Source organism: Desulfovibrio sp. An276 (assembly GCF_002159665.1).
GTDB classification, from domain to species: Bacteria; Desulfobacterota; Desulfovibrionia; order Desulfovibrionales; family Desulfovibrionaceae; genus Desulfovibrio; species Desulfovibrio faecigallinarum.
In genome coordinates, this window is record NZ_NFJC01000005.1 from 1 (window position 1) to 57,671 (window position 57,671).

The following is a 57,671-nucleotide window of genomic DNA, read 5'->3' on the forward strand; positions in this document are numbered from 1 at the left end:
AGAAACTTTGGGGTGGCTCTCTCTGGTCACCAAGCTACTTTGCAGGCAGTTGCGGTGGAGCGCCGCTCTCCGTCCTTAAGCAGTATATCGAATCCCAAAGAACTCCCAATTAAAGGCAAACTTGCCAAGCTAGTGTCTAATTGCAAAAATTCGCCCTGCTACTTTGGTGATGAAATTCAATGATTTCAGCAATATATAAGTAGACGGACTTCTCAATTTAGACACTAGGGGCGCCTTATATCCTCCCCCTGAAGGGAGAGGTTTTACGGCGCGCTTGATAAGACGCCCAGCAGCCCTTTCATTTGCACTTCGGGTCTAGTCTTGAGAAAAAAAGGGCTTATTATTGACCGTGATGCTTTTTTTGTGCGAAAAGCAGGCAGCCCACAAGACCGCAGTCCGGGGCGGAAGAAATCTTCGGGTTTCTTTTTCGGGCGGATGTCACTTTCTAAGGAGTATTGCCATGCCATTGTGCAGTATCGAGGAAGCCCTTGCCGATCTCAAGCAGGGCAAGATGATTATCCTGGTTGATGACGAGGACAGGGAAAACGAAGGCGATCTTACCATAGCTGCCGAGTTTGCCACGCCCGAAGCCATCAATTTCATGGCCCACCATTGCTGTGGTCTCATTTGTCTCGCTCTTGCCCCCGAATTGTGCGACAAGCTGGCCCTGCCGCCCATGACAGAGCGCAATACCTCGCTCTTCCACACCAACTTCACTGTGTCCATCGAGGCCAGGGAAGGTGTCACAACAGGCATTTCCGCAGCCGACCGCGCGACCACCATTCTCGCAGCAGTGGCTGACGATGCCCGCCCCGAAAGCATCGTGACTCCCGGTCACATCTTCCCCCTGCGCGCCCGTCCCGGCGGCGTGCTTGAGCGCACGGGCCAGACCGAAGGCTCCGTGGATCTCGCCCGCCTCGCAGGCCTCAAGCCCGCTGGCGTCATCTGCGAAATCATGAAGGAAGACGGCACCATGGCAAGGATGCCCGACCTCGAGATCTTTGCCGAAAAGCACGGCTTGAAGATTGCCTCCGTGCACGACATCATCCGCTACCGCCTTGACCACGGCGAAGTGAGCGTGCGCTGCGTTGCCAAGGCCCATCTGCCCACCAAATACGGCGACTTCATGGTCCATGCCTACGAGAGCTCCAGCGATGGCGGCTTGCCCCAGCGTACCCACCTGGCCCTTGTGAAGGGCGACATTTCCGGTCCCGAGCCTGTGCTTGTGCGCGTGCACAGCGAGTGCCTCACAGGCGATGCCCTGGGTTCGCTTCGCTGCGACTGCGGAGGCCAGCTTGGGGCAGCGCTTTCCCAGATCGAAAAGGAAGGCCGTGGCTGCCTCATCTACATGCGCCAGGAAGGCCGTGGCATTGGCCTTGCCAACAAGATCCGCGCCTACGCCTTGCAGGACGAGGGCTACGATACTGTGGAAGCCAACATGAAGCTGGGCTTTCCCGCTGACCTTCGCGAATACGGCACTGGTGCCCAGATCCTGGTGGACCTTGGCATACACAAGCTGCGCCTTTTGACCAACAACCCCAAGAAGATCGTGGGCCTTTCCGGCTACGGCCTGGAAGTTGTCGAGCGCGTTCCCATCGAGATGGAAGCCTGCCCGGACAACGCCCACTACCTTGAGGTGAAGAAGAGCAAGATGGGTCACATCCTCACGGGCATTCGCTGCCATTAGGAGAGCCCTGAACACTTTATCAACGTCTGGCGGACCATGGACATCCCCTGGTCCGCCTTTCTTTTTGTCCTTTTTTGGCAAAAGGCACATCAGGAGGAGAGTGCTCCTCGCATGGGACGAACAATCCGTTACAGGCGAGGCTGGCGCCCAAAGAGTATGAGGTACTTGCGCGTACAATCCACCAATCCTGCCCACAATCTCGCCCTTGAGGAGGCGCTTTTTGAAAGCCATGAAGGAGAGGGTCTCTTCATGCTTTGGCAAAACGCGCCCTCCATAATCATTGGCAGACATCAGAACGCATGGGAGGAGATAAACAGGGATGAAGTCGAGCGAAGAAAGTTGCCTGTGGTGCGCCGCAGCACTGGCGGAGGCGCTGTCTACCACGACCTCGGCAACCTCAACTTCTCCTTCATAGAGCATCGTGAGGGATCAGGCGGCATGGACTTTGCGCGCTATCTTGCACCCATTGTGCGCGGCCTTGCCCGCCTTGGTGTCGAGGCGAGCATTTCCGGCAGAAACGATCTTGAAGTGGGGGGCAAAAAGATTTCCGGCTCTGCCCAGCGCCTGGCAAGAGGCCGCGTTTTGCACCACGGAACCCTGCTTGTCACCGCAAACTTCGAGGACATGACACGGGCCCTCAATCCGGAGCCGGAAAAATACCTCTCCCATGGTGTTGCCTCTGTGCGCGCAAGGGTTGCCAACATCTCGGAGTACTGGATGGCCGGCACGGACATGGGGGCATTGTGTCAGGCCCTGCAGGAGGAAGTGGGGGGAAGGATCTGGCCCCTTCCCGAAAGCGTTGAGCAAAGAGCCTCGGAGCTTGCGGCAAAAAAGTACGGCAACTGGGAATGGAACATGGGGCAAAACCCAAGGTTCAGCACCAGGGTATCAAAGCGCTTCTCCTTTGGCAGGGTGGATGTGCGCGTACATGTTGCGCGCGGAGTGATTTCTGAATGCCGCATCTATGGCGACTTTTTTGCTGTGGAAGATATTGCCCTCTTCGAGCGCGCCCTTTGCGGCTGCAGGGCCGAGCGTGCAAGCTTAGAAGAGAGGCTTGCAAGCCTTGGCCCCCTGATGCGCTGGTTCAGTGGCTGCGACGAGGAAAAAATGCGGGCCTTTTTGCTCGAGCTTTTCTGAAACGGGCAGCCTTCTTTTCGCCGTGTCAGTATCTTGCAAAGTTGCAGTAGGGCTCCCCTTGGTCGCATGTAGTTGCTCCTTTTTTCACAAGAGAAAAAGCCAAAAAATACAGACAAGATACAAGTCTTCACAAGCCATTTCATTGACTTCTTGCCCGAATACAGTATGTTTGCAATCTGAATTCCTTTGTGGTTCCTGCCCCTTTTTTACAGATGGGGGCAGGCCTCATCCCGGGATTTCCCTACTCTTGAATAAACCCCTGGGCCCTTGCCCAGGCCACATATCTATCCCGCCGAAAAGCCCCCTTGGGCGCTTCGGCTTAAGCTTCTTGGCGTATTTGGAGGCACACGATGGCAGACATCCTGAACACCCCTCTGACTGCCTGGCATGCAAGCCACGGGGCCAAAATGGCTCCCTTTGCCGGCTGGAACATGCCCATACAGTACGAGGGCATCCTGGCAGAACACAGGCACACCCGCGAGAGTGCCTCCGTTTTCGACATTTGCCACATGGGCGAATTCATCATAAGCGGCCAGGGCGTGAAAGAAGCGCTCATGAAGGCCGTGAGCCACTCTCTTGAGACGCTTGCCCCCGGCCGCTGTCGCTACGGCTTTATCCTGAACGAGAAGGGCGGCGTCATTGACGATTGCATCATCTACAACCTTGGCAACGACAGCTACATGGTAGTCGTGAACGCTGCTTGCGCTGACGTTGACTTCAAGACCCTCTCCTCGCGCCTTGAAGGCTTCACTTGCGAAGACATTTCGGAAAAGACTGCCAAGATCGACCTTCAGGGCCCCAAGGCTGTGGAGATCATGGAAGACTTTCTGGGTGAGAACCTGCACGATCTTCCCTACTTTGCCTTCCGCGACACCACCTGGCAGGGCAAGGCTTTGAAGGTGAGCCGCACAGGCTACACGGGCGAGCTCGGCTACGAGCTCTATATTGACAGTCAGTACGCAGTAGAGCTCTGGGAAGCCCTTCTGAAGGACGAGAGGGTAAAGCCCGCAGGCCTTGGTGCCAGGGACACCCTGCGCATGGAAGCAGGCCTTTGCCTCTACGGCCACGAGCTCGACACCGAACACACCCCCGTCGAGGCAGGCCTTGGCATCATGATGAAAAGCCAGGCCGACTTTGTGGGCAAGGCTGGCCTTGAGGTCGTGCGCGAGAAGCTCGTCGCCCTGGAAGTGGAGGGCAGGCGTGCCCCAAGGCACGGCGACAAGCTGGCCTTGAACGGCGAGGAAGTGGGACGCGTCACTTCCGGCACCTTCGCTCCCTCCCTTGGCAAGGCCATAGCCTTTGCCTGGGTTCAGGCAGACAAGGCAGACGCAAAAGCCTACACCATCGTGACCCCCAGGGCAGAGCTTGCGGCAAATGTGACCACACTTCCCTTCTACAAGGCCGGCACTGCCAGAACAAAGCTTTCCTAAACATACGAATCACAGCCAGCACATGGGAAATCAGCCCCCATGCGCTGATCCCAAGCAGACATACTTCGCACAAGCATTTGCGCACTTTATTTCGCACTCTTTTTAGGAGGTGCCCCATGTCCAATCCTGCAGATCTGAAATATTCCAAGAGCCACGAGTGGGTCCGCGTCGAGGGTGACGAGGCCACTGTCGGCATCACCGCCTTTGCCCAGGACTCCCTTGGCGACATAACCTACGTGGAAGCCCCGGCAGTTGACGACGAGGTGAGTGCAGAGTCCGAGTGCGGCTCCATCGAATCCGTGAAGGCAGCCTCCGACATCGTCTCCCCTGTGTCCGGTACAGTCGTTGCCGTGAACGAGGGTCTTGAGAGCGCGCCCGAGGTCATCAACAGCGATCCCTATGGCGAAGGCTGGATCTTCAAGGTCAAGGTGTCCGAACTTTCCGCCGATCTCATGGATGCAGCCGCCTACGAGGCCTTTTGCGAGCAGGAAGGCCACTAGGCCGGAGGAGCGATGCCCTACATTCCCCATACAGAGGCCGAACGCGATGCCATGCTCAAGACAGTGGGTGTGGAAAGCCTTGACGACCTCTTTGTCGACATAGCGCCGGACCTTCGTCCGAAAAGCTTCCTGGCCAGTGCCGGCCTTCCGGAACAGGAGGTGCGCACCCTGTGCGAGGAGCTGGCAGAGCGCAACACGCGCGTGCTTTCCTTCCTCGGGGCAGGCTACTACGATCACTACATCCCCGCAGCAGTGGACGCTCTGGCAGGCCAGAGTGCCTTTGTGACAGCCTACACGCCCTACCAGGCAGAGTGCTCCCAGGGTACCCTGCAGGCCATCTTCGAATTCCAGACAGCCATTGCCCGCCTTATGGAACTCGACTGCGCAAACGCCTCCCTCTACGACGGCGGCACAGCCCTTTTCGAGGCCTGCACCATGTGCGTGCGCCAGGCAAAGAAGCGCACAAAGATTGTGCTCGACGAGGGTATCAACCCCATCTGGCGTAAAATGCTTGAAACCTACGCCCGCAATCTGCCCGTGGAATTCGTGCTTGTCCCCCTGAAGGACGGTGCTCCGGACAAGGAGGCCCTGAAGGCAGCCATTGACGACGAGACCGCAGGTGTTGCCGTACAAAACCCGAACTTCTTCGGTGTTGTGGAAGACTACAGCGACGTCTTTGCGCACGCGAAGGAGAAGAAGGCTCTTAGTGTCATTTCCGTGAACCCCGTGCTTTTGTCCGTGCTCAAGACACCCGGAGCCATGGGTGCAGACATAGCAGTTGGCGAGGGCCAGCCCCTTGGGCAGCCCCTCGACTTCGGCGGTCCCTATCTGGGCCTCATGGCCTGCAAGAAAGCCCTTGTGCGCCAGATGCCCGGACGCCTTGTGGGCCGCACCCACGATACCCAAGGCCGCACAGGCTACGTTCTGACCCTGCAGGCCAGGGAGCAGCACATCCGCCGCTCCAAGGCAACCTCCAACATCTGCTCGAACCAGAACCTCTGCGCCCTGAGGGCCCTTGTCTACCTCTCCCTCATGGGACCGCAGGGCCTCAAAGACGTTGCGGAAAACAGCATCGCCATGGCCCACCATGCGGCAAAGGAGATAGTTGATCAGATCGAGGGTGCAAGCCTTTTGAACACTGCTCCCTTTGCCAACGAGGTTGCCATACGGCTGCCAGTGCCGGCGGACGTTCTTGTCCAGCGCTGCCTTGCGCGCCACAAGTGCGTTCCCGGCTACCCCGCAGGCAGGGACTTCAAGGGCATGGAAAACGTGCTTGTCCTTGCCTGTACAGAAAGGAACACCAGAGGTCAGGTGGGCATACTGCTGGACGCCATGAAGGACGTCATTGCCTGGATTGGGCAGGACGAGCTGTGCCAGGCCAGGGGGTAAGACATGGAGACCATCTACTCGAAATCCGTACCCGGCCGCCGCACAACTGGCCTTGCTCCAGCGCCCGCAAAGGCTGGCGCATCCTCCTTCCTGCCCGAGGGACTCTTGCGCGAAGGCTTGCCCGGCCTTCCAGAGTGCTCAGAGCTGGACGTTGTGCGCCACTTCACTCAGCTTGCCAGCAAGAACTTCAGCGTTGACGGCAACTTCTACCCTCTTGGCTCGTGCACCATGAAGTACGATCCCAAGATCAACGAAGTGGCTGCCGGCCTCACAGGCTTCACCTCCCTGCATCCCATGCTGGCCCAGCTTGCCAACGGCCAGGGCTGCCAGGGCGCCATGCACGTGCTCTACACCCTGGAAAGGAGCCTTTGTGCCATCACAGGCATGGAGGCCTTCACATTGCAGCCCATGGCTGGCGCAAACGGCGAGTTCACCGGCGTTGCCATCATAGCCGCCTACCACAAGTCCCTGGGCCGTGATCGTCGCATCATGCTCATCCCGGACGCTGCCCACGGCACGAATCCCGCTTCCGCTGCCATGGCTGGCTTTACTGTGGTGGAACTGCCCTCCAGGGACGGCATGATCGATCCTGCGGCCATACAGGCTGCCATCGAGAAGTACGGGGACAATATCGCAGGCCTCATGATGACCTGCCCCAACACCCTGGGTCTCATGGAAGTGCACGTGAAGGAAATTGTCGAGCTTATGCACGGCATCGACGCTCTTGTGTACTACGATGGCGCCAACATGAACGCCATCCTGGGCAAGATGCGCGTGGGCGACGCTGGCTTTGACGTTGTGCACTTGAACCTCCACAAGACCTTTGCCACACCCCATGGCGGTGGTGGCCCAGGTGCTGGTCCCGTGGGTGTGTGCGAGCGCCTCATTCCCTTCCTGCCCTCTCCGCGCATCACCCGCAAGGGGGACGGAAGCTACGAGTTCCTCACAGACAATCCGCAAAGCATTGGCAAGATCGGCCCCTTCTACGGCAGCTTTGGCGTCCTTTTGCGCGCCATGGCCTACATCTGGCGCCTTGGCGGCGAGGGCATAGAGCGTGTTGCCGAATACGCAGTGCTCAACGCCAATTACATGCGCGTGAAGCTGAAGGACGTGCTCGACATCCCCTACGATCGCTTGTGCATGCACGAATTCGTGGCCTCTGCGCCTCACGGACTGCGTGCCCTGGATCTGGCCAAGGGCCTGCTTGAGCGCGGCTACCACGCGCCCACCATCTACTTCCCGCTGCTCGTGCACGAATGCCTCATGCCTGAACCCACGGAAACGGAAAGCAAGCAGACACTCGACGCCTTCTGCGACGCCCTTGCCGACATCGTGGCAAAGGGCAAGGAAAATCCCGAGGATCTGGCTGCTGCCCCCCGTGGTCTCCCCGCAACCCGCATGGACGAGACCGAGGCTGCCCGCAACATGCACCTGACAGAAGACATGTAGTACCCTTTCTCCCCCAAAGGACTGTGGCACAGGAAAAAGCCTGCGGCTTTTTCCTGTGCCTTCTTTTGTTGGGACAGGGGAGGGTGCGCATTCTTTGCAAAACCGATTGTTTTGCTATCCTTTTAGTCGCACAGAGCCTATGCGCAGGTAGATTTTCCTGCAAAAAATCCCTTTTGTTTTGTCTAAAAATACGGTTTTTTCCCTTTGCAAGCGCGAAATATGAGACTTGTTGCAGGAAGTATGATGGATTTTGAGATAGGAATAAGACTGCTGTAAGAAATAATACGTTAAAAAATAAGAGAAGATGGTGTTTTTCAATGAAGGGGTCTTGCGGCATTTTAAGAAAATGCAGGAAAACGCTTGACAATATGCAAAAAGCAATGTAACAGTCATGCGTCAGAGGCCTGTTCACTATCCGTACGAGCCTTGCTACAAATTGGGGGGCAATGACAAGATGTTCCCCGCTTTCAACAAGTCTTGTACCCAACAGAGTCCGAAGTCGTCCGCATTTGTCTTGTGTCAGGTTGTATGTCCTGGATGGCGGCTTCGGGTCGGCATGGAACGCGGCCCCGGTGCATGCATGGCCTTCTCATCGTGCATTTAGAGGAACCCCCATGCGGTGCAGGCAACTCGTTTTGGCTGTTCTCACCCAAATCCGTTTGCCTTGACTATCGCAAGGACACAGGAGATCTACATGTCCAACACAAACCCCGAACTTGTCGAAAAATTTACCGCAATGGCGAAAGCTGTGGCTGCCACTGTGGCAGAAGTCCCCAACAGGGAAGAGGCCTTCAAATACATTATTGATTTGACCCTCTCCAAGGAACCCTGTGAGCTTTTGGCCGACGAGCCGGGTACCGAAAAGGGCCCCCTCGGCCCCAACCGCGTTCCCACCCGCGTGCAGAGAGTGATCGCTGCACCTTCTCTCGATGACGAGGCCTTTGCCGAGCTCGACAAGCTTTGCCAGGAGAAGGGTATCCTCTGTCTGCGCGACAACGTCCGCAAATACGCTGCCGGTATCGACCTTGGTCTCAACGAGGCCGTGGCCGGCGTGGCAGCCAGCGGCACCTGTCTTTGCCCCACCACGGACGAGAATGTGCGTCTGGCCGGCATGATCAGCGAAATCAGCGTGCTCACGCTGAAGAAATCGGCCATCTACCCCGACCTGCCTTCCGTGGCCCACATCATGCGTGAAGCCATTGGTCAGGGCGCGTCCTTCACCACCCTCATCACCGGCCCCAGCCGTACTGCCGACATCGAATGCGTCGGTGCTGTCGGCGTCCATGGCCCCCTTGCCTTGCACATTCTTCTCCTGGAGGACTAAATAATGCAGACAGCACCCAAGAGCTACAGCGCCTACCATAAAGAGATCGACGAGGCTCTCAACGACGAGCAGCTTCGCAAGACTCTTGGCAACTATGCTGTGAACTACCGTACCAATCGCGCGAACGTGATGCGCGATGTGGACGAAAAGGGCCTTATCAGGGCTGTGGGCGACTTCAAGGACAAGGCCGCTGCCCACATGGAAGAGCTCTATCTGCAGTTCAAGGCCGAGGCCGAAAAGCGCGGCGCCCATGTGTACCGTGCCAACACAGCCGAAGAAGCCAACCAGATCATCTCTGATATTGCCAAGCGCGAAGGCGTCAAGCGCATCATCAAATCCAAGTCCATGACGAGCGAGGAAACCCAGCTCAACCACAAGCTGGAAGCTGACGGCTACATCGTGGACGAGACGGACCTTGGCGAATGGATCATTCAGCTGCGCCACGAGACTCCCTCTCATATGGTCATGCCCGCCATTCACTTAAGCCGCTACCAGATCGCCGAGGATTTCTCCAAGGTGACCCAGGTGAAGCAGGAACCCGACATCGACCGCCTTGTGAAGGTGGCCCGCGTGCAGCTGCGCCGCAAGTTCATTGCCGGTGACATGGGTATTTCCGGCTGCAACTTTGCCATTGCAGAGTGCGGCGCCATCACCACAGTCACCAACGAGGGCAATGCCCGCATGGTTGAGACCATGCCCCGCGTGCACACCGTGCTGGTTGGCCTGGACAAGCTGACCCCCACCATCGACGAGGCCATGATCGCTCTGCAGATCCTGCCCCGCAACGCCACGGCCCAGCGCATCACCTCCTACGTGTCCTGGGTTGCCGGTCCCACCAAATGGCTCGGCTCCCCCGAGGGCCAGAAGAGCATGCACATCGTCTTCCTTGACAACGGCCGTACCAAGTATGTGAAGGATCCGGTCTTCAAGGAAGTGTTCCGCTGCGTGCGCTGCGGCGCCTGCACCAACGTGTGTCCCGTCTTCACCCTCATCGGCGGCCACAAGATGGGCTACATCTACATGGGCGCCATCGGCCTCATCCTCACCTACCTCTACCACGGCGAGGACAAGGCAAAGTACCTGTGCCAGAACTGCGTGGGCTGCGAAGCCTGTCACAACGTCTGCGCCGGCGGCATCAACCTGCCCAAACTCATCCGCGAAGTGCGCAACCGCCTCGTGGACGACGGCAACGGCGACATGATGGGCTCCCTCATGAAGATGGTCATGACCAACCGCAAGCTCTTCCACTCCCTGCTGCGCTTTGCCAGCAAGGCCCAGAAGCCTGTCACCGGTGGTACACAGTTCCAGCGCCATCTGCCCATGATGTTCATGAAGAGACATGACTTCAGGGCACTGCCGGCCATTGCCGAAAAGTCCTTCCGCGACCTGTGGCCCAACATCGCCCCCAAGGTGAGCAACCCCGTTGCCCGCGTGGCCATCTTCGCCGGCTGCGCCCAGGACTTCATCTATCCCGAGCAGCTCATTGCCGCAGTGAAGGTCCTTGCCTCCCGCAACGTGGCAGTGGACTTCCCCATGGATCAGACCTGCTGCGGCCTGCCCCTCGGCATGATGGGCCAGCGCAAGGGCGTGCAGGATGTGGCCCGTCAGAACGTCCGCGCCTTTGTGGACGGCAACTACGACTACATCATCACCCTGTGCGCAAGCTGCGGTTCCACCCTGAAGTTCCAGTACCCCACCTATCTTGCCAACGACAGCGACATCAGCGCAGGCGTGCTCGATCGCTTCGTGAACAAGATTACGGACCTCAGCACCTTCTGCCGTGACGTGCTCGATCTGAAGCCCGAGGATTTCACCAACACCCACGAGAAGGTGACCTTCCACGGTTCCTGCCACCAGTGCCGCGCCATGAAGGCTGCCGGCAAGTCCCGCGAGCTCATCGGCAGCGCTGCAGACTACGTGCCCTGCAACGAGGAAGAAGTGTGCTGCGGCTTTGGCGGTACCTATTCCGTGAAGTTCCCGGAAATCTCCGCAGAGATCATTTCCAGGAAGGTCAAGAACATTGTGGACACCAAGGCCGAGCGCGTGGTCATGGACTGCCCCGGCTGCGTGTTGCAGATCCGCGGTCATGTGGAGAAGGCCAACGCCGGCGTCAAGGTGACCCACCTCTCCGAACTCATGGCCGAGACCATTCTGCCCAAGTAGCAGAATCTGAAGCTTTCCTGTCCTTCGTGACAGGATGATATAAAGAGAGCCGGCTTCCCGAAAGGGAGGCCGGCTCTTGAAGTATCCGGAAATGCGGGAAACAGGCACGCAGGGGTGCTGCTCGCAATATGGCGCAAAGAGATATCCCTGCCAAGATTGCGGCAATGGGTTGCGTTCTCTTGACAGGGGCTCCTATGAGACGAATCTCATTCCTGATCCTGCCCAGTTGCAGACAGGATTTGTGTTTCTGTGCGGCTTTCTGTCAGATGGGTACGGCAGGAAACCCTCATCCTGATTCACAGAAGTCTTCCGTCTACTCCTCGTCGTAGTCTTCCTCGTCCTCGGGATACTGAGCAGGGCTTTTTCCCTGTTTTTTCACCAGTTTCCAGAGCTTTCTGGCCCTGGGACTTGCCTCTGAGCTTGAGAGAACCGTAATCTCGTGAATCCAGTCATCGCCGAAATCGAAAAGATAGAGGAAGCTTGTGCCGTCCTTGAGATTCAGACTGTCCAGGGTAGTCTCCTCGGCTGCATACCCTTCATCGGGCATATCCTCCAGGATGAAGCGGGGCAAGTAGTGTCTGCCCTCACGCGAGTAGGGATTGTCCGTATCGAAGGAGAATTTCCACGCGTGACCATCGTAGCGGTCAAAGAGTTCGAAGATGGCTTCGTGCAGCTCTGCCAGAGTCGCCGAGGAGAGGATATCTATGTCGCGATAGATGCCATCAAAATACTGGCCGTAGCCATACAGCAAATTGATATGCAGACGAATATAGCGCTTGTTCTTGACCTTGTCCTTGGCGGCCTTGATTTTCGGGTCTACACGAACCCAAACCCAGTTTCCTCCTCTTGGCATGGCAGCCCCCCTCCCTGATGGTTGGCAGTTGATGGAAGAAGGTTGAGGGGGACAAAAAAGATGCGCGTCCTGCGAAGATCGGCAGTCTTGCGCAAAGCCTTTTTGTTATTTTCGTATCAAAAGTGATACGAAAAAACAACAAAATGATACGAAAAACAGGAGAAGGGCATGACGAACAAGCGCCAGGATAGCATTCTTGCCTTTTTGCAAAAGGCTGGCTCTGCTACGCGCAACCAGGTTGCACAGCATCTTGCCAGTACTGGGGTTATCGTGAGCAATGTGACGCTCTTGCGCGACCTTGACGCTCTTGCCCATGCCAAACTTGTTGAGCGCAGCGGTGCTGGCAAAGGAACACGCTACGCCTTGGGCATATATTCTTCCCTGACCTTTCCCATGGATGTGGACGCCTATTTTGCCCTTGGGCAAGACGAAAGAAAGCTGCAAAGTCCAGGGTTCGATTGTGCGATATTTCAGAAGATGCACCATCTTCTTGGGGACCAGGACATTGCCGAACTGGACGCCCTGAACAGATTCTATCTTCAGAAGAAGGCCAAACTTTCCCCAGGGCTTGTGCGCAGGGAGCTTGATCGGTTCACGATAGAATTTTCCTGGAAATCCTCGCGCATGGAGGGGAACACGTACACAGTGTTCGAGGCAGAACATCTTTTGAAGGAGAATGTCCCGGCGTCAGGCAAAAGTGCCGAAGATGCGCAAATGCTGCTCAACCACAAAAAGGCCCTGGACCATGTCCTGGCATCCCCCAAATGCTTTCGGGAAATCGGCATAGGCAAAATACTTGAGCTGCACAGGCTGTTGGTTGAGGAACTCTCTATTAACCCTGGCATACGTAACGGCAGGGTCGGCATCGTGGGCAGCAACTATTCTCCCCCGGAAAACCGTGTTCAGATAGAGGCGGCGATGGAGGGCCTTGTCGCATTGCTTCGCAGGACGGAACATCCTCTGGAGCGGGCCATGCTGGCAGTCCTTTTGCTTTCCTGCATTCAGCCTTTCGAGGATGGCAACAAGCGCACCGCACGTATCCTTGGCAATGCCATCCTTGTCGCAGACGACTTTTGTCCCCTGTCCTACAGGAGCGTCGACGAAACAGAGTACAGGAAGGCAGTAATCCTTTTTTGCGAACAAAACAATGCAGGATATTTCCGAAAACTCTTTCTGGAACAGTTCAGGATGGCGGTAGACACCTATTTCTAGGCAATATCCGAGAGGGAAAACAGCATGGAACAGACAGGACTGCAGATACGGCTGGAAAGGCCCGCAGACTACCGTATGTCGGAAACGCTGATGCGCGAGGCCTTCTGGAATGTCTACGAGCCAGGGTGTTCGGAGCACTATCTTTTGCACATCATGCGCAAGTCACCCGGCTTTGTGCCCGAACTGGATTTTGTGGCAGAGGCAGACGGCAGAATCGTCGGGCAGGTCGTTTTCATGAAAGCGTGCATCCTGGGCGATGACGGAAAGAGTTACGATGTGCTGAGCCTTGGACCCATAGCAGTACATCCTTCCCTGCAGCGCAATGGCGTGGGAAGAATGCTCATTGAGCATGCCCGCAATGCTGCGCGTCAGGCAGGCTACAGAGCAATGCTTTTGTGTGGCGAGCCTGGGTACTACCAAAGAGTCGGCTTTGTGCCTGCCGAGAATTTCGGCATCCGCACCTCGGAAAACAGGTATTTTGCGGCCCTGCACGCCTGCCCCCTGTATCCGGATGCCCTGAAGGGTGTTTCCGGTCGCTACTTCGAGGACGCTATCTACCAGATGGAAGAGGCAAGTGTGCTGGAATTCGACAAGGGCTTTCCCCAAAGGGAGCGCATTGCAGGCACTGCAACCCAAAGACGCCTTGAGGAGGTGCTTGCCATGCAAAGGGACTATGAGTCCCTGCCCTGAACAGGGGATTTGAAAAGTCCGTTCGAAGACAGGTGATTAGGGCAGGGCAACGCCCAGATTCTCCACCATGAGGGTTGGGGCGCGCTTTTCCCTGGCCGCGTCTTCGGCAGTGGCCTCGCCGCTCAGGACAAGGATGAAGTCAATCCCTGCGTTTTCCGCCAGGGCCTTGTCTGTGGAGAGCCTGTCCCCGCACATGACCACTTCCGAAAGATCGTATTTTTCAAACACGGGTTCCAGGATGCGCGGGTCCGGCTTGCCGAAGATTTTTTCCGGGCTGCGGCCAGTGGCAGTCCTGTACAGGGCAAGAAAGCTTCCCACGTCCGGCAAGGGTCCATCGGGCGAGGGGCAGACGAGATCCGGGTGGGTGGCAAAGAAGTGTACTTTCTCATCCTGCAAGAGAAGAGCGGATGTCGAAAGCTTCTCGTAGGTGAGATCCGTGTCGTAGGCCAGGATGACGCACTGGGCGTCTTCTTTCGTCATCGCAAGCTCTGGCATGAGCTCGTGCAGGTGGGTTTTGAAATCGTTGTTGCCAACAATGTAGGCGCGGGTCATACCACTGCGCCTTAGATGGTGCACCAGGGGCTCTGTGGGAGTCAGGAACTGATCGAGCCTTGCCGCAATGCCCATGCCGTTGAGCTTTTTTACATAACTTACGGGCGAGTGCGAGGTGTTGTTGCTCAAGAAACGAAAGTCGAAGCGCTCCCAGTTACGCACAATACCGTCGACTGCGGGCTGTATGGGGTTGTTGCCAAGGTAGACAGTGCCGTCCATGTCGAGGACTATGCAGCGTTTTTTGGACCAGTCCAGAGTGCTCATGTGTCGCCTCCCTAAATGAGCTTGCGTGCTGCAAAGTATGCCACGCCGAGGACCTTTTTGCCAGATCCGGGAAAAGCGCTCCTCAAAAGCTCAAGACAGAGAGAAAAACGACAAAAAAGTTGATTTTCGAAAGGGTGTCTCTGCGCAAGGAGAATTGTTTGGGCAAACAGCCAGGATAAAGATACAAAATTGTAGATATATGTAGGCTTGAAAAGCAGGTAAAACACAAAAATGTCGATTATGTGCAATAAATAGGAAGAACGCATCCCTGGTGCCACAGCTGCCGGCAGAGGGGTGAGTCTTTTACCTTCTTGAAATATCAGCTACTTTTGGCATCAACAAATATGAATGACGCGTTTTGGCACACTCTATGCTTAAGCAAGGACAGGTACGGGTTTGCGATCTTCCCCCGGATCGCCATTTGGATTTTGAATTTCAGGTTATAAGGAAGTGTTCCATGAACGCGGTAGACAACGCCTTCATACTTATCTGCGCCGGACTGGTTTTCATGATGACTCCGGCCCTGGCCCTTTTCTACGGTGGTCTTGTGCGCTCGCGCAATGTGCTCTCCACCAGCATGCACAGCTACGCCTGCCTGGCGGTAGGTACTGTCCTGTGGTTTTTTGTGGGCTACAGCCTGGCCTTTGGCCCGGATCAGGGCGGCCTTATTGGCGATTTCTCCTTTGTCCTTTTTGAGGGCGTTTCCGGCACGACAGCTCCGGCCGCAAGCAACCTTCCCCATGAAACCTTTGCCATGTTCCAGTGCATGTTTGCCTGTCTGACCATGGCCCTCATTTCCGGCGCCTACGCGGAGCGCATACGCTTTCGGGGCATGCTGCTCTTTTCCGCCCTGTGGCTCATCTTCTGCTACGCGCCCATGGCCCACTGGGTCTGGGGTGGCGGCTGGATGGCGAAGATGGGAGCCATAGACTTTGCCGGCGGCGCAGTTGTGCACATGGCGTCTGCAGCTGCTGCCCTGGCCTGCGCCCATGCCCTTGGCCCCAGGCTTGATTCCGGGCTTTCCAGCGAAGGTCCCCACAATCTGCCCATGACCCTCATTGGCTGCGGCCTTCTGTGGCTTGGCTGGTTCGGCTTCAACGCAGGCTCAGCCTTGGCAGCCAACGGCCTTGCTGCCCATGCCTTTGCCACCACGCACGTTGCTACTGCCTTCGGCATCTGCGGCTGGATACTGGTGGAATGGTTGCGCACAGGCAAGCCCACCTCCCTTGGTGCAGCTTCCGGTGCCCTGGCAGGCCTTGTGGCCATCACACCTGCAGCAGGTTTCGTCTCCCTTGGTGCTGCCGCCATCATGGGCTTTGTCGGTGGTATGTGCTGCTACGGCGGCATCATGCTGAAGACGCGCTTTGGCTATGACGACGCTCTGGACGTGGTCGGCATTCACGGTGTGGGCGGAACCATTGGTGCACTGCTCACAGGCATCTTTGCAAGGGCAGAGTTCAACAACGTGGACGGCCTTCTGGCTGGCAATCCTGCCCAGTTCGGCTATCAGGCCGTGTCCGTTGTCGCCACCTGGGTCTTTGTCTATGTGGTAAGCCGCATCCTTCTCGGAATAGTCAACGCCCTGGTCGGCCTGAGAGTCACCGCAGACGAGGAAATTTCCGGACTGGATCTGAACGAACACAACGAGCGTGGCTACAACTACTAGCCTGTGAGGATATGTCATGAAGAAGATAGAAGCTCTTATTCGCCCCAGCGTCTTTGACAAGGTGAAGAAGGCCCTGACCGAGATCGGCGTGCACGGCATGAACTACATGGAAATACGCGGATTCGGCCGCCAGGGCGGGCACACGGAAGTGTACAGGGCATCCGTCAAGAAGGTGGACTTTCTGCCCAAGGTACGCATCGAGATTGTGTGTTCCGACGCACAGGTGGAGCAGATTCTGGAAGCGATAGTCACTGCTGCCCGTACGGGCAATGTGGGTGACGGCAAGATCTTTGTCTCCGACGTGTGCGAGGCCATCCGCATCCGCACAGGCGAGCGCGGCGACGAGGCCATCTGAAAATTCCCTGTACACAGGGAATGAGGGCAGGCCCGCCTTTGTCCGAAAAAACCGGGAAGTTCGGACAGGCGGGTCTGATCTTGGGCACAGACAAGTTCGTATCCAGAGAACATTCGGAAAAATAGGGGAAATCATGAACAGGCGTTCATTCATCAAATCTGCTGCCTTGGCTGCGACCGGTGCCGGGCTGTGCGCACCGAAGGTCCTTGAGGCGAGTGAAGGGAAGAAGACAGCGCCGAAGGCAGCCATCACAACTCCGCACTATCTTGCGACCGAGGCTGGCTATCGTGTTCTCGAAAAGGGCGGCAATGCCCTTGAGGCCATTGTTGCTGCAGGAGCAGTCCTTGCCGTGGTCTACCCGCAGATGTGCACCCTTGGCGGGGATTCCTTTTACCTTGTCTACAATGCCGCAAAAGGAGAACTCAAGGGCATCAACGCAAGCGGCAGGTCCGGCGAGAAGGTGAGCCGCAAGGTCTATGAGGAAAAGCGGCTTTCCGCCATCCCAAGCCGTGGTCCCCTGGCAGCCATCACGGTTCCCGGCATTGTGTCTGGCTGGGATCTAGCCCTTGAGTACTCTTCCCTGGCAATGAAGGGAACATTCTCTCTGGCAGGTCTTCTCGAGGACGCGCGAAGGCATGCTGAAGAGGGTTTTCCCATCACCAAAAGCCTATCCGACTGGATTGCGGAAGACACAAAGGTTGATGACACTGGTCGCCACAATCTGCAAAGGTTCCAAGGATTCGCGAAGATCTTCTATCCCGATGGCAGGCCCCTCAGGCCCATGGAGACATTGCGCCAGCCTGAGCTTGCCAAATCCCTTGCCCTGCTTGCCAATGAGGGGCCACGTGTCTTCTATGAGGGGAGCCTTGCAAAGGCTCTTGTGAAGGGTTTGGCCGATGTTGGCGGTCTTCTGACTGACAGGGATTTTGCCAGCCAGAGGGCCTTTTTCGTGGAGCCTTTGCGCACGCCGTACAGGGACTGTGTTGCCTGCAACCTTCCGCCCAACTGTCAGGGCCTCTCCTCCCTGCAGATCCTTGGCATCTTCAACTGCTTCGATGCGAAAAAGCTCGGCGAGGGGACAGCCGCCTTCTACCATGTTTTGACAGAGGCAGTGAAAAGGGCCTTTGCCGATCGCGAGTGCTACGTCACGGATCCGGCATTTTCCAAAACAGACTATGCCTCCCTGCTTGCCCCGGACTATCTTGCCTCCATGGCGCGCTCGCTTCCCATGAACGGGGTGGGCAACTATCTCCTGCCTTCGCTCTCGCCCCAGGGAGATACTGTCTGGCTCGGCTGCGTGGACAAGGCAGGCAACGCTGTCTCCTACATACAGAGCATCTACCACGATTTCGGCTCTGGTATCATTCCCGAGGGCACGGGCGTCATCCTGCAAAACCGCGGTTCCTTCTTCTCCCTGGACGAAAAGCACGCAAACGCCCTTGAGCCAATGAAGCGCACCATGCACACCCTGAATCCGCCCATGCTTTTGAAGGACGGCAAGCCCTACCTTGTGTACGGCACCATGGGCGGCGACGGCCAGCCCCAGACACAGGCTGTCATTGCCTCGCGTGTGGTGGATTTCGGGATGTCTCCAAAGGACGCAGTGGCAGCTCCCCGTTTCCTCTACGGCAGGACCTGGGGCGACAATTCCACAACCCTGAAGCTTGAGGGGCGCGTAAGGCCAGAAGTGGGCAAGCGTCTTGCAGAGCTCGGACACAGCGTCGAGTATCTCGACAACTTCACGGAGACCATGGGGCACGCTGGTGCCATTGTCGTGAAGGAAGACAGAAGCGTCGAGGCTGCCACGGATCCGAGAAGCGACGGTCTGGCACTCACCTTGTAGAATCGAACTCATTTTGGGAAAGCAGTCCGCCCTTGCCGGGAAAGCCGACAGGGGCGGTCTTTTGCTGTTGTGCATATTGGTTATAAAAAAGCACAAACTGATACAGCTGGTGCTATCTTTTCTGAAAAATTAATTTTTCTATGTCGGATATAGATAAATTTACTTCTGTAATTTTTATAATAATTTCATAGATTTATTTGTTTGTTAGATTGAAGTCTATATTGCTTGATATGCATATGATATCAAAATAATAACAGGTATTCTCTTATTACCATCTTCAAAATAGTGGAAACATATAATGTCGTTAAATATACTACAAATCTGTTCCTCTTTTGTCTTGTAATACATATATGATGAAAAAGCAGAACTTACTGATTTTCTTATTTTTTCGCCATTAGAAAACAGTAAATTGTATTCACATACGTCATATTCAGACATGATTTTAATAAAATCATGCATTTTTCAATGATATCACTCATGGTCATTCACCTCCCGATCAGTTCGTGTCACAGAAGAGGTAGGATTTTCATAAGCAAAAGTCTTCTGCCTGACAAGTCTGATGAGCCTCTGTTCGCATTTCGTTTGTGACATGCCCATGGCAATATCCTGGCCTTGTGTGCTGTTGCCCAGGGTACGCCCCTTGTCTCCAATTGACGGCCATACAAGGGGACGGTAGAGTCTTGTTATATTTTTGTGACAATTGCTCCAGACGGTCCGCTTTTTGCATGTCAATGCTTGCATGCCAGGGCGGTATCCCCGGAGGGTAAGGATATGGACCAGGCAAAATCAGAAAGGACAACAGTGGTTGTCATAGGTGGTGGCGCCACAGGCACAGGCATACTGCGAGACTTGTCCATGCGCGGCATATCGGCCATGCTTTTCGAGCAGGGCGGATTGTGCCACGGCACAAGCTCGCGCTTTCACGGCCTTTTGCACAGTGGCGGCCGCTACGCTGTGAGCGACAGGGAAGCAGCTGCAGAGTGCATACGCGAAAACACCATCCTGCGGCGCATAGGCAGACAGTGCGTTGACGAGACTGAAGGCTTCTTTGTGCTCACGGACGAGGACGATCCGGCTTATGTGGACAAGTGGGTCGAGGGCTGCAAGGCTGCAGGCATAGAAGCAAGGGAACTGGAAAAGGACGAGGCCCTGCGTCTTGAGCCGGGCCTGAACCCCCACCTGCGCCGCGTCTTCCAGGTCCCGGACGCTGCAGTGGACGGCTTTCGTCTTGTTTTGCACAACGCCATGAGTGCCGAGCGCTACGGCGGCAAATTCTACACCTACCACGAGGTCACGGCCATTCATCAGGAAAACGGCCGCGTGACAGGTGTCGATGTAGTGAACAAGAGGACCGGCGAAAAGTTCCACGTGGCCTGCGAAATCATCGTGAACGCCGCAGGTTCCTGGTCCGGCATGGTGGCCTCCCTGGCAGGCCTGCACGTGCCCCTCACCCCGGACAAGGGCACCCTCATTGTCTTCAACCACCGCTGCACAAACCATGTGGTAAACAGGCTGCACAAGAGCTCTGACGGCGATATCTTTGTGCCCAACGGCTCCGTGACCATACTCGGCACCACGAGCCAGACAGTGGAAAATCCCGCAGATACAAGCTCCTCCACGGACGAGGCCCTGCGCCTTCTGGACCTTGGTCGTCCCCTGTTCCCAAAGATAGACTCCTTCCGCATATTGCGCGTCTTTGCCGGCACAAGGCCCCTCTACACACCTGGCGGCGCAGCAGGAAGGCAGGCCTCGCGAGGCTTCCACATAAGCGACCACGCAAGCGAGGGCCTGGACGGGTTTTTGACCATCTTTGGTGGCAAGCTCACCACCTACAGGCTCATGGCAGAGAAGATCTGCGATATGGTGGCAAGCCGCCTGCATGTCTCAACCCCCTGCCGCACTGCAGAAGAGCCCCTGGTGCAGACTCCAGACAGCGCCACGGACGAGAAGGCCAAAAAGATCTTCCTTGGGCCTGCCCTGCGCCTTGTGGCGGACAGGCTGGGCGACGAGTATGCCCCTTGCGTTGAGCAAAGCGCAAAGCTTCTGGCAGACAAGACAGAGAAGGGAGAAGGCGCCCTGGGCAATCCCCTTATCTGCGAGTGCGAGATGGTCTCCATGGCGGAGCTTGTCCACGTGGCAAAACTTCCCTCCACCCATTCCCTGCACGATTTGCGCCTGCGCACACGCCTTGGCATGGGCACCTGTCAGGGCACCTTCTGCGCCCTGAGGGCTGCCTCTGTCCTGGTCGAGCAGGGTGTTCCCTATGCGGACGATCCCCTGCGAGACATGCGAAAGTTTGTGCAGGAGCGCTGGAAGGGAACGCGGCCCGTGTTCTGGGGACAGCTTGCCAGGGAAATGGAATTTTCCCGCAACCTCTATTCCGGCACGCTTGGCACGCAGCCAGGAGAGGGAAGGTTCAGTGGCGATGTCTCGCATCCCGTGCCCGTGATCAAAGGTCCTCTCGCTCCTGCGCGTCACGGCATGAGCTCGGACGCAGTGGTTGTGGGCGCAGGCCTTGCAGGTCTGTATGCTGCCTACATCCTGGCAAAGAAGGGCCTCAAGGTGACGGTTCTTGCCAAGGGCGCAGGCTCCATCCACATAAGCTCCGCGACAGTAGATGTGCTTGGCATGAGTGCGGACGGTCCAGTCTCTCGTCCCTACGAGGCCATGAAGGCCTTGTCCGCCAACCACCCCTACGCTCTTCTTGGGGAAGGCAGGGTGCACGCAGCTCTCTCCGACTTTGCGGCCCTGTGCCGCAAGTATGGCTATCCTTTGGCAGGCAAGGGTGTTGAGGATGGCATCGTGCCCGAGGCTGGGGATGTGGAAAACAGCTTCCTTCCCACTGCCATAGGAACCTTGAAGACTTCCTGCCTTTTCCCGCAAAGCCTGGATCCTGCCCCCCTTGCAAAGGCAAGGCGCGTTGTGGTCCTTGGCGTCGAGGGTCTGCGCGACTGCATGCCAGGCATGGCCATGGCCAATCTGCAAAAGCTTCCAGCCTTTGCAGACATCACATTCTCCACTGCCTGGCTTCCCAGCCCCTGGGCTGGCGGCTATCGCACGGAGACTGCCCTTGATGTGGCGCGCGCCCTTGAGCGTGTCGAGTGCGCTCCCTTCTACACAGCCCTCTCCCGCGCTGCCAAGGGTGCGGACTGTGTCCTCATTCCCGCTATTGCCGGCACAAGGCCGGACAATCAGGTGTACGCAAGGCTTGTTGCGGCTGCGGGTTGTCCTGTTGTTGAGATGACCGGCCTTCCGCCAGGAGTGACCGGCATGCGCCTTGGAAGGCTTCTTTTGCAGGCCCTGAGAAAGCAAGGGGTAGCCATTCTGGAAAACACGTACGTGTGCGGCTGCGAGCGCGACATGGAAGGGCGTGTCATTGCCCTGCGCACAAGTCACGAGGACGGCGAGCGCCGCTATGTGGCGGCAAGCTTTGTCATGGCAAGCGGCGGCATTGTGAGCGGCGGCATTGAGCTTGCCCCAGGCAAGGCAATAGACAATGTGCTTGGCTTCGAGTTTGCCCTGCCGAAGGAAAGCGCCAAGCTTACCCTTGCCAATCCCTTTGCACCCCAGCCCTACGCGCTGCTTGGCATGCCTGTTCTTGCAAATCTTGCCCCGACCCTGGACGGGCAGACGCCCTATGCCGCCAATGTGCGCTACGCAGGCCGCAGTGTGGCAGGGCAGGATCCTGCCTTTGAGCGCAGCGGAAACGGTATTGCGCTGGCAACGGCCCATGCCGCTGCAAACGGGCTTCTGCTTTAGGGGGATAGTAATGGAAAAGACAAAAAGCTCGTTTTTGCAAAGCGTCCACGTGAATCCGGACTCCTGCATAGCCTGCACCACCTGCACTGTCTTTTGCCCTGTGGCGGACGTGACAGGGGAATTTGTGGGCCCCAAGATGATTGGCCCTGCCTGGGAGCGCTTTCGTTTGAGCGGCCTTGGCGAGGACAAGAGCTTAAGCTATTGCACAAACTGCAAGAACTGCGAGATATCCTGTCCCCAGGGTGTGCCCATTGCCTCCATCAACATGGTGGCAAGGGCCAGGCAGTGCGAACAGGAACACCCGCACTATCTGCGCGACTGGATCGTGGCCCATCAGGAGCTTTTGGCACACCTTATCGGTCCTGTGCCCGCAGGCATCAAGAACTGGTCCATGCGCAATCCCCTGGTGCGCCTTGCCCTGGACGGCATTGGCCTTGCGAAGGACGCAGCCATGCCAGCCTATGCTGCAAAGCGTTTCAGAACACAGCTTGCAAGGCTTTCTCAGCCGAAGTGCGAGAAGAAGGTTGTCCTCTTCCCGGGCTGCTACATGGACCTCTATGACCCAAAGTCCGGCCTTGATCTTGTCTGGGCGCTGAATCGGGCAGGCTACGAGGTTATAAGCGATGATCGCTTTGCCTGCTGTGGTGTGCCCATGGTTGCCAGCGGCTTCATGGAGGATGCGCACAAGAAGGCCCAAACCAACGTGGCTGTCATGCGCGAATACGCGCAGCAGGGCCTGGACGTGCTCACGGCCTGCCCCTCCTGCGAGCTCATGTTCAAGGAAGAGATCCCGACCTTCTTCCCGGACGTGGCGGATAAGGACATGCCCCATATCCTGGACGCACAGGAATTCCTTTTGCAGCGTGCCCGCGAGGGGCGCCTTGAGATCGAGCTTGCCAGAAAGCCCGAGCGCCCCATCCTCTACCACGCGCCCTGCCATCTGCGCGCCCTTGGCATAGGCCTGCCTGGCTACGAGCTTTTAGAGGCCCTGGGGATTGCAACAGATCTCGCCAATGCCGGCTGCTGCGGCATATCCGGAAGCTACGGCTTCAAGAAGGAAAAGCGCGAGACAGCCATGAAGGTGGGAGCCGAACTTTTCCGCGTGGTCAAGGAAAGCGGAGCAGGCCGTGTGGCAACGGAATGCGGCACCTGCAGGCTGCAGATCTCCTCCACAACGGGTGTTCCCGCAAGCCATCCTGTGAGCATATTGCGCTCCCTTGCAAGGGAGTAGTCCTGAAAATACCATGGAGAATGCCTCCGTTTGTGAGGCGCAAAAAAAGGATCGCCAGAGTTTTTCTGACGATCCTTTTGTCTTTGAAAGGATATTTCAGGCAGCCTTGCCTGTTTTTCCTACATGAGCCAGCTCAAGGGAACGAGGCTCAAATCGGGGAAGAAGAGCAAGAGGAAGAGCATGCCTATTTCCACCAGCATGAAGGGCATGAGCTTCTTCACGAGGTAGGAGAACTTTATGCCGCCTATGCCGCTCACCACATAGAGCACTGTGCCGACAGGGGGGGTGATGACGCCTATGCCGAGGTTCAGGATGAAGAGCAGGCCGAAGTAGTAGGGATCGATGCCGGCCTCGTAGATGAGGGGGTAGAACACAGGGGCAAAGATCAGGATGTTCGGGGTGAGGTCCATGACCATGCCCATGAAGAGCATGAAGACCATGATGGCGCACAAAAGAAGCTTCGGCGAATCGATGAGGGGTCTGAAGAATTCCACCACCTGCTGCGGAATCTGGGCAATGGTGATGAAGAAGCCCACTGCCGAGGCTGTGGCCACAATGAACATGACAACTGCCGTTGTTCTGGCTGCAGAGGCGCTCACGCGGATGAGCTGGCGAATGGAGAGTTCACGGTAGTAGCCCATGCAGACCACAATGGCGTAAATGGCAGCAAAGGCGCCGCCCTCGGTGGGGGTGAAGATGCCGAAGCGGATACCGCCGAGAAGGAGCACGGGCATGAGAAAGGCCGGAGTGGAGTCAAGCAGGATGCGGATGACTTCCTTACGGGTGAAGGTAATGGTGTCGTTGTAGTTGTCCTTGCGGACAATGAACCACCACATGACCATGAGGGCAAGGCCAATCATGATACCGGGTGTTAAGCCTATCATGAAGAGTTTGGTGATGGAGAGGCCCGAGACCGTGGCGCCAAGGATAATGAAGTTTGTGCTCGGCGGGATGATGGGGCCAAGGATTGCACCGGAGGCAATGACTGCGCCTGCGCGGCCGTGGTCATAGCCAACCTGTTTCATCATGGGAAGGAGCAGGCCGCCAAGGGCTGCAGCCTCGCCCACAGAGGAGCCCATGAGGCCAGCAAAGATGATGGAGGCCACGATGGCTGCGTAGCCAAGGCCGCCGCGGATGCGTCCCACCATGAGCTGGGCCAGGGCAACCACGCGCTTTGAGAGGCCGCCTGCAGCCATGATTTCGCCTGCAAAGACGAAGAAGGGGATGGCCATGAGGGGGTAGTTGTTGGCACCGTCCAGCATGGAGGTAGGGATGATCATGGTGTCCCACATGCCGCTGTGGAACATGAGCACCATGGCGCAGATGACAAGGACCAGAGCCAGGGGAATGCCCAGGCACATGAACAGGAAGAGGGTGCCGAGAAATATCAGAAGTTCCATATCTTGCTCCTACATGTCCTTCATGAACTCGGCTATCTTCTCTTCCTTGGAAACCTTGGGATTCACAAGCTCTGCCGGGGTCTTTATGAGCTGTACAAGATCCTTCAGGAAGATGACGAGTGCCACTGCTGCGCAGATGGGCAGGGACGAGTTGATGATGCTCATGTTGATGTTGGTGGAGACCGAATAGGTGTCCATGGTCTGTTTCACGTATTCGATACCACCCACAAGGAGCAGCAGCATGGCTGCTATGGAACAGATGTGCGCTATGATGTCGACAACCTTCCTGGACATGCCGTGCAGTTTGTCTGTGACAAGGTCAACGGCAATGTGCCTGTGGTGATAGAAAGCTTCTATTGCGCCAAAGAAGGTCACGTAGATAAAGAGAAAGCGGGCCCATTCCTCGCTCGGAGGGAAGCTGGACCTGAAGGCGTAGCGCAAGAAGGCATTGTAGGTCACAAGGCCTATCATGCCGAGAAAGATGACGGCACAGAAAATTTCGAAAAGAAAGCGCCCCTTTGAGGTCTGTTCTTCCTTCTGTGCGCTCTCAGGAGTTTCCTGTTCGTTTGCCATAAAGAGGCTCTCCTTCCTTTGTCTGACACGTAAAACATGGGGGAAAGGGAGCCCGGCTCCATCTCTCCAAATGGCCGAACGCTTCCCTCGCATGCTTCCAAAAAGAAAAGGTCCGCTTCTCCCGCAGGGCGGGAAAAGCGGACCCGAAAAGGCTAGTTACTTTGCGTCGCGGTAGCTTGCGGCGCTGTCCAGGATGGCCTGGGCGTTGGGCACGTAGTTGGCGGACTTGGGATCGAGGAAGAGCTGCCAGCTGCGCTTGCCAGCGTCGAGCATGTACTGGTGCAGCTCTGCAGAGGGCTCGTTCACGGAGCCGCCGTGGGCTGTGATTTCCTTGATGGCGTGTTCGTCAACGGCCTTGGCATTGGCCCAGGTTTCCTCTGCGCACAGCTTTGCAGCCTCGTCAAACCAGGCGCGGTCCTGAGCGGGCAGCTTCTGGTAGAACTTCTCGTTGATGTAGAGGGCGTGGATCACGAGGATGTGCCTTGTCTGGGTGATGATGTGGCACTTCTCGTACATCTTGTCGGCAATGATGTCGGACAGGGGGCTGTCGCCACCATCGATGACGCCCTGGTCAAGAGCAGCGGGCACTTCTGCGAAGGGCATGGGCTGGCCGCTGATGCCGCATTCCTTGGCAAAGTTGGTGTAGAGGGGGATGTTGGGCACGCGCATGCGCAGGCCCTTGATGTCGTTGATGCTCTTCACTTCATGCTTTGTGTAGAAGTTTCTGAAGCCGAGAGGGAAGGCATTGAGCATGCGCAAACCGGACTTTTCCGGGAAGCCCTCGTTGATGAGCTCGAAGGTCTTGCCGGTCATGGCGCGATGGGCGTGCTCATAGCTGTCAAAGAGCATGGGCGTTTCGAGCATGCCCATGGAAGGCTGCAGGGAAGAGGTCTGGGTGCCTGTGGCACACATCTGGATGATGCCCTTGCGGGTATTGGCGATGTAGGCGTCTTCCTTGCCCAGCATGCTGTTGGGGAACACCTGCACCTTGTACTTGCCGTTGGACAGCCTTTCCAGGTGTTTGCCAAAGCTGTGCATGGCAACGGTCTCGGGCTCGCCCTCGGGTTTCATGCCGGCAATCTTGATGATTGTGGCGCTTTCGGCAGGAGTGGCATGGAGGCATGCCATGCCGAACACGAAGGCGCAGACGAGAAGCAAAACTTGAAAGCGTTTCATCATTCCCTCCAAAGAAAGGTGCGATTGTCCGCCTTTTACAGGCACGAGGGAAAATCCCGTGCTCTGCGGGCGATATGTGCCATGTGAAAGTCTTCCTCATGCCTGCTCTCCCTTGAGTGGAAGGGGAGATTGCACTACAGGAAGAAGGTACGCCAAACAGGGAAGATGTGCTGCATGCTCCCCTTTTGGCGCAGGGAAAGACACTGGGGCTAACCCAAGGGCTCCCCTTGTCACCCTTTTGTAAAACTCTATCCAAATTCGGCCAATCGGTCCAGACTGTGCGCGGCAAAAGACGAAATTCGCCAACCGTTTTCGAAGGGGGAATGCCATCCTCACAAATGAACGTCATACCGCTTGCCAGGCCCAAAAAAAGATCCTTCCCGACAACAGGAAGGAATCGGGAAGGACATGACAGCCGAAAAGAAGTTGCTGCATAGTGGGGGGGCAAGCGTGTCGATTGTGCTTTGGGAATGTGGCTTTTGAGTGACAGCTTGTGTTCTGCGGGAGCGCTGCAGGGGGCAAGGATAGGCAATTGCAGCGTGCATAGGAAAAGGGAGGAAAAAATGCCGGAACTTCCGGAAGTGGAAACAGTGGTGCGCACCCTGGCACCGCATGTGCTGAAAAGGAAAATTCTCTCCATGGACGAGGTGCGACCCTGCAGCGTGTCAGAGTCCTTGCCCTGCAGCAAGGCTGTGGGCTTTGTTGTTGCCGAAGTCTTTCGCAGGGGAAAGTTCATAGTCGCAAGGCTTGAGCGGGCAGGATGCGAGGAGCTTTTCTGGGTCACGCATTTGCGCATGACTGGAAGTCTCATGGCCTACGAGGGCGCCATGAGGGAGAGTGAGGCCGCAAGCCCTGGCAAGTACACGCGCTGTGTCATGGAGCTTGGGGCAAGGGCAGGGGAGGCGACAGCAGAGGATGGGTGCCGCATAGTGTTCAATGACGTGCGCACCTTCGGGCGCATCTTCCTGGGAAACAGGAAGGCTCTGGAAGAGTGGTCGTCCTGGAAGAAGCTTGGGCCGGAGCCGTTGAGCATGGGAGAGGATGCCTTCGCCAAAGCCATACGCGGCAAGAGAACCATCAAGAGTGTCCTCATGGACCAGCACGTCATTGCGGGCATTGGCAATATCTACGCAGACGAATCGCTCTTTGCTGCCAGAATACACCCGGCTCGCACCGCCGACAGCCTGAGCGTGGAGGACAAAAAACGTCTGTACGTCGAACTCGTGCGCCTGTTGCTTTTGTCCATCGAGGAGTGCGGAAGCTCCATCAGGGACTACCACGACGCCAACGGCAATGTGGGCGCCTTCCAAAACCACTTCATGGTCTACGGCAGGGGCGGAGAGGCTTGTCACTCGTGTGGAGCTCGCCTCAAAAAGGTTGTCCTGAACGGCAGAGGCACAGTCTATTGCCCTAGATGCCAGAAGAAAAGTCGGTAGGAAAAGGCTGACAGGAAAAGGACAAAAGCACAGGGCCTGCCCGCGAAAAGACTTCGCGAACAGGCCCTTTTGTGTAGAGTTCAAAAATAGAACTATATAGTTCCTTGGTTGAACTATCTATTGCATGGGGCTAGTTTTGGGCGTCCTGTCCCTGGTGGACACCAAAGCGCTCGTCGTACTGCTGCAGGGCCTGAAGAAGGGCGCTTGCAAGGCGGCGTGCACTGTCCGGCGTCATGGCAAGGGCTGCCTGGGGCTGCAGGGAGAGGAAGGGGCCCTTGTCGTCCTTTTCCTGCCTGGAAACAGAGGCAGTGAGCAGAAGTTCACCCTGGGCAATATTGGTCTGGAAGGCGTTGGTGTAGAGGGTTTTCATTTCGGGTGCCGGCAGCACTGCAATGCGCACCTGCTGGGGCTGCTTTTCCTGATTCTCGCTCATTGTATGCTCCTTCAAAAGCTTTCTTCTGTGATGTTGCTCGTGATAGTTGTGCACTTTCCCCGGTAGCGGTTGATTTTTTGTGGGCTGTGGGGGGACTACTTCTTGTCCGCCTTGGCGTCCTTCTTGTCCTTGGCCTTTGCGTCAGCCTTCGAGTCTGCCGCGTCCTGCCTGGGGGTGATGGTCACCTTGGGAAGGTCTGCAAACTTCACGGAACCTGCGTCCATGCGGGTGATGATATCGGCGGTGATGTCAGAGGCGGGAGCGGCAAGGAGGTTTTGCTTTGCTATGACTGCGACCTTGGGCTTGTCCTTCTGCCAGGCCGCGATCTGGGCCATCATGTGCTTTTGCACAACTTCCCTGGCTGCTGCCTGTTCAATGACGAGCTGGCGCTGCAGAAGGGCAAGACCCTGCCTGAGCTCCTGTTCACGCTGCTGTTCGGGGCTTTTCTTCAGTTCTTCCTGGTAGGCTGCAAGACCCTTTTGCAGGATGTCCTGCACCTGTGCCAGATGGGTGTTGGCTTCCTTTGCTGCCTTGGAATCTGTCAAAACCTTCTGCACATCAACGCAGACAATCTGCGGATCCTGATTCATGCAGCCGGTCAAGAGAAGGGCCAGCGAGAGAATGCAAAGCAGGGAAAGACGATAGGGAGATTTGGTCATTGTGGAAACTCTTCTTTCTGTCCCCCATTCCGGAATATGGAAGAGGAAACAGGGTTGTTGGGGGTGAAGGGGAAAGTTTTTGCGTGTGAACGCTGCGGGGAATTTCTCAAAATCCGGAGATTTACGCAATCGAAAAAGAGCCGGTCATTCGGGAAGGAATCGAAGACCGGCTCTTGAAATGGAGTGGCTGCGGGGAAAGGGAGCAAACCCGCAGCCTGGTTGTTAGGAGGTTTAGAACTCGTAGCGGAACATGCCGAACACGCCGTGACCAGTGGAATTCTGGCCGGCCTGCAGGGTGTAGTTCACGCCCACGCTCATGGTGTCGTTGCCGAACTCAAGGCCTACGCCGCCCTGCCAGGTGAAGTAGTCCATCATCTGGGTTTCTATCTCTGTGGAATAGGGCAGGCCTGTGAAGCGCACGTCTTCCTTGGCCTTGATGTCACCGGCAGCGGGAATGACCGTGAAGTCAACGGATGGCTTGAAGTACCAGTCGTTGTTCATCTCGAGTTCCTTGCTAAAGGTGATGCCCACCGGGAAGGTCCAAATGTTCTGCTGGAATCCGTCGCCCTCGAGAACCGTGCCGCCGTTGGTTTCGACATCGTAGCCCCAGGTGTTGATGCTCATGTAGCGGGCGCCAACATGGGGGATGAAGTCGAGGTACTGGGTTTCGAGCTTGTACTCGAAGCGCAGGCCGGCGCTGATTGCAGAAGCCTGAATGTCGGCCTCAAGGTCGCCCATCTGCATACGGGAGTCGACGTCCTGATCCACGGAGTTCCAGGTGGAGGTGTAGGACACATCACCTATGACAGCGAAGTTCTCGTACTTCCAGCCGCCGTAGGCGCCCACACCCCAGAAGGTCATGGAGTTGGTGGTCTCGCTCAAATCACCGGAGCTTTCGGCATAGCCGCCACCGATGTTGAACATGAGGCCTGCGCGGAAGTTGTTGGCCCAGGTGTAGTCGGCACCAAGGGAGATGCCGCCGAGGTTGGCATTGTAGCCGTAGTCAAGGTTGCCTGCTTCCATGCCGAAGCCTGTCTGATTGGACCACAGGGGTGCAATCCAGAGGGCCAGGCCGAGAGCCTTGTCGTCCACAAGCTTGCCATCCACATTCATGGCCTTTGCGCCATTGTCGGGATTGGCGAAGCCCAGACGGTTGACAACCGCGTTTGTGGCAGCGTCGGAAGCCATCTTGGTCATCTGCGGCACAGCACCGGCAAAGGCGATGCGGGCAGCACTTTCGATGGTGGAAACAGCTGCCTTCGCGTCGTTTCCGAGGAAGAGACTATCAGTGGCACGGGCAAGGAAACGGACACCTGCGTATTCGCTGTTGGTGCGATCGGCAATGCTGGTGATGCCGTTGACTTGAGAGGCAATATCACCACTCAGGCCGGGCAAAACACTGGCTGCGTCAACGGCAGTACTTGTCACGCTGCCGTTTTCCATGCTCAGCTCAATCAAGCTCGAACTAGAGGCAATATTCTTCCACTCTCCGGCTGTCCCAGAACCCTCATTGTCAACTATGTTGTAGGACTGGCCATCGACTGCATCCCTGACGAGTAGATTTGCTCCCTCAGCTACATCCAACCCAGCAGAACCAGAGAGTTTTATAGCCGCCTGCTCAGTAATATTGCTGCCATTGACGACAAAGGTACTCTCATTAGCAAAGCTCACTGCGCCACCACTGATATCCATGGTGCCGAGGCTTTCCAGAGTTGCGCCACCATTCACTTCCAAGCTGCCCTTGTCCTGTGAATAGCCACTGCCAAGAGATGTAGTACCACTAGCTACAGTGACTGAGCCGCTGTTGTGGATGTCGTTGGCTTGCTCGTTTGCAGTATTATTTTGGAAAACGTTGGTGCCAGTGAATGTGACAGAATTTTGTGCACCATTGTATAAAGCTCCACCCTTTTCTCCGGCGCTATTGCCGTCAAAGGTAACGTCTGCGAGGGTCAGACCTTCACTCTCCAAACCAGAAGGATTGACGTTGGCGATGGCACCGCCGAGCTTGCCAGCTTTGTTGTCTGTAAAGGTAGTGCTAGATATATGCATTTTACTAGCTGTTGTGATGGCGCCGCCCTGTTGCGGTCTACCATCAATCATAGCAGTATTGTTTTGGAAAGTGCTCCCAGTTATCGTAGCAACACCATCGGTGCCCTGCCATATGGCACCACCATTTCCAGAACTATTGTTTTCAAAAATTGAATCTGTAACAGTAATTGTTCCATCAATAGCTGTATTGCCGGATTCATTGGAAATGGCACCACCATGATAGTTACTCGAATTGTTTTTAAATTGAGTGCTATCAATAGCTATTTGTCCGTCTTTGTTGTAGATAGCACCACCGCCCACCGTGGTAGAGTTGCCATCAAATAATGCTTTGCTGACAGAAAGTGAGCTACCAGCAGTGTCTCCATTATCAGGATCATGCCATACTGCGATAGCACCACCGTCAGATTCCTTTGCTTCTTCAAAGGTGTCAGAAGTTTTATTGTTAAGGAATTGTGCACCATCACCTATAACTAGATTGCCATACTCAAGGGCAATTGCGCCACCCCAAGAGGTGCCACTATTATTGATAAATTTAGCGTTGTTCCCGATAGTTACATTTTGATTTGCGCTCTGCTCTCCATCATTGTTCAGCTTGATATAGATTGCACCGCCACCATATGCGGAATCTGATGCCTTGTTGCTCTCAAACAAAACATTGTCACCGATCTCAATTCCATTGAGAATCTTGAGGGCACCGCCCATGCTGACAGTAGTGGTATTATTGGTGAAGTGGGTGTTATCCTCAACAGAGATTCCTGTTCCTACGTACCCAACGGTTGCAACACCAGCGTACCAACCATGGTTGTTTGTCAGACCGTCATATGTGCCTTCCAAAACTGTATCATTTGCGAGATCTCCCTGATTGTTCCAGTCCTCAGGGGTTACAGCCGCTGCCACGCCAGCTCCACCCATGACCAGCATGCTGGCCACAGCCAGCGAGCCAAAGGTGTTGAGCAGATTGCATTTCTTCAACACAGCCTTGTAGCGGTTGAGAAGGTTTCCGATTGCTCCCTTTGTTTGTCTCATACGACCTATTCCTCCATAAGAGTTTGTTCGTACGCCTGGGATCCGTTCGGAAAATCTGCCCGCACAACCAATCCCTGGGCAGACCAGCGCATGACGCCGTATCCTTCCTTGTGTCCCAAGCTAAACCAGAAAAACTGACAGGACCTCTGTCAGTTTTTCGGGAGGAAACGAGACATAAAAAACGCACAAAATCTGAGAATTTGAGAGAAAACATATGTATTTTCCGTCTGTTGAATAGAAAGTGCTTCTATTGCCTACAGACAAGACTTATGTTATTGGCAATTTCAAACATTACTGACAGAGGTCATGACAACCTTTTCCCCGTAACAAAAAAAGTGGCAATATCACATTTTATCAAAATACAAGACATTTTTCAGGCCATCGTGGGGAGCACTCTCTTTTTGCACATCCCGTACCAGCACCCCAAAAATCACGCCTGCTGCCTGCCTTGTACTCCGGTTTTTTTCAAGTGGCTGAACCTCTTGACACCGTTAAAGATAACTTTTACTAATTGGTTAAATCAAATACCGGAGTACGTTCATGGCAGAACACCACCATCAACCACAGACGCGCATGACGCAGCAACGCGCTGTCATTCTTGAGGAGCTGCGCAAGCTTAAGACCCATCCCACTGCGGACGAACTCTATCAGATTGTCCGCCAGAGACTGCCGAGAATCAGCCTTGGCACGGTCTACCGCAATCTGCTCTTTCTGACGGAGAGCGGCCAGATTGCCAAACTTGAAATTGCCGGCAGCACCAATCGCTTTGACGCCAACATGCAGCCCCACCAGCACGTGCGCTGCGTGTGCTGCGGCAGCGTCGCAGACATCTATTCCCCTGTGCGCGAGCCTGCCATCGACAACATACAGGTTCCGGGCTTTGCCCGCATTCTCAAAAGCCGCGTGGAATACGACGGCCTGTGCGATGCATGCGCAGCCACCATGGCAAGCCAGGAAGCAGCAGCCTACTATCCCGACAGAGTCTGATACGTATCGCACTCCTGATACAGAAGAGTCCGCTTCATTTCCTCGTGTGTGGCGGGCTCTTTTTTTTGCGCCCGTACAAATCCCGGGGCACTTCGCCCTTTGTGCTAATACGGCTCCAGTGTCTCGGGATTGCGGGCTATTGCCGCGTATTCGGCCTCTGCAGCCTTCAAGAGATCGTCCGGGGAAAGTTCCAGCTGCACACCTCGCTGTCCTGCGCTCACAAAGATTGTTTCGTGCAGCATTGCGGTCTCGTCCACATAGACAGGGTACTTCTTTTTGCCAGCGAGCGGAGAACATCCGCCGCGCACATAGCCTGTGAGGGGAAAGACTTCCTTCAAATGCACCATGGCGACCTGTTTGTTGCCACTGGCCCGGGCTAATGCCTTCAGATCCAGTTCAGCATCCGCTGGAACGCAGGCCATGAGAATGCCAGTCTTGTCACCCCTGGCAACAAGGGTCTTGAATACCCTGGCGTTTTCCTCACCCAGCTTTGCAGCCATGCTCACTGCCGAAAGGTCATCCAGATCCACCTCAGCCTCGTGCATGTCATACCGGATCCCAAGCTCGTCCAAGAGGCGTGCAGCATTTGTCTTGCCAGTCTTCTTGTCGTGACCCATGGCCTTCATTTCCCCCTGTCCTTCAATCCTTCAAACGCCGGCGTCCCTTGCGTCAGCTCCTTTCCTGCGAGCCAGGCTCACGCAAAAGCCTCTGAAAGTACGCCCTCATCCCTGCCGAACGTTCCTCTCTTCTGCGCGCAAGTTCCGGCAATACCTCTTCCTCAAGGCCCTTTGCCAAAGCATTCTTGTCGCCAGTGTTGTCGAGCACAAGGTCGCAGGCAGAAAGCTTCTTGTCCTCGTCCCACTGCCAGTGCTCAATGGTTTCAATCTTCTCCTCTGACCAGTTCCTGGTTGCAGAAAGTCTTGTCTTTCTGGTGGCAAGGGGAGCTCTGACACCAAGCGCAAGCGGAGCAGGCTCAAAGGCTCCCTTGTGCCAGCCGCACTCGAAATGGAGCGGGATTTCGGCAACTGCCAATTTCCGTCTTTCCTTCTGACAGCTGGCAAAAAAGTCGCGTATGTCCCCCAAAACCAGTCTGTGGCACAATTCCTCAACCTCCCTGCGCAAATCGGGAGACCTTGAAAAGGCTGCCATGAGCTCAGTGCGGTCTACACTTCCGTCTTGGCCCAAAATGTCACTGCCAAGCCTGCGACAAAGCCACTCTGAAACCTCCCCGCCTGCTCTGTAGTAGCCCTGCACAAGCTCATCCGCACTGATGGTGGGAATGCCCAGGCGTGCAAACATCCGTAAAACAAGACTCTTGCCACTTCCGGGATTGCCAGTGACAACCAGGGTCTGCGTTGCAAAGGAAAGGCGCTGCAGGCAAGCCAGAAAATCCTCCGGCGGGAAAAGGGTGAAGGAAAGATCCTTGCTCCCAGATGGATGGGGCACTGTCAGGGAAAAGGCGTGGAGCATGACTCTGGGTGCAAGGGAAGCTATGGGGGTAGGCGCGTAGGTTGCGTCCCCAAGGAGCGGGTGCCCCAGATGTGCCATGTGCACGCGTATCTGATGGGTGCGGCCGGTATGGATGTGCACTCTGACCAATGATGCGCTCTCGTCACCTGCCACCCACAATCTTTCGAAGGTTGTCCTTGCCTCGCGCCCGCCCTGGGAGAGGGGCACGCAGGCCATGCGCGTCTTGTGCACAGGGTCCCTTCCTATGCTCATCTCGCAGGAACCTGTCTCGGGCGCCTTGCCTGCCACGATGGCAAGGTAGATCTTGCGAACCTGTCTTTGGGCAAAGGCCCTTGTCAAAAAAAGCCTTGCCCTCTCGTTCCTTGCGACAACCAGAAGGCCGCTTGTCTCCTTGTCGAGACGATGTACTATGCCAGGCCTGAGTCCCCCCATGGCGCCCAGTTCCGGATAGCGGGAATACAGGCGACCTATAAGAGTGTTTGCGGGGCAGGAGGGGCAGGGGTGAACGGTAAGCCCTGCCTCCTTGGCGCAGACTATAACGTCCGCATCCTCGTGCACTATTTTGACCTCTCCCTCTTCGGGAACAAGGCCGCTTTCTTCGTTTGCAAGCTCTATCTCGACTGTGTCGCCTGTTTTAAGCTTGGCTGAGGCAGACGTGCAGGTCTTGCCGTTCACAAGGCAAAGCCCCTTTGCGATAAGCCTCTTTATCCCTTCCCGGGATATGCCGGAACTTGCCTTGGAACAAGCGGCCTCGTCAGTGCAGAGCTCCTCTTCAACATTGTCCTCGGAGGCCTCCTCCTGGGCTGCTTCCGCCTTTGTGCCGGAATTTTCCAGATTCTGACTCAAAAACTTGTCCAGGCGAACCTTGCTGGCGTTCGGAGGGACAGTAAGTTGCAGTGTGCGGGACATAGTCTCGGCCTACCTCGGCGTTCCGCCAAGGACCGTCAGGGTGTGGAAGCGCTCAACTATTGTTTGCCCGCCTGTCAGGGTGGGGAGCTCCCTGCCAGGGGTCATGCTGGAGAGCACAACGCGGCCTAGGATGAGTCTGTTGTCCTCGCCTGCGGGCTCGTCTACGCGAACCCCCCAGATGTCGTGCAATATGACCGGACGGCCCCTGTAGGCACCCACATAGAGGACCACGTGGCCCTTCATGGTCACAAGGCTTGCGAAGGGAACACCCTTTTCGCGTACAGTGACTTCCTTTTGCCTTGCGTTCATGCCCTGCAGGGATATGCGCTCGCCAGCCCTTGCCTGGGCCTGGGAGTTGCGCGGAAGCCAGATGCCAAAGGGAGCCATGAGATCCCTTGTCATGGCAGAACAATCCCTCAAGCCGAACATGCCGCCCCAGCCGTACTTTTGTCCAATCATCTGGTTGCCAAGGCGTGCCACGTTGGCAGGAGTCATGCGCAGCGGCATGGGTTCGATGCTTCCCGGGGCAAGCACTGCCTGCCGTATGGCTGCCTCGCCGTTTGCCCCCTTTACTGGAACCAGAACCATATCGTTGCCTGCCAGGGGCAGGATAACACCGATGTCCGCAGTACGGCTTTCGTCCAGCTGCACGTTTTCGCGCACAATGGCGCCAAGGCTAGCAGACTTCCACATTGCCATGAAGGGTTCGGAGACAGGAGCCAAATCCTTTGCGTCCACCCAGCCGCAGGCAAGGGGTGTTTCCACGTAGTACCAGCGCCTGTCCTTGGAAATATGACACAAAAGCACCGGCATGCCTATGGGAAGGCGCGAGTACTGGAAGTAGTCAAAGGGATCCTCGTAGGGATCAGGCGTGGGCTTTGTGAAGCGGGGCGTGTGCGTTGGCATTTCCCGCAAATCCGTAGTCCGCACCACAATGCCTGGCCTGTTCATATTGGGGTAGGAGGCCATGTTTGCGTTTTTGCGCATGGTCGCCCACTCCGCGTTCTTCCACTTTTGGGACCCGTTCTTCCAGCCCCTGGCAGTCTTCCTGTTGACCATGAGGGAGGCGTCCCTCTTGGAGATGGAGGGCTTTTTCATGGACCAGGCTGCGTAGAGAGTGCTTCTGTACTTTGCAAGCGCGTCCGCAGCCTCTGCAGGAGTCAGAATTGGGGAATTTTGGTCAGCCCCAAGGTAGGCGTTGAGGTCCTGGGGGAAGTTTTCCAGATCGGCTATGTCCTGCCGCCCCTTGTAGACGACAGGCGCCTTGGCGGCGCAGCCCCACAAAAGGGCAAGACAGAGAACAAGGCAGACATGGCGGAGAAGCTGGCTTGGCATGAGAACCTCCCCCGGGGGTGGGGACTAGTTGATGGTCAGGGTGAACTTGTGCAGAAAGGTTGTCGGATGGTAGCTTTCCTTGGCCATGCGCAGGCCCTCTTCATCAAGGTCCTGGGCGCGGTTTATGAAGGACACATCCTGGCATTCGCGCAGGCAGAAGACATTGTTGATGGTCTGGTACACACCGCGAATGTCGTTCAGGCCCTTCTCATAATGCACGCCCATGGTAGCTTCGTCCAGCCTTTCCGCAAGGGTAAAGGCCACGATATTGTCCTCTATGTAGAGGGAGCCGCCGCAAAGGTTGCGGAATTTGTCGTAGTGGGCAAGAACGCGGTTGATGGCGTCATTTTCCGCATCCAGGGAAGGAGAGCCTTCGCAGTCGTGCCATTGGCACCAGATGTCCTGCAGGGCAAGGCAGTCCTCCACCATGCGATCGTCCAGGGGGCGGTAGTCCGGCTCGCCATAGGCCTTGGCGTAGCCGCGCACGTGATTCTTCTTCTTGTGGAAGCGGTTGCCGGAAAGCTTTGCCAGATCTTCCCTTGCGTAGACGTATTCCCACTGCCCGCGGGCTGGGACACTTGTCACCCTTTCGCCCAATTGTTCGCAAAGCAGGGCTTCGAGCTGTTCGGGAACGCGGATGAAGGTTGTTCCGGCTTCCAGAACCCCTGCCCAGTCCATCTTTGTCCAGTCTCCCACAGGCGCCCAGAAGGCCAACCCGCAGGGTGCTGTCTGGCGGATCCAGCACACATTGTCGTCAAAACACCACTCAAGGCCGTAGTGCTGCTGCCAGCCCCAGAGGTTGACAAGGCTATAGTCAATGGAGCGCTGGGGTGTCCTTTCCCAATAGCTGTAGAAGCGCTCTGCCTCATCGAGGGTGACGGGGGCGAAGTCAAGATCAGTGAAGTTGAGACCCATTATGTTGTGTCCGATACCGCGTGGGCCCGGAGCTTCCTCCCTATGGTTGGTATTCCTGCCAATGCGCAGGGGAGCCTGACCCTTTGGGGGCAGACTGGCAAAAGATAGATCCTCTCCCGCTTTTGTCAGGTGAGGAAAAGTGGAAAAGACTTGCCTGATTTTCTTTTTGCCTTGCCTGTATATGCGCCTTCTTGCGGGTATGCTGTCTGTCAGGCCTGTTTTTTGTGCTGCATGTGCGCGCGCATGGTGTGCTTCGTCCATCCTGCCCTGAAAAAGACCCCCAGCATGACAAGGGTCTGCAAAACCTGCGAGATAAGCATGGCAAGAAAGATGCCGTTGGCATTGCCCCAGAGAACGTGGCCCAAAAGATAGCCTAGGGGCAGCCTCAGTCCCCAGAAGCTTCCTCCAAAGACCATGAGGTTGTAGTGGGTAGCACCAGCACCTACCATGACACCGCCAAGGACTGTGGAGGCAACGGAAAAGGGCGTGCTCAAAAGATTGTAGAAAAGGTAGGAGACAATGTAGCCTTGTGTTGCCGCATCCGTGGAAAAGGCCTGGGAGATCTCTTCCCTGAAGGGCCAGATGACAAGGGCCATGAGGCTCATGACAAGGACTGCAGTTCTCAGGAGCGAGAGGCAGACACGCCTTGCCTCCTTCTCGTTGCCAGCACCAAGGCAGTTTCCCACAAGCACCGAGGCGGACATGTTGAAGGCCATTGCCGGCATGAAGATAAAGCCCTCTATGCGCAGGCCTGCCGTGAGTCCCGCAAGGGCAGCAACGCACTCGTTTGGCACAGAGGCCACGAGGATGAAGAGCACAAGATAGCCGGACTGCCAGACAAGGGAGGCAAAGCCCGCTGGGATGGCAACCTTAAGAAGATATGGCAGGCCCTTTTTTAGCCATACAAGGGGCGGAATGTGCCCGCGCCTAAGGTAGCCATCGCGGTAGAGGATGAAGAGATTGATGCTTGAGCCAAAGATTTGGGCTGCAACCGTGGCCCAGGCAATGCCAAGGTAGCCCCATTGCGGCAGCCCAAAAAGGCCGAAGCTTGTGCCAAAGCAGACCAGGGCGTGGAAGACAGTCACAAGGGAGGCGACAATGAGGGGCGGGATGACCCTGCGCGTGGCCCTGAAGATGACGCCCGAGGCCGTGTACATGTACTGGAAGGGAAGGCCCACCATGAAGATGCGCCAGATGGTCTCTGCTACCGGGCGTATGTCCTCGTGTATCTGCATAAGTTCCAGGATGTGCCCGGAAAAAAACCACCCCAAAATCCCCATGACAAGACCAAGGGCAAGGCTAAGACCTAAGGTGGTTGTGATGTAGTAGTTTGCGCGGGTGATTTTGAGAGCGCCCAGGGACTGGCTTACGGCAGCAGTTGCGCCCGAGGTGATGGCAAGGCAGATGACGGAGAGAAAGAGCGTGCACTGGTTGGCCATGCCAAGGCCGGCCTGCACGTCTGCGCCAAAGCGCCCGGCTGTCCACACCGGGGTGAGGGTCATGACTGCCATGACGTACATCATGACCAGCTGGGGCCAGGTCAGACGCCAGATGGCTCTGGGGGATGTAGAGAGATCCGGTTTGTCCATAGCGCGAAAACTGCTCTTGGGGCTCTTCCCGGGGCTTTTGGGAAAAGGCGCAAAGTGCCGGACTGGCTCCATGTGAGCTGTCCGGCACGAAAAGATGGATTGGGACCAGGGTCCCGGGAAAGGCCTACACGAGGGTTGCTGTCAGATCGTCCAGGGTCTGGCGGCGGCGGATGAGCCTTGGCTTTCCTTCCAGGGGGATGAGCACTTCAGCCGGAAGACAGCGCGTGTTGTAGCTGGAGGACATGGCAAATCCGTAGGCGCCTGCATCGAGCACGCCCACAATGTCGTCCTCGTGGATCTCAGGCCAGGTCCTTTCCTTGGCAAGGATGTCGCCGCTCTCGCAGATGTTGCCCACAAGGGTCTGCACCATTTCCGGACGATTCTCTCCCTCGCCGTAGATTTCCACATCGTGGAAGCTGTCGTACATGGCAGGGCGCACAAGGACGTTGAAGCCAAGGTCCGTGCCCACATAGCGCTTGGGACCGTTGTTCTTCACAGCCTCTACGCTGCCAAGGAGAAGTCCGCATTCTGCCACAACGTAGCGGCCGGGTTCGACAAGGAAGCGTCCTGTGTAGCCTGTCTTTGCAATGAAGGCAGCAAAAAGCTCGTCCAGACGTGCCCCAAGCTCATTGAGATCAAGGCGCGCTTCGTTCTCGTACTTGTGGTAGGGAATGCCAAAGCCGCCGCCAAAGTCGATGACCTCGAGATTGGCGCGAAGGCTTTCGGGCAGATTTTCCACAAAGTTGAGCAAAAAGTCCGCAGCTGCCACGTAGCCGTCGGGCTGCATGAAAAGGGAACCAATGTGCTGTGTTGCTCCTGCCAGGGTGAGGTTGTGGCGAGCAAGGATTTCGGCCACCTTGTCCGTGTCCTCGGGGCAGACACCAAACTTTGTCTCCTTGCCGGCTGTGATGACCTTCTTGCTGTGGCCTGCGCCAATGCCTGGATTGAAGCGGACCATGACCTTTCCGCCGGGGTTCAGCCTTCCGTAGAGGTCGAGCTGGGAGAGGGAGTCCACGCTGACGAGCAGATCGTGGGCAATGGCATTCTTCATCTCCGCAGGGGAAATGTTGTTGGAGATGTAGAAGATATTGCTCTTGTCAAAGCCAGCCAGAAGGTCCATGTGCAGCTCGCCAGGGCTCATGGCGTCAACGGTCAGTCCTTCCTCGCGGATGACGGAGAGAAGGGCAGGGTTGGTATTGGCCTTTGCGGAATAGTTGACCGTAAAGCCCCTTGTCTTGCACATGGAGACGAGCTCACGGCATCTCTCGCGCAAAATTTTTTCGCTGTAGACGTAGAGGGGGGTGCCAAATTCCTCGACCAGGGCGCGGGGGGTGCTTTGGCCAAAGAAGTTGACGGAATCAGTGTAGCTGGAACGGATACCAGGCATTGTCTTGCCTCCGATTTGTTTCGAACTCTGCTGAATATATGAATATTTTCGGGGGAAGGGCGAAAGGTAGATCCTGCACGCGCCCTTTGTCAAGAAGCGTTTTTGTCGCGATTTGGCCCTACTGAACCCTGCTTGGCACCTGTCTGTCCCAAGGATGAGAAAGGAAGGGCAGACTTTCAAAGTGCTCTCCCAGGGGCCATAGTCTTCACCGCCTTTCCTGGCCCTTTTTGCCGCTTTTTTGCGGCCTTTTCCGGCTCTTGTGAAGCAGGCTCTTTTGCGCTATGAAAATCCTTTCATTTTTGCCTGAAGAGCAGGATACATGCTGCTCAAAACATTTTTGCCAACACATTTTTCAAGGACGCATTTCGAGGAGAGGCTATGCCCATAGAAAATGGCGATACCGTCAAGGTTCATTACACTGGCACCCTTACGGACGGCCAGCAGTTCGATTCTTCGCGCACCCCTGGCCGCGAGCCTTTGGAATTCACCGTGGGCAAGGGCGAGATGATCCCCGGCTTCGAGCAGGCAGTCAAAGGACACGAGGTGGGGGACCGATTCTCCGTGACCATACCCTGCGAGCAGGCCTACGGTACTGTGGACGAGAAGCTCCTCTTTACAGTCGAGCGCGCCCAGGTGCCGGCCAGCATTCCCGCCACTGTGGGCACCCGTGTTGCACTCTCCAATGAACACGGCACCATGTATGCCGTCATTTCCGAAGTGACGGACACGGAAGTGACTCTTGACGCGAACCACGAGCTTGCCGGCAAGGATCTCGTGTTCGACATCGAGATCGTCTCCGTTCGCTAGAGACACGTTCGTCAGGATTCCGTTCGCCAGGAACAGGTCAATTTTTCGGGCGGACAGCCCGGGGCTCTTCAAGGAGTGTTCATGAGCAAGTCAAGCGCACGTCAGAGCGCCATACAGGCCATCACGACGTACAATCCCGAGGAAGACGGATTCAACTTCCGCAATGTGAAGCCTACGGAAATCTTTGCCTGCAATGTCTTCAACGACAAGGTCATGCGCGAGCGTCTGCCCAAATCCGTGTACCGCTCCCTGACCAAGACAATACGCTACGGCGAGGCCCTGGATCCGGCCATTGCCGACACTGTGGCAGCCGTGATGAAGGACTGGGCCATAGAGCACGGCGCAACCCACTACACCCATATCTTCTACCCCCTCACAGGCCAGACTGCAGAAAAGCACGACAGTTTCCTGAGCCCCGACGGGCACGGCGGCGTTATTGCGGAATTTTCCGGCTCCATGCTCATCCGCGGCGAGGCGGACGGCTCCTCCTTCCCCTCCGGTGGCCTTCGCTCCACCTTCGAGGCCAGGGGCTACACTGCCTGGGACGTCACAAGTCCTGCCTATTTGCAGGAAAATCCCAACTGCATTGTCCTGTGCATTCCAACCATGTTCCTTTCCTGGACAGGTGTTGTGCTGGACAAGAAGACCCCCATGCTGCGCTCGGGACAGGCCCTGAACCGCGAGGCAAAGAGGGTGCTCGACCTCTTTGGGGTGAAGACCGATCTGCCCATCGTAAGCTACGCAGGCCTTGAGCAGGAATACTTTCTTATCGACAACAACTACAACTTTGCCCGCCAGGATCTGCTCATCGGCGGCCGCACCCTTTTCGGTGCGCGTCCTGCCAAGGGCCAGGAATTCAGCGACCAGTACTTTGGCGTCATCCCCCAGCGCGTGCTCTCCTTCATGATGGAGGTTGAGCGCGAGCTCTACAAGCTGGGTGTGCCTGTCATCACAAGGCACAACGAGGTGGCTCCGAGCCAGTACGAAATCGCCCCCATGTACGAGCAGGCCAACGTGGCCGTTGATCACAACCACATGATCATGGCTGCCCTGCGCAATGTGGCAAAGCACCATGGCTTGAAGTGCCTTTTGCACGAAAAGCCCTTCTCCTGCATCAACGGTTCAGGCAAGCACCTGAACTACAGCGTTGGCAGTGCAGAGCTTGGTTCCCTCTTCAATCCCGGCGACACACCCCACGAAAACGCAAAGTTCCTGGTGTTCTGCTCTGCTCTCATCCGGGCAGTGCACAAGTACGGCGGCCTCTTGCGCGCGACAGTGGCCTCTGCCAGCAACGACCATCGCCTTGGCGCAAACGAGGCCCCGCCGGCCATCATGTCCATCTTCCTTGGCGACGAACTCACCCAGGTGCTCGAAGCCTTCCGCGCAGGCCATCTGGAGCACGCTGAGTCCGGCAAGAAGAAGGGCAGCATGGACATTGGCGTGGACACCCTGCCTCCCCTGCCCAGGGACCCGGGCGATCGCAATCGCACAAGCCCCATTGCCTTTGTGGGCAACCGCTTCGAATTCAGGGCCCTTGGTTCCAGCCAGTCCGCTGCGGATTCCATCACTGCCCTGAACGCCATCATGGCAGACTCCCTCGCCTACGCCGCAGACTGGCTTGAAAGGGAGATGGCAAGTGGCGTGACCCTGAAGGACGCCATCCAGAGCTTCATCACCCACGTGATGGAAGAGCACAGCGCAGTCATCTTCAACGGCGACGGCTACTCAGAGATCTGGCACAAGGAAGCAGAGCGCAGGGGCCTTCCCAACCTCCACAACACGCCCGAGGCCATTCCTGTCCTGCAGGACCCCGAGGTGGTGGAACTCTACGAGCGCCTCGGCATCATGAACCCTGCAGAAATCAGGGCCAGGGTCGAGATCTATTTGGGCCAGTACTGCAAGACCCTGCGCACCGAGGCAACACTCACAGTGCGCATGTCCCGCCAGAGCATCTTCCCTGCTGCCCTGAACTACCAAAAGCTCCTTGCCGAGACCTGCGTGGCCTTAAAGGCCATGGGACGCGAGTTCAAAACCACCACCCTTGATGTGGTGACGGACGGCATCCGCGCCCTGCAGGAGAAAACCAACGAGCTTGAGGCAAGGATGGAGGCCATAGAGGGCGAAACCAACCTTGAGAGCCGCTCCAAACGCTATTGCGAGGAAGTGCTCCCCGTCATGAACGAGGTGCGCGCCGTGGCGGACAGGCTTGAGTGCGTTATTCCCGAAGACATGTGGACACTGCCCACCTATCAGGAAATGCTTTTCAACAAATAACACCCTATCCGGCTGCCCGGGAACCCCGGGCAGCCTTTTGCACGAAGGGGCTGGACCACAGTCCCAGAGATACAGGCAGCCCGTGGCTGCAGGGGCCCCAGGGTCCCCAAAAGAAATAGCAGGAGTATTCCTTCCATGAACAGAGTCGATAGCAGTCCGCTTCAATCCGCAGCCCCGGGCATGATGGCCAACATCCAGTCCGAGGTGGCAGCGGAAAACAGGCCCCTGCTGGAATTCATAGTCAGCAATTCGAAATATATCATAGCCGTCATTGTTCTGCTTCTGGCAGCCCTGCTTGGAACTGCCATCTACAACTACGTGCAGGAAGGCCAGCGCGAGGACACCCTGATGGAGCTTTCCAAGGTCATGGCTGGTCCCTCTGATGCAAGGCAGCTCGAAGCTTTGGAAAAGCTTGCGGCCTCTGCGCCTTCCTCCATGCGCACGGCCATAGCCGTTGCCGAGGTGCGCAGCGCCCTTGCCCAGAATTTTCCCGAGCGTGCAGAACAGGCGTACGCCCTTGTGGCAAAGTCCGCTTATGACACGCCCCTTGGCCTTGCCGCTGCCATCAATCAGGCAGGCATACTCATGAGCGAGGAAAAGTACGCAGAGGGCGTGCGCATTCTGCAGGGTCTTTTGCCCCGCCTGACTCCCCAGACCGGCGTGCAGGCCAAGATGATGCTGGCAGAGGGGGCTGCCAGGGCAAAGCAGTACGAGCTTGCCGCAAAGACCTTTGACGATCTTGCTGCCACAGCCCTTGTGGCGCCCATCGAGAAGGACTACTGCGCAACCCGTGCAAGGGATTTGCGCGCCATGGCAAAGGCAGAAGCTGCCGAAGCCCCCAAGATCGAGGCGCCTAAAGCATCCAAGTAGCCGGGAAAGCACAGATTTTTTTGTCAGGACGGCATTTTCCGGCTGATGGCCGCAATCCTTGTGGCCCCTTTGGGGCTTGCGGGGTGCGGAAGGCAGGAAAATGCCTTTTTTAGTGCATGCGAAAAGGAACGAAACGAAAGCCATTCCTTTTCGCGATTTCAGGAGAAAAACAGATGAGCAATCCACTGCTTCAGGGAAAGGGCGACGAATGCCACCTCTTGTTGGGCAATGAAGCCATAGTGCGTGGTGCGCTGGAGGCCGGTGTCCATGTAGTCACCTGTTATCCCGGCACACCCTCCTCGGAGGTGCCGGACACCTTCCGCCGCATAGGCGGAAACGGTGACTGCTACACCCTGCAATATTCGGTGAACGAGAAGGTCGCCATGGAGGTCGCCTGCGGCGCTGCTCTTGCCGGTGCAAAGGCCCTTGTCACCATGAAGCACGTGGGTCTCAACGTGGCAGCGGACCCGCTCTTTACCGCCACCTACACTGGCCTTCCCGGAGGTCTGGTTGTCCTTTCCGCTGACGATCCCGGCTTCCACTCCTCGCAAAACGAGCAGGACAACCGCAACTACGCCCGCGCTGCAGGCCTGCCCTGTCTTGAGCCTTCCTCTGCCCAGGAAGCCAAGGATATGACAAAAGAAGCCTTCCGCATTGCAAGGGAGCTGGAACAGCCTGTCCTTTTGCGCACCACAACGCGCGTGAACCACATGCGCGGTGCCGTGCGCTTTGGTGATTTGCCTGCCTCAAGAGACGATCTGGTTGAATTCAAGCGCAATCCCCTGCGCCACGTGCCTGTGCCCGCTGTGGCAAAGGTGCGCCACAAGGTCCTCGAGGAGAATATGGCCAAGGCGCAGGAAATTGCCGAAACATCCTCCTTCAACGTGAGCCACGTGCCTGCTTCCAGGCCGAAGATCGGTGTCATAGCCTCCGGCATTTCCAGAAGCTATGTCTGGGACGCTCTGGAAGAAAAGGGCTGGGAAGACAAAGTCTGTGTTCTTGAGCTAGGCATGACCTGGCCCCTGCCTGAAAAGCTCATTGCTTCCTTTATGCAGGATCTGGAACGCGTTCTTGTTGTCGAGGAAAACGATCCCCTGCTTGAAAACGGCGTGCGCGCCATTGCCCAGAAGACGGGCCTTGACGTGAAAGTTGAAGGCAAGGGCGAGATTTTGACCATACAGGGCGAAAACTCCACTCCGAAGCTTGTGCAGGCACTTTCCTCCTTCCTTGGCGAGCCTTGCGAAGAGGCAGTCATTGAGCCTGCCGCAAACCTTCCCAAGAGACCTCCGAACCTGTGCGCCGGCTGTTCCCACAGGGCAGTGTTCTACGCTGCCAGAAAGATTTTCGGCGACGACGCAGTCTACTCAAGCGACATCGGCTGCTACACGCTCGGCATGCTGCCGCCCCTGAAGTGCGCTGACTTCCTCTTCTGCATGGGCTCTTCCATTTCCGCCGGCTCCGGCTTTGCCATGGTTGCCAGGAAACCTGTTGTGGGCTTCATCGGGGATTCCACCTTCTTCCATTCCGGCATGACAGGCCTTGCCAATGCGCTCTTCAACGAGATGGACGTTATAGTCGTGATCCTCGACAACGGCACCACTGCCATGACAGGCCATCAGCCCAACCCCGGCATGATACAGGAACAGCTGGGCGACATGATGCGCCACCTCGACATCGAGGCCATTGTGTGCGGCATTGGCGTGACCCAGGTGCGCAAGGTGAGCTCCTTCAATCTGCGCTCCGTGGAAAAGGCCCTGGAAGAATTCAGGGACATGAAGGGCGTGCGCGTACTTATTGCCGAAGAGCCCTGTGCCCTGTATGCCCGCCGCTCTCTTGGCAAGGGCGCAAGCCGTGTCGCTGAGGTCATTGCCCAGGGAGAGGAGACCAGGCGTTGCGTTGACAGCTTTGCCTGCCCGGCATTCTGCTGCATAAACGGTGAATACAGTGTGGACAAGACCCTGTGCACAGGCTGCGGCGTGTGCCTGCAGGTGGCGCCCAAGAGCTTCAAGCTTGTGAAGCGCGGGTAGGGGGAGAAGAGAAATGAGTGCACAAAAAAGACTTCGCATCTATTTCACCGGTGTGGGCGGCCAGGGTTCTTTGACTGCCACTGCCCTGCTTGCCAGAACTGCCCTCTACGCAGGCGTGGATGTGGTGGCAGGCGAGGTGCATGGCATGGCCCAGCGCGGCGGTGTCGTGGAATCTGTCCTTTTGCTCGGCGGCTGGAGATCTCCCAAGCTCGAATACGGCGAGGCGGACATCATCCTGGGCTTCGAGCCTCTGGAAACCCTGCGCGGGCTTCCCTATCTGCGCAAGGGCGGGGTGGTCTTTTCCAGTTCCGACGCCATGCCCCCTGTGAGCGTTGCCCTTGGGGTGGAAAAGTACCCTTCCATGGACGAAATAAAGGCGCGCGTGGGCGAGGTCGCCTCGCAAAGCCATTTTCTGCCCTGCCGCGAGCTCGGCATGAAGGCAGGCGCTGTTCAGGCCGGCAACACCGTGCTCTTGGCTGCACTTTGCGCCTCCAACCTCCTGCCCTTTGGCGTGGACGTGTTTGAGAAGGCCCTGCAGCTCTTTCTTCCTGAGAAGATCAAGGCAGCCAATCTGAAGGCCCTTGAATTCGGCCAGGACTACATTGCCAATGCCTAAGCCAAGGCAATAGAGTCTGGACATTTGGAATAGGCCCGGGGAAGCAATGCTTCTCCGGGCCTTGTGCAAATGAGGAGGTTGTGATGCAGCTGACAGAGAAGCTCTTTTCCCTGAAGGGGAAGACCGCCCTTGTGACAGGAGGAAGTTCTGGCATAGGCTACGCCATTGCAAGGGCCCTTGGATATGCCGGGGCCAGAATACTCCTTGTGGCAAGAAGGGAGGATGTCCTTTGCAAGGCAAGGGTGAGCATGGAAGAAGAGGGGATAGAGACCAATACCCTTCCCTGCGATCTCGGATCTGCCGAGGGGGCACTCTCTTGCGCGAAGGAAGCGCTTGAGCTCTATGAGAGAGTCGATATCCTTGTGAACGCTGCAGGCGTGAACCTGCGCGAACCCTTTGGCACGGTTTCCCCCAGGACCTGGGAGGCACAGCTCAACGTGCATCTGACTGCCCCCTTCTTCCTGACACAAGGCCTTGCGCCAGCCATGGCGCAAAACCACTGGGGCCGCATCATTAACATCGCTTCCCTGCAGTCCTTCAGGGCCTTTGCCAACAGCGCTCCCTACGGCGCAGCCAAGGGCGGCATAGTGCAGCTGACAAGGGCCATTGCCAGGGAATGGGGAGAACATGGCATCACCTGCAATGCCATAGGACCCGGCTTTTTCCCCACAGCCCTCACGGCACCTGTCTTTGAAAACAAGGCGCTTGCAGCCCAAAACGCTGCCCAAACCTGCGTGGGCCGCAACGGCAGGCTTGAGGATCTCTGGGGCTGCGCCATCTTTCTTGCAAGTGAGGCCTCTTCCTATGTGACAGGCCAGACCATCATGGTGGATGGAGGCTTCACTGCCTAAAAAAAGAGGACAGGACACAAAGTCCTGTCCTCGGGAAAAGAAGGGAAGGATGGAAACAAGGTTTAGCGGGTCTTGTAGCCCTCGTAGGTCTTGAGCTTGCCTGTGAGGCTCGGCGCCTGATCCAGAAGCTGCTTCGGAGTCGTGCCGCTTTCGAGCATCTTGAGCCAACCTTCTGCCTTGGAGCTCAAAAGAACGGGCTTGTCCTTGCCAAGGGCCTGGATTTCGGGCCTTGCCCAGAGGTAGCCGCCGTTTTCGTTTCTGCCCTGCAGAACGTAGCGGGTGTCGCCTGCCTTGAGGCTTTCTTCAAGGGTGATGTTCTTTTTGTTCTGGTAGACGGCAATGGCAGCGAGCAGACCTGCGTCGTCCTTGCGGGCGCGGTTGAGGCCAAGGCCCACGGCAGTGTCCTTGTAGACTGTGCAGAAGTTGAAGTCGCCCTGAGAGTCAAAGGCAACCAGCATGGGGCCGGCGTTGCGGTAGAGGGGACGCACCAGCTTGTCCAGACTTTCTGCCTTGCCGGGACCCTGGGTCTGGGCGTGGAAGTCGTAGTCGTATTCGTTCGCGTAGACGCCGTTCACCTTCTTGTTGGCCATGGCCACAACGCCGTTCACGCCAGGGATGTTGAAGGCCTTGACTGCGGCAGTGATGACGTCCGTGAAGGAGGCAGAGCAGATCCATGCGTCGATGCCGTTGGCTTCAAGGGCAGCGAAGAGCTCAAGCAGTTCGGGAGAGACTGTCACGCCCTGGTTGAAGGAAACTGTGAGCTGGCCTGCCTTTGCACCGGGATAGTCTTTGGGGCTTGTCCAGGAGAGCTTCTTCCAGAAATCCTTTGCCTTGCTCTTCTGATCGTAGTCCACAAAGGCCGTGTAGGCCATGTCGTGCACCTGGGCCGGAGTCATGCCCGTGAACCAGTAGGTGATCCAGGGGTAGGACACGGACACGTCCATGGAATCGCCTATGGCGCTGTAGAGCCAGCGGGCCTTGGTGGCAAATTCCTGCCAGTCGCTGCTTTTGAGCCAGGGGCGGTTTTTCTGATCCTTGTAGTTGTCGACCTTTACCCAACCCTTGGCGCACAGCTTCTTGTAGGCTTCAGCAGCGTCCCTTGCCACACTTGCGACAGTGTGCTTGCCATAGTCACCGCCAAGCTCGGCATCGGGGTTGGGGATGCCGGTGGTGAGCACATCGTACATCTTGTCAGCCGGGATCGCGAAGGCTAGGTTTTCCAGCTGATAGATGGCGAGCTGTTCCTCCACGTCCAGGATGGCGACAGTGTTGTCGAAATCGAACACTGCATAGGGACGGATGGACGGATCGTAGTCGCTGGCAGTCTTGCCAAAACGGGTCATGGCGTCGTTCAGGGTCTGTTTGACAATAGGGTCCCAGTGCTTGCTCTGCAAGAGAACGGTCTTGTCCTTGGCATGGGCAGTGCCGGTCATGGCGAGGACAAGAAGCAGAATCAGAGCGGAAAGTTTGCGAATTATGCGCATGGGCTTCCTCCTTGGGCTGTATCCTTGGTCTGTATGTTCGCAAGCTCCATAGGGCAGAAAGGTTACAGGGGAGTGAAGCGTGCGCGACGATTGTGGCGCAAGAGTGTATCCCCACGCGCAGTGCAGGGAGTGTGATTTTCCGGACCCGTGATGGGTCTCAGTTGGCAATATTTTGATATCGTTGCTGAAAGTTGCAAGACAGGTATGGACTGTGTCTGAGTGTCCCTGTCTGAAAGTCGGGCTCTTTTTGTGCCTGTTCTGTGACAATGAGCCGAGTCGGGGACATCTTCAAAAAAATGGATTTCATTCCATTTTTATTGCCAGGCTTCTGCGTATGGAGGTGCCCCCATGCGGCACATCGAGAGAAGGGGGTATCTGAACTGGCTTGTCCGCCACAGGGACAGACAGATTGTGAAGGTCGTCAGCGGTGTCCGCCGCTGCGGCAAATCCACCCTGTTCGCAATGTACGGACAGTATCTGCAGGAACACGGTGTCGCAGGAGAGAGGATTGTCAGCATCAACTTTGAGGATATCAGCCATGAGGAGCTTCTGGACTACAGGGCACTCTAACGCTACGTCGCATCCCGCCTTGTGCCGGAGGCAAAGACGTATGTCTTCCTTGACGAGATCCAGCATGTTCCTGATTTCCAGAAGGCTGTGGACAGTCTGCTTCTGAAGGAAAATTGCGATCTCTATCTGACTGGTTCCAACGCCTATTTCATGTCCGGGGAGCCTGCTACACTGCTCACCGGACGCTACGTGGAACTTGAGATGCTGCCCCTGTCCTTTGGCGAGTTTTGCGCAGGCCTTGACGAGGAAAGACGCAGACTTTCCGACAACGAGAAACTGGATCTCTATGTGAGCCTTGGCTCCTTCCCCCATGTCCACAAGTACGGCCTGGGCCAGGAGGAAGCCCGTGAGTACATGCGCGCTGTCTACGAAGGTGTTCTGCTCAACGACATCGTGAAACGCTTTCATGTGGCCGATGTGAACATGCTGGAAGACGTGACACGCTTTCTCCTGCGCAACATCGGCAACAGGACGTCGCCTGCGGCCATAGCCAAGGCAATGACATCCCGTGGCAGGAAAATCGACCCCAAGACAGTGGACCGCTATCTGCACGGTCTGACGGAAGGGCTGCTGTTTTTTCAGGCCAGGCGATACAATATCCGGGGCAGGGAACTGCTTTTCTCGATCAACAAATACTACGTCGCAGACGTGGCCCTAAGGAATATGTTGGTCAGGACACGTTCGTCCGACATTGGCCATATCCTCGAGAATCTGGTCTATCTTGAACTACGACGCCGTGGCTATCAGGTTTTTGTTGGTCAGCTTGGAGCCGATGGAGAAGTGGACTTTGTCGCCATCAGGGACGGCAGGCCCGAATACTATCAGGTGGCCGCGACAACGCTTTCCGAGGATGTGCTTGTGCGTGAGCTTGCTCCCCTGCAAAAGATCAGGGACAACTATCCGAAGTATCTGCTGACACTCGATACGGTCTTTGCAGAGAGCGAATACAGTGGCGTCCAAAAGAAGAATGTTCTGAACTGGGTGCTTGCGCAGGTCGTGTAGTGTGCACTGTTTCTGGCCTGTCTCTTCCTGCAATTGGGAAAAAAGCATGTCATAGGGCTGGACAGACTCTAGAATAGGAGCTACATAAAAAGGGAGCCCCGGATCCTGAGACGAACAGGAACCGGGGCTGGCGCGGCGCGTTAAGGCGTCCCCTTTACACGGTCGCCATTTGAAGGATTAAGTTTTCGGCCCCGACCCACCTTCACTGGGCCGGGGTCATGTTACATGGCGTTAGACGCCGGGAACAGGACTAAAGCCGCAATGGCGAGCAGGATGAAGACCAATCTCTTCATGGCTGCCTCCTAATTCTGGCTTGCTCCGCGCCGAACGCAGGGCTTTGACGAAAAAGCAAGGCAACCGTGCAAGTGCAGACTAACGCATACAAGTACGTCCGTCTAGCACTTGTTTTGGAATTTGTATGGTATGCAAAAGCCTGTGATCGCAGACAGTTATTTTGTCTTCTGCCGTGTCCCTCGCTTCCCGACACAGGTAGAAAAAGCCCGGCAGAGGGCTGGACAGGTCTTCAAACCAGATCTACATAAAAAGGGAACCCCGGAACCTGCTGGGAACAGGAACCGGGGCTGGCGCGGCGCGTTAAGGCGTCCCCTTTACACGGTTTTAGTTTTCGACCCCGACCCACCGTCCATGGGCCGGGGTCTACTATTGTGGCGTAGCCGAAAACCGACCAGAGCCGGGGCTGCACAGTCGGGATTGGCAAAAAGCCCAAAGTGACTTTGCCCCCTTTCTGGCAAAAGGCTGTAAAAAAGCCGGACACGTACTTTGACGTATCCGGCAGCAAAATCCGTTTGGCAAAAATGGGGTTAGGCGTTTGTCTTGAGGAACGTCTTTGCCCTGGCTGCCTCTGGGCTCTTGGGATACTTCTTGATGAGTTCGTTCATGCGGGCCCTGGCAGCCTTGTTCTGCTTCAGTTTGCTGAAGCAGATGCCCTGCTTCAGGTAGGCTCCGGGAGCCTTGCTGGAAGAGGGATACTTTGTGATCACTGTGTCGTAGGCGAGTGCCGCGTCGGCAAACTGGTTGGTCTGGAAGTAGCACTCTGCCAGATAGTACTGGGCCTGGGGGGCCTTGGAGTCGGAGCCGTAGTTCTTCAGAAAATCGCTGAAGGAGCGCTGGGCTTCGGTGTACTTTCTGGCCTTGAAGGCGTTCACGCCAGCATCATACAGGGCAACAGTCATGTCCTTCTGTGCCTTGGGCTGTTCGGGCTTGGGTGTTGCCTGGCCCCAGGTGCTGGCAGAAGCAGCAGCCGCGCCTGTAGCAGCTGCTGCGGCAGTGCCGCCACCAATGCCACCGTAGGAGGGCGTATTGTCAGCTGCAGAAGCCTGGGTCAGGGATGTGGCTGCACCAGCGTCCTGGCCGAAGTTCGGAACCTGTTGCTGGGCTGCCACGCCACCCTGCTGGACAGGGGCTATGGGATCGCCAAGGTCAAACTGCAGGGCCATGGAGGTTTCTATCTGGCGCAGGGCAGCGTCGTGGCGGTTCAGCTTGTCCACAAGCACAGCGGAGCCACCGATTCTGCGCAAGTCAGCAATCTGGCCGCGCAGATCCTGCACTTCCTCGCGCAGGGCCTGTACCTGGTTCCAGGAATCGGCCTGCACGGGCTGCATCTGGCGTATCTGGGCGTCGTGCTGCATGAGCTGGGCTTCCATCTCGTCGTTTCTGTTGGCGCAACCAGAAACGGAGGTCGCTAAAAGGCCCAGTACGAGAAGAAGAGATACTTGTTTCAAGGTTCACTCCGAAAAACAGCGAGAAGAGAGAAAGGCTGGTTCAGTCGTTCTCGCGTTGCCCCACACGAGGCAACACAAAAATTCTGTTATTGTTGAATAGCCTTGCGGTTGATCTTCTTTCCGGCAAGCCTTTTGCCAAGGAGAAGATAGAGAAGGCCTCCCACGACCGGCAGGAAGACACAGAGCATGAGCCAGGTGACTTTCTTGGGCAAATCGTCGTTAAAGTCATGGCTCCAGATGTGCCAGACGCCCCAGAGGTTGGGCAGTATGGGAATAATGGCAACAAGGACGTGCCACCAGGCAAAGGTCATATGTACTCCTTACTTTGCGGGCTGATCGAGGCCGCGCTTGTCGTGGCCCAGGATGATGGCAAGCCCGGCCAGGCCGGCCCCAACGCAGATGGCAATGTCTGCCACGTTGAAGGCCGGCCAGTGGGCGTTTTGCCAGTAGAAGTCCAGAAAATCCGTGACAGCCCGCTCGCGCAGCCTGTCTATGAGGTTGCCCAAAGCTCCGCCCATGACAAGGCCAAAGCCGAGCCACAGAAGTGGCGCCTCGCCGCTCTTGCGTATGAGCTGGACAATGATGAGGCAGGCCACGATGGTCGCGGCAAGGAAGAACCACAGCTGCCAGTCTATGTCCGAGCGGTTCAGAAAGCCGAAGGCCGCGCCGCGGTTGCGGATGTTGACCAGATTGAAGAGCCCGTCGAGGACGGGAATACTTCCGCCCAGGGGGATTGTCTGGTTCACAAGCCACTTGCTCGCCTGATCGAAAACAACGACCAGGGGCACGGAAAAGAGCAGGAAGCGCCAGCGTCTGCCCATGGCTGCCTACTCCTGGGCTGCCAGTTCGTCCATGACGCCTGCGCAGCGGGGGCAGAGGTCCGAGTGGGCAGGAATGGTGCCGATTTCCGTGGAGTACATCCAGCAGCGCGGGCACTTGGTCCCCTCTGCCCTGGTCACGGCAATGGCAAGGCCCGCAACCTGTTCGTCGCGAACAGCTTCAGCGCCTGCCTTGTCCAGAGCCTCGATGTCGAGTCTGGAAACAAGGCAGTATTCGCGCATGTCTGCGCCAATCCTCTCAAGGCAGCCCTTGATTTGCTCGTCCACATAGAGGGTCACGTTGGTGTCCAGGGAGTGGCCGATCTTGCCGTCGCGGCGCAAAGGTTCGATGGCACGGGTCACAGCACCACGCACATCCTGCAGCACCTTCCAGTCGTTGCGCACATCCTCTGGCAATATCCAGGAGGAGCAATCCACGCTGCGCAGGGCAAAGACGGTCTTTTCGTCGCCCTTGAAGGCCGCCGGGAAGTAGGTGTAGATCTCCTCGGCCGTGAAGGAAAGCACAGGGGCGAGTTCGCGCACAAGCAGTTCCAGAATGTGGAAGAGTGCGGTCACAGCAGACTTGTACTCTTTCGAGGTCTTTGCAGAGCAGTAGATGCGGTCCTTCAGAACGTCGATGCACAGGACAGAGAGGTCTGTGACGCAGTATTCGTGCAGGATGTGGTAGACCCTGTGGAAGTCGTAGGCAAGGTAGGCCTGCTGCACGCTCTGGTAGATCTGGGCTGCCGTGCTGACGCTTGCCCGATCAAGAGGCAGAAGCTCTTCGATGGGCAGAATGTCCTTTTGCTCCAGCTTGTCCACGCAGCCAAGAATGTAGCGGCAGGTGTTGCGGATGCGGCGGTAGGCGTCCACAAGGCGGGCAATGATGTCGTCGGACAGACGCACGTCGTCCCTGTACTCCACACTGGAGGCCCACAGGCGAACCACGTCTGCGCCGTATTTGGCAATAATTTCCTGCGGGGCAATGACGTTGCCCACGGATTTGGACATCTTGAAGCCCTTGCCGTCCACCACATAGCCGTGGGTCAGGACATTGCGGTAGGGCGCGCAGCCCTGGGAGCCCAGGGAGACCAGAAGGGAGCTGTGGAACCAGCCGCGGTGCTGATCCGAGCCTTCCAGATAGAGGTCGGCGGGGAAGGAGAGCTCGTCGCGCTGCTTGAGCACTGCGGACCATGTCGTGCCGGAGTCGAACCAGACATCAAGGATGTCGGTTTCCTTCTTCCAGTGATTGCCTCCGCAATGGGGGCAGGTGAGGCCTTCGGGCACGATGTCTGCAAGGTCCGCCTCGAACCAGTAGTCGCAGCCTGTGGGATGCTTTGCAAAGCGTTCCGAGAGGTCCTTCATCCAGGAAGCGTCGTTCCAGGCTTCGCCGCAGTCCTCGCACAGAAGAGCCAGAATGGGCACGCCCCACTGGCGCTGGCGGGAAATGCACCAGTCCGGACGGGTAGCGATCATGTTGTAGATACGCTCGCGGCCCCAGGAGGGAATCCAGTTCACGTCGTTGTTGATGGCGGAAAGGGCCTTCTCGCGCAGGTTGTTGGCTTCCATGCTGATGAACCACTGTGTGGTCGCGCGGAAGATGAGGGGATTTTTGCAGCGCCAGCAGTGCGGATAGCTGTGCTCGATCTTGCCTGAGCCCATGAGGGCGTTCACTTCCTTCAGCTTCTCGATGACCGGCACGTTGGCCTCGAAGACGTTCATGCCTGCAAAGTAGGGAACGGAAGGCAGGAAGCGGGCAGCGTCGTCCAGGGGAGAGTAGATCTCAAGGCCGTATTTGAGACCCACCTCGTAGTCCTCGGGGCCATGTCCGGGTGCTGTGTGCACGCAGCCTGTACCGGCATCCAGGGTAACGTGGCCTCCAAGGACAACAAGGGAGACGCGATCGTAGATGGGATGGGTGGCCTTTAAGCCCTCGAAGGCCTTGCCCTCTGCCTCGCCGAGAACTGTATAGTTCTCCCAGCCGAATTCCTTCGCGCACTTTTCCAGAAGTTCCCTTGCGACCACATACTGGCAGCCGTCCGCTTCCACAAGGACGTAGAAATATTCCGGATTGAGGCACACGCCCATGTTGTCCGGAATAGTCCAGGGGGTGGTAGTCCAGATGATAACGTAGGCGCGGGAAGGATCCGCCTTGTCGAAAATGCCTTTAAGCTTTTCGTCGTTTAAGGCAAAGCGCACATAGATGGAGTGCGAGGAAACGTCCTTGTACTCCACTTCTGCTTCTGCCAGGGCAGTGTGGCAATGGCCGCACCAGTAGATGGGCTTTTTGGCACGGATGACGCTGCCGTTTTCAACGAAACGTGCAAGCTCCATGCTCGTGGCGGATTCGAACTCCGGACGCATGCTCAAATAGGGATTGTCCCAGTCCCCGAAAACGCCCAGTCTGCGGAATTCCTTGCGCTGCACATCGATCCACTTGCTGGCGTATTCGCGGCAGATTTTGCGCACAACGTGTGCCGGCAGGGTCTTCTTCTTGCCCTTGAGTTCTTCCTCGACCTTGTGTTCGATTGGAAGGCCGTGGCAGTCCCAGCCGGGAACATAGACAGCGTGGTAGCCCTGCATGTTGCGGGACTTTATGATGATGTCCTTCAAAATCTTGTTCAGGGCATGGCCCATGTGGATGTGGCCGTTTGCGTAGGGCGGGCCGTCGTGCAAAACGTACTCGCCATTGGGGCAGGGGGCATCGAGCATGGCTCTGTTCGCGTCTATCTTGTCCCAGTGCTCCATCATCTTGGGTTCCATCTGGACCAGATTGGCACGCATGGGAAACTTCGTGGCAGGAAGATTCAGGGTTTTCTTGTAGTCACTCATTTGTCGCACTCGTGGTTCGGCACTCTGATTGAGAGAATTGGCAGTCTCGGGCGATACGGGGTATCCCGATTTTGGTGCATTGAGATGTGGGTTCTTCCCCTGTGCGCTTTTAAAAAAAGCGTGAATGTGAAGGGAAGACAGGGAAAGGCAAAAATTTACGGTGCAATTGGGGGTAAAGTCAAATGCCCGAACGCCCAAAATCGGGCTAGAGCTGGCCGTCCCTTTCCAGGGCAGTGGCAAATTCCCTCAAGGCAGCAAGACTTTCTTCCGCTTCCTTGGGGTCAAGCTTCTTCATGGCAAAGCCCGCGTGCACTATGAGATAGTCCCCCACCTTTGATGGCTCAGGCAGGAGCATCTCCGAGGCTGTGAGCAGGGTTGGGCCATTGCCCACACGCACCTTCAGCATGCTGTTTTCAAGTTTTTCCACAACCTTTGCGGGTATGGCAAGACACATGTTCCACTCCGTAGCCCGTGTTCATGGCACGGGAATTTGTCTCTGCCCTCAAGACAAAGCAGAGCAAAAAGGAAAAAACCTTTTTGCTCTGCATCCATGAGGTGTTGTGCCACCCATCCCCCCTCAAGGGGGATGGGGGATATGCACTATTTCTAGGCCTTCTTATCCTTCTTGCAGCAGCACAACTTAGATTTGACCCAATCAACTATCTTCAGGACGTCCTTGTCCTTGGTGGGATAGATGATGGTGTTCCAGATGAGAGCGAAGGTGGGCAGGATAAGAATAATGGATATGTATGCCCAGTTCTTGGAATAGATGAAGTACTGGTAAAAGGTATCAAATTCCATGGTTGTCTCCTGCCGGCTCTAGTGGTCTTCCTTGAAATCGGGATGCTCGTACAGGATAGGCATATGGTAGCAGATGAACCTGTAGGCCGTGACAATCATGGTCACGACGAACACGGACACCATGATTTC

General features: G+C 56.6%; 48 protein-coding genes and 2 pseudogenes (1 of these 50 running past the window's edge). 26 read left to right on the plus strand and 24 right to left on the minus strand.

Features of this window, described 5'->3' with window-relative positions; translation table 11 throughout:
* The 9 genes from B5F76_RS03900 to ldhH all read left to right on the plus strand — a co-directional run.
* The coding region (locus B5F76_RS03900; RefSeq protein WP_204218319.1) for a transposase at positions 1–113 on the plus strand (113 nt) is incomplete at its 5' end.
* A 347-nt stretch (positions 114–460) separates the two neighbouring features.
* On the plus strand, positions 461–1,687 hold the full coding sequence (locus tag B5F76_RS03905) for a bifunctional 3,4-dihydroxy-2-butanone-4-phosphate synthase/GTP cyclohydrolase II (protein WP_087351432.1): 1,227 nt from the start codon (positions 461–463) through the stop codon (positions 1,685–1,687).
* Between the two features lie 156 nt (positions 1,688–1,843).
* Entirely contained in the window at positions 1,844–2,824 is a 981-nt protein-coding gene (locus B5F76_RS03910; protein WP_087351665.1) for a lipoate--protein ligase, read from the plus strand.
* Between the two features lie 350 nt (positions 2,825–3,174).
* Positions 3,175–4,254, plus strand: coding sequence for a glycine cleavage system aminomethyltransferase GcvT (gene gcvT, locus B5F76_RS03915; protein WP_087351435.1), 1,080 nt, complete (start codon positions 3,175–3,177; stop codon positions 4,252–4,254).
* 116 nt (positions 4,255–4,370) lie between these two features.
* Complete coding sequence (gene gcvH / locus B5F76_RS03920) at positions 4,371–4,754, plus strand: glycine cleavage system protein GcvH (protein WP_087351438.1); 384 nt, start codon at positions 4,371–4,373, stop codon at positions 4,752–4,754.
* A 12-nt stretch (positions 4,755–4,766) separates the two neighbouring features.
* Positions 4,767–6,143, plus strand: a complete 1,377-nt coding sequence (gene gcvPA / locus B5F76_RS03925; protein ID WP_087351441.1) for an aminomethyl-transferring glycine dehydrogenase subunit GcvPA — start codon at positions 4,767–4,769, stop codon at positions 6,141–6,143.
* Between the two features lie 3 nt (positions 6,144–6,146).
* A complete protein-coding gene (gene gcvPB / locus B5F76_RS03930) occupies positions 6,147–7,592 on the plus strand; it encodes an aminomethyl-transferring glycine dehydrogenase subunit GcvPB (RefSeq protein WP_087351444.1) in 1,446 nt (481 codons plus the stop codon).
* Positions 7,593–8,286: 694 nt separating this feature from the next.
* Positions 8,287–8,916, plus strand: coding sequence for a LutC/YkgG family protein (locus B5F76_RS03935; protein WP_087351447.1), 630 nt, complete (start codon positions 8,287–8,289; stop codon positions 8,914–8,916).
* A 3-nt stretch (positions 8,917–8,919) separates the two neighbouring features.
* Positions 8,920–11,079 (plus strand): L-lactate dehydrogenase (quinone) large subunit LdhH, encoded by a 2,160-nt coding sequence (gene ldhH / locus B5F76_RS03940; protein WP_087351450.1) that lies wholly within the window; start codon positions 8,920–8,922, stop codon positions 11,077–11,079.
* Between the two features lie 313 nt (positions 11,080–11,392).
* Here the strand turns inward: ldhH and B5F76_RS03945 are convergent, their stop codons facing one another.
* Positions 11,393–11,932: an IS1096 element passenger TnpR family protein gene (locus tag B5F76_RS03945; RefSeq protein ID WP_087351453.1), complete on the minus strand. Its 540-nt coding sequence runs from the start codon at positions 11,930–11,932 to the stop codon at positions 11,393–11,395.
* A gap of 168 nt (positions 11,933–12,100) precedes the next feature.
* Between B5F76_RS03945 and B5F76_RS03950 the strand changes: the two genes are divergently transcribed.
* Entirely contained in the window at positions 12,101–13,144 is a 1,044-nt protein-coding gene (locus B5F76_RS03950) for a Fic family protein (RefSeq protein ID WP_087351456.1), read from the plus strand.
* Between the two features lie 24 nt (positions 13,145–13,168).
* Positions 13,169–13,834, plus strand: coding sequence for a GNAT family N-acetyltransferase (locus B5F76_RS03955; RefSeq protein ID WP_087351459.1), 666 nt, complete (start codon positions 13,169–13,171; stop codon positions 13,832–13,834).
* Positions 13,835–13,870: 36 nt separating this feature from the next.
* On the opposite strand, the gene B5F76_RS03960 is transcribed toward B5F76_RS03955, so the two are convergent.
* Positions 13,871–14,650 carry an HAD hydrolase-like protein gene (locus B5F76_RS03960; protein ID WP_162608672.1) on the minus strand — a complete coding sequence of 260 codons (780 nt, stop codon included), beginning with the start codon at positions 14,648–14,650 and terminating at the stop codon, positions 13,871–13,873.
* A 457-nt stretch (positions 14,651–15,107) separates the two neighbouring features.
* Between B5F76_RS03960 and B5F76_RS03970 the strand changes: the two genes are divergently transcribed.
* From B5F76_RS03970 to ggt, 3 genes are all read left to right on the plus strand, one after another.
* Positions 15,108–16,316, plus strand: a complete 1,209-nt coding sequence (locus B5F76_RS03970; protein WP_087351467.1) for an ammonium transporter — start codon at positions 15,108–15,110, stop codon at positions 16,314–16,316.
* A gap of 16 nt (positions 16,317–16,332) precedes the next feature.
* Entirely contained in the window at positions 16,333–16,671 is a 339-nt protein-coding gene (locus B5F76_RS03975; protein ID WP_087351470.1) for a P-II family nitrogen regulator, read from the plus strand.
* Positions 16,672–16,804: 133 nt separating this feature from the next.
* On the plus strand, positions 16,805–18,514 hold the full coding sequence (ggt, locus tag B5F76_RS03980; RefSeq protein WP_087351473.1) for a gamma-glutamyltransferase: 1,710 nt from the start codon (positions 16,805–16,807) through the stop codon (positions 18,512–18,514).
* A gap of 216 nt (positions 18,515–18,730) precedes the next feature.
* Here ggt and B5F76_RS15540 read toward each other — a convergent pair whose 3' ends face one another.
* Positions 18,731–18,973, minus strand: coding sequence for a Fic family protein (locus B5F76_RS15540; protein ID WP_144268382.1), 243 nt, complete (start codon positions 18,971–18,973; stop codon positions 18,731–18,733).
* 312 nt (positions 18,974–19,285) lie between these two features.
* Between B5F76_RS15540 and glpA the strand changes: the two genes are divergently transcribed.
* Complete coding sequence (gene glpA / locus B5F76_RS14765; protein WP_162608674.1) at positions 19,286–22,273, plus strand: anaerobic glycerol-3-phosphate dehydrogenase subunit GlpA; 2,988 nt, start codon at positions 19,286–19,288, stop codon at positions 22,271–22,273.
* Between the two features lie 10 nt (positions 22,274–22,283).
* The gene (locus tag B5F76_RS03990; protein WP_087351476.1) at positions 22,284–23,504 is read left to right on the plus strand and encodes an anaerobic glycerol-3-phosphate dehydrogenase subunit C; all 1,221 of its coding nucleotides are present in this window, start codon (positions 22,284–22,286) and stop codon (positions 23,502–23,504) included.
* A gap of 119 nt (positions 23,505–23,623) precedes the next feature.
* Here B5F76_RS03990 and B5F76_RS03995 read toward each other — a convergent pair whose 3' ends face one another.
* From B5F76_RS03995 to B5F76_RS04005, 3 genes are all read right to left on the minus strand, one after another.
* The gene (locus B5F76_RS03995; RefSeq protein ID WP_087351480.1) at positions 23,624–24,904 is read right to left on the minus strand and encodes a TRAP transporter large permease; all 1,281 of its coding nucleotides are present in this window, start codon (positions 24,902–24,904) and stop codon (positions 23,624–23,626) included.
* 9 nt (positions 24,905–24,913) lie between these two features.
* Positions 24,914–25,477, minus strand: coding sequence for a TRAP transporter small permease (locus B5F76_RS04000; RefSeq protein WP_087351483.1), 564 nt, complete (start codon positions 25,475–25,477; stop codon positions 24,914–24,916).
* 156 nt (positions 25,478–25,633) lie between these two features.
* Positions 25,634–26,653, minus strand: coding sequence for a TRAP transporter substrate-binding protein (locus B5F76_RS04005; protein WP_087351487.1), 1,020 nt, complete (start codon positions 26,651–26,653; stop codon positions 25,634–25,636).
* A gap of 563 nt (positions 26,654–27,216) precedes the next feature.
* On the opposite strand from B5F76_RS04005, the gene mutM reads away from it, so the two are divergent.
* Positions 27,217–28,089, plus strand: coding sequence for a bifunctional DNA-formamidopyrimidine glycosylase/DNA-(apurinic or apyrimidinic site) lyase (gene mutM / locus B5F76_RS04010; RefSeq protein WP_087351491.1), 873 nt, complete (start codon positions 27,217–27,219; stop codon positions 28,087–28,089).
* Positions 28,090–28,219: 130 nt separating this feature from the next.
* Here mutM and B5F76_RS04015 read toward each other — a convergent pair whose 3' ends face one another.
* The 4 genes and pseudogenes from B5F76_RS04015 to B5F76_RS15545 all read right to left on the minus strand — a co-directional run.
* On the minus strand, positions 28,220–28,522 hold the full coding sequence (locus tag B5F76_RS04015; protein WP_087351494.1) for a DUF3467 domain-containing protein: 303 nt from the start codon (positions 28,520–28,522) through the stop codon (positions 28,220–28,222).
* 95 nt (positions 28,523–28,617) lie between these two features.
* Positions 28,618–29,181: a hypothetical protein gene (locus tag B5F76_RS04020; protein WP_087351497.1), complete on the minus strand. Its 564-nt coding sequence runs from the start codon at positions 29,179–29,181 to the stop codon at positions 28,618–28,620.
* Positions 29,182–29,412: 231 nt separating this feature from the next.
* A complete protein-coding gene (locus tag B5F76_RS04025) occupies positions 29,413–31,281 on the minus strand; it encodes an autotransporter family protein (protein ID WP_239406954.1) in 1,869 nt (622 codons plus the stop codon).
* 57 nt (positions 31,282–31,338) lie between these two features.
* Positions 31,339–32,256: pseudogene (locus tag B5F76_RS15545) on the minus strand (hypothetical protein); the annotation flags it as partial.
* A gap of 540 nt (positions 32,257–32,796) precedes the next feature.
* Between B5F76_RS15545 and B5F76_RS04030 the strand changes: the two are divergent.
* Positions 32,797–33,243, plus strand: coding sequence for a Fur family transcriptional regulator (locus tag B5F76_RS04030; protein ID WP_087351503.1), 447 nt, complete (start codon positions 32,797–32,799; stop codon positions 33,241–33,243).
* A gap of 104 nt (positions 33,244–33,347) precedes the next feature.
* Here the strand turns inward: B5F76_RS04030 and ybaK are convergent, their stop codons facing one another.
* The 6 genes from ybaK to lysA all read right to left on the minus strand — a co-directional run bounded on the left by ybaK (position 33,348) and on the right by lysA (position 40,848).
* Positions 33,348–33,869 (minus strand): Cys-tRNA(Pro) deacylase, encoded by a 522-nt coding sequence (gene ybaK / locus B5F76_RS04035; protein WP_239406955.1) that lies wholly within the window; start codon positions 33,867–33,869, stop codon positions 33,348–33,350.
* Positions 33,870–33,912: 43 nt separating this feature from the next.
* Entirely contained in the window at positions 33,913–35,622 is a 1,710-nt protein-coding gene (gene coaE / locus B5F76_RS04040) for a dephospho-CoA kinase (RefSeq protein ID WP_087351506.1), read from the minus strand.
* 9 nt (positions 35,623–35,631) lie between these two features.
* Positions 35,632–36,957, minus strand: a complete 1,326-nt coding sequence (locus tag B5F76_RS04045; protein WP_087351508.1) for a C40 family peptidase — start codon at positions 36,955–36,957, stop codon at positions 35,632–35,634.
* 24 nt (positions 36,958–36,981) lie between these two features.
* The gene (locus B5F76_RS04050; RefSeq protein ID WP_087351671.1) at positions 36,982–37,872 is read right to left on the minus strand and encodes a DUF2156 domain-containing protein; all 891 of its coding nucleotides are present in this window, start codon (positions 37,870–37,872) and stop codon (positions 36,982–36,984) included.
* Positions 37,873–38,081: 209 nt separating this feature from the next.
* Positions 38,082–39,461, minus strand: coding sequence for an MATE family efflux transporter (locus B5F76_RS04055; RefSeq protein WP_162608675.1), 1,380 nt, complete (start codon positions 39,459–39,461; stop codon positions 38,082–38,084).
* A gap of 124 nt (positions 39,462–39,585) precedes the next feature.
* Positions 39,586–40,848 carry a diaminopimelate decarboxylase gene (gene lysA, locus B5F76_RS04060; protein WP_087351514.1) on the minus strand — a complete coding sequence of 421 codons (1,263 nt, stop codon included), beginning with the start codon at positions 40,846–40,848 and terminating at the stop codon, positions 39,586–39,588.
* Between the two features lie 378 nt (positions 40,849–41,226).
* Here lysA and B5F76_RS04065 point away from each other — a divergent pair, with 378 nt between their 5' ends.
* The 6 genes from B5F76_RS04065 (at position 41,227) to B5F76_RS04090 (ending at position 48,293) form a co-directional block, all read left to right on the plus strand.
* Positions 41,227–41,655, plus strand: a complete 429-nt coding sequence (locus tag B5F76_RS04065) for an FKBP-type peptidyl-prolyl cis-trans isomerase (protein ID WP_087351518.1) — start codon at positions 41,227–41,229, stop codon at positions 41,653–41,655.
* A gap of 81 nt (positions 41,656–41,736) precedes the next feature.
* On the plus strand, positions 41,737–43,929 hold the full coding sequence (locus B5F76_RS04070; RefSeq protein WP_087351521.1) for a glutamine synthetase III family protein: 2,193 nt from the start codon (positions 41,737–41,739) through the stop codon (positions 43,927–43,929).
* A 135-nt stretch (positions 43,930–44,064) separates the two neighbouring features.
* A complete protein-coding gene (locus tag B5F76_RS04075; RefSeq protein WP_087351524.1) occupies positions 44,065–44,799 on the plus strand; it encodes a tetratricopeptide repeat protein in 735 nt (244 codons plus the stop codon).
* Positions 44,800–44,972: 173 nt separating this feature from the next.
* Positions 44,973–46,826: an indolepyruvate ferredoxin oxidoreductase subunit alpha gene (iorA, locus tag B5F76_RS04080; protein ID WP_087351527.1), complete on the plus strand. Its 1,854-nt coding sequence runs from the start codon at positions 44,973–44,975 to the stop codon at positions 46,824–46,826.
* 13 nt (positions 46,827–46,839) lie between these two features.
* Complete coding sequence (locus B5F76_RS04085; protein ID WP_087351530.1) at positions 46,840–47,442, plus strand: indolepyruvate oxidoreductase subunit beta; 603 nt, start codon at positions 46,840–46,842, stop codon at positions 47,440–47,442.
* 83 nt (positions 47,443–47,525) lie between these two features.
* Positions 47,526–48,293 (plus strand): SDR family NAD(P)-dependent oxidoreductase, encoded by a 768-nt coding sequence (locus B5F76_RS04090; RefSeq protein ID WP_087351533.1) that lies wholly within the window; start codon positions 47,526–47,528, stop codon positions 48,291–48,293.
* Positions 48,294–48,355: 62 nt separating this feature from the next.
* Here B5F76_RS04090 and B5F76_RS04095 read toward each other — a convergent pair whose 3' ends face one another.
* Entirely contained in the window at positions 48,356–49,777 is a 1,422-nt protein-coding gene (locus B5F76_RS04095) for a haloacid dehalogenase-like hydrolase (protein WP_087351536.1), read from the minus strand.
* Between the two features lie 348 nt (positions 49,778–50,125).
* Between B5F76_RS04095 and B5F76_RS15460 the strand changes: the two are divergent.
* Both B5F76_RS15460 and B5F76_RS15305 read left to right on the plus strand, forming a co-directional pair.
* A pseudogene (locus tag B5F76_RS15460) lies at positions 50,126–50,566 on the plus strand (ATP-binding protein); the annotation flags it as partial.
* Between the two features lie 135 nt (positions 50,567–50,701).
* Positions 50,702–51,349, plus strand: a complete 648-nt coding sequence (locus B5F76_RS15305) for an ATP-binding protein (RefSeq protein ID WP_342633803.1) — start codon at positions 50,702–50,704, stop codon at positions 51,347–51,349.
* An 821-nt stretch (positions 51,350–52,170) separates the two neighbouring features.
* Here B5F76_RS15305 and ybgF read toward each other — a convergent pair.
* From ybgF to hmcC, 7 genes are all read right to left on the minus strand, one after another.
* Complete coding sequence (ybgF, locus tag B5F76_RS04105) at positions 52,171–53,091, minus strand: tol-pal system protein YbgF (RefSeq protein ID WP_239406956.1); 921 nt, start codon at positions 53,089–53,091, stop codon at positions 52,171–52,173.
* Positions 53,092–53,177: 86 nt separating this feature from the next.
* Complete coding sequence (locus B5F76_RS04110) at positions 53,178–53,402, minus strand: PLDc N-terminal domain-containing protein (protein ID WP_087351543.1); 225 nt, start codon at positions 53,400–53,402, stop codon at positions 53,178–53,180.
* 9 nt (positions 53,403–53,411) lie between these two features.
* A complete protein-coding gene (lspA, locus tag B5F76_RS04115; RefSeq protein WP_087351546.1) occupies positions 53,412–53,912 on the minus strand; it encodes a signal peptidase II in 501 nt (166 codons plus the stop codon).
* Between the two features lie 6 nt (positions 53,913–53,918).
* Positions 53,919–56,741 carry an isoleucine--tRNA ligase gene (gene ileS / locus B5F76_RS04120; RefSeq protein ID WP_087351549.1) on the minus strand — a complete coding sequence of 941 codons (2,823 nt, stop codon included), beginning with the start codon at positions 56,739–56,741 and terminating at the stop codon, positions 53,919–53,921.
* A 205-nt stretch (positions 56,742–56,946) separates the two neighbouring features.
* Complete coding sequence (locus B5F76_RS04125) at positions 56,947–57,195, minus strand: HypC/HybG/HupF family hydrogenase formation chaperone (protein WP_087351552.1); 249 nt, start codon at positions 57,193–57,195, stop codon at positions 56,947–56,949.
* A 152-nt stretch (positions 57,196–57,347) separates the two neighbouring features.
* A complete protein-coding gene (locus B5F76_RS04130; protein WP_087351555.1) occupies positions 57,348–57,542 on the minus strand; it encodes a hypothetical protein in 195 nt (64 codons plus the stop codon).
* 18 nt (positions 57,543–57,560) lie between these two features.
* Positions 57,561–57,671 carry the end of a sulfate respiration complex protein HmcC gene (gene hmcC, locus B5F76_RS04135; protein ID WP_204218321.1) on the minus strand. Its footprint extends 1,065 nt past the window's final position, so the window shows 111 of its 1,176 coding nt (coding positions 1,066–1,176); the start codon falls outside the window, past its right edge — the gene reads right to left on this strand; it ends in the stop codon at positions 57,561–57,563.

Coding starts and splice junctions, on each gene's coding strand:
- B5F76_RS03905 (WP_087351432.1), top strand. CDS start 461: ATGCCATTGTGCAGTATCGAGGAAGCCCTTGCCGATCTCAAGCAGGGC.
- B5F76_RS03910 (WP_087351665.1), top strand. CDS start 1,844: ATGAGGTACTTGCGCGTACAATCCACCAATCCTGCCCACAATCTCGCC.
- gcvT (WP_087351435.1), top strand. CDS start 3,175: ATGGCAGACATCCTGAACACCCCTCTGACTGCCTGGCATGCAAGCCAC.
- gcvH (WP_087351438.1), top strand. CDS start 4,371: ATGTCCAATCCTGCAGATCTGAAATATTCCAAGAGCCACGAGTGGGTC.
- gcvPA (WP_087351441.1), top strand. CDS start 4,767: ATGCCCTACATTCCCCATACAGAGGCCGAACGCGATGCCATGCTCAAG.
- gcvPB (WP_087351444.1), top strand. CDS start 6,147: ATGGAGACCATCTACTCGAAATCCGTACCCGGCCGCCGCACAACTGGC.
- B5F76_RS03935 (WP_087351447.1), top strand. CDS start 8,287: ATGTCCAACACAAACCCCGAACTTGTCGAAAAATTTACCGCAATGGCG.
- ldhH (WP_087351450.1), top strand. CDS start 8,920: ATGCAGACAGCACCCAAGAGCTACAGCGCCTACCATAAAGAGATCGAC.
- B5F76_RS03945 (WP_087351453.1), bottom strand. CDS start 11,932: ATGCCAAGAGGAGGAAACTGGGTTTGGGTTCGTGTAGACCCGAAAATC.
- B5F76_RS03950 (WP_087351456.1), top strand. CDS start 12,101: ATGACGAACAAGCGCCAGGATAGCATTCTTGCCTTTTTGCAAAAGGCT.
- B5F76_RS03955 (WP_087351459.1), top strand. CDS start 13,169: ATGGAACAGACAGGACTGCAGATACGGCTGGAAAGGCCCGCAGACTAC.
- B5F76_RS03960 (WP_162608672.1), bottom strand. CDS start 14,650: ATGAGCACTCTGGACTGGTCCAAAAAACGCTGCATAGTCCTCGACATG.
- B5F76_RS03970 (WP_087351467.1), top strand. CDS start 15,108: ATGAACGCGGTAGACAACGCCTTCATACTTATCTGCGCCGGACTGGTT.
- B5F76_RS03975 (WP_087351470.1), top strand. CDS start 16,333: ATGAAGAAGATAGAAGCTCTTATTCGCCCCAGCGTCTTTGACAAGGTG.
- ggt (WP_087351473.1), top strand. CDS start 16,805: ATGAACAGGCGTTCATTCATCAAATCTGCTGCCTTGGCTGCGACCGGT.
- B5F76_RS15540 (WP_144268382.1), bottom strand. CDS start 18,973: ATGCATGATTTTATTAAAATCATGTCTGAATATGACGTATGTGAATAC.
- glpA (WP_162608674.1), top strand. CDS start 19,286: ATGGACCAGGCAAAATCAGAAAGGACAACAGTGGTTGTCATAGGTGGT.
- B5F76_RS03990 (WP_087351476.1), top strand. CDS start 22,284: ATGGAAAAGACAAAAAGCTCGTTTTTGCAAAGCGTCCACGTGAATCCG.
- B5F76_RS03995 (WP_087351480.1), bottom strand. CDS start 24,904: ATGGAACTTCTGATATTTCTCGGCACCCTCTTCCTGTTCATGTGCCTG.
- B5F76_RS04000 (WP_087351483.1), bottom strand. CDS start 25,477: ATGGCAAACGAACAGGAAACTCCTGAGAGCGCACAGAAGGAAGAACAG.
- B5F76_RS04005 (WP_087351487.1), bottom strand. CDS start 26,653: ATGAAACGCTTTCAAGTTTTGCTTCTCGTCTGCGCCTTCGTGTTCGGC.
- mutM (WP_087351491.1), top strand. CDS start 27,217: ATGCCGGAACTTCCGGAAGTGGAAACAGTGGTGCGCACCCTGGCACCG.
- B5F76_RS04015 (WP_087351494.1), bottom strand. CDS start 28,522: ATGAGCGAGAATCAGGAAAAGCAGCCCCAGCAGGTGCGCATTGCAGTG.
- B5F76_RS04020 (WP_087351497.1), bottom strand. CDS start 29,181: ATGACCAAATCTCCCTATCGTCTTTCCCTGCTTTGCATTCTCTCGCTG.
- B5F76_RS04025 (WP_239406954.1), bottom strand. CDS start 31,281: ATGATTGATGGTAGACCGCAACAGGGCGGCGCCATCACAACAGCTAGT.
- B5F76_RS04030 (WP_087351503.1), top strand. CDS start 32,797: ATGGCAGAACACCACCATCAACCACAGACGCGCATGACGCAGCAACGC.
- ybaK (WP_239406955.1), bottom strand. CDS start 33,869: ATGAAGGCCATGGGTCACGACAAGAAGACTGGCAAGACAAATGCTGCA.
- coaE (WP_087351506.1), bottom strand. CDS start 35,622: ATGTCCCGCACACTGCAACTTACTGTCCCTCCGAACGCCAGCAAGGTT.
- B5F76_RS04045 (WP_087351508.1), bottom strand. CDS start 36,957: ATGCCAAGCCAGCTTCTCCGCCATGTCTGCCTTGTTCTCTGTCTTGCC.
- B5F76_RS04050 (WP_087351671.1), bottom strand. CDS start 37,872: ATGGGTCTCAACTTCACTGATCTTGACTTCGCCCCCGTCACCCTCGAT.
- B5F76_RS04055 (WP_162608675.1), bottom strand. CDS start 39,461: ATGGACAAACCGGATCTCTCTACATCCCCCAGAGCCATCTGGCGTCTG.
- lysA (WP_087351514.1), bottom strand. CDS start 40,848: ATGCCTGGTATCCGTTCCAGCTACACTGATTCCGTCAACTTCTTTGGC.
- B5F76_RS04065 (WP_087351518.1), top strand. CDS start 41,227: ATGCCCATAGAAAATGGCGATACCGTCAAGGTTCATTACACTGGCACC.
- B5F76_RS04070 (WP_087351521.1), top strand. CDS start 41,737: ATGAGCAAGTCAAGCGCACGTCAGAGCGCCATACAGGCCATCACGACG.
- B5F76_RS04075 (WP_087351524.1), top strand. CDS start 44,065: ATGAACAGAGTCGATAGCAGTCCGCTTCAATCCGCAGCCCCGGGCATG.
- iorA (WP_087351527.1), top strand. CDS start 44,973: ATGAGCAATCCACTGCTTCAGGGAAAGGGCGACGAATGCCACCTCTTG.
- B5F76_RS04085 (WP_087351530.1), top strand. CDS start 46,840: ATGAGTGCACAAAAAAGACTTCGCATCTATTTCACCGGTGTGGGCGGC.
- B5F76_RS04090 (WP_087351533.1), top strand. CDS start 47,526: ATGCAGCTGACAGAGAAGCTCTTTTCCCTGAAGGGGAAGACCGCCCTT.
- B5F76_RS04095 (WP_087351536.1), bottom strand. CDS start 49,777: ATGCGCATAATTCGCAAACTTTCCGCTCTGATTCTGCTTCTTGTCCTC.
- B5F76_RS15305 (WP_342633803.1), top strand. CDS start 50,702: ATGCGCGCTGTCTACGAAGGTGTTCTGCTCAACGACATCGTGAAACGC.
- B5F76_RS04110 (WP_087351543.1), bottom strand. CDS start 53,402: ATGACCTTTGCCTGGTGGCACGTCCTTGTTGCCATTATTCCCATACTG.
- lspA (WP_087351546.1), bottom strand. CDS start 53,912: ATGGGCAGACGCTGGCGCTTCCTGCTCTTTTCCGTGCCCCTGGTCGTT.
- ileS (WP_087351549.1), bottom strand. CDS start 56,741: ATGAGTGACTACAAGAAAACCCTGAATCTTCCTGCCACGAAGTTTCCC.
- B5F76_RS04125 (WP_087351552.1), bottom strand. CDS start 57,195: ATGTGTCTTGCCATACCCGCAAAGGTTGTGGAAAAACTTGAAAACAGC.
- B5F76_RS04130 (WP_087351555.1), bottom strand. CDS start 57,542: ATGGAATTTGATACCTTTTACCAGTACTTCATCTATTCCAAGAACTGG.